General features: G+C 54.0%; 54 protein-coding genes and 2 tRNA genes (2 of these 56 running past the window's edge). 21 read left to right on the top strand and 35 right to left on the bottom strand.

Annotation, left to right across the window (positions count from 1 at the left end):
* Positions 1 to 288, bottom strand: partial view of an enoyl-ACP reductase FabV gene (gene fabV / locus ACJJIB_RS05180; RefSeq protein WP_444888074.1) — the 5' portion only. 891 nt of this gene lie to the left of the window's left edge; 288 of the gene's 1,179 nt are visible here — the first part of the coding sequence; it begins with the start codon at positions 286 to 288; its stop codon lies off the left edge, out of view.
* Between the two features lie 480 nt (positions 289 to 768).
* Here fabV and ACJJIB_RS05175 point away from each other — a divergent pair, with 480 nt between their 5' ends.
* The 3 genes from ACJJIB_RS05175 (at position 769) to ACJJIB_RS05165 (ending at position 2,654) form a co-directional block, all read left to right on the top strand.
* A complete protein-coding gene (locus ACJJIB_RS05175; RefSeq protein ID WP_252084662.1) occupies positions 769 to 1,197 on the top strand; it encodes an acyl-CoA thioesterase in 429 nt (142 codons plus the stop codon).
* Between the two features lie 76 nt (positions 1,198 to 1,273).
* Positions 1,274 to 1,846, top strand: a complete 573-nt coding sequence (locus ACJJIB_RS05170; RefSeq protein WP_444888909.1) for a tRNA-(ms[2]io[6]A)-hydroxylase — start codon at positions 1,274 to 1,276, stop codon at positions 1,844 to 1,846.
* Positions 1,847 to 1,943: 97 nt separating this feature from the next.
* Positions 1,944 to 2,654 (top strand): DUF2238 domain-containing protein, encoded by a 711-nt coding sequence (locus ACJJIB_RS05165; protein ID WP_444888073.1) that lies wholly within the window; start codon positions 1,944 to 1,946, stop codon positions 2,652 to 2,654.
* Positions 2,655 to 2,658: 4 nt separating this feature from the next.
* On the opposite strand, the gene ACJJIB_RS05160 is transcribed toward ACJJIB_RS05165, so the two are convergent.
* On the bottom strand, positions 2,659 to 3,135 hold the full coding sequence (locus ACJJIB_RS05160; RefSeq protein WP_444883841.1) for an Lrp/AsnC family transcriptional regulator: 477 nt from the start codon (positions 3,133 to 3,135) through the stop codon (positions 2,659 to 2,661).
* A gap of 186 nt (positions 3,136 to 3,321) precedes the next feature.
* On the opposite strand from ACJJIB_RS05160, the gene ACJJIB_RS05155 reads away from it, so the two are divergent.
* Positions 3,322 to 4,995, top strand: coding sequence for an aminotransferase class V-fold PLP-dependent enzyme (locus ACJJIB_RS05155; RefSeq protein ID WP_444888072.1), 1,674 nt, complete (start codon positions 3,322 to 3,324; stop codon positions 4,993 to 4,995).
* A 25-nt stretch (positions 4,996 to 5,020) separates the two neighbouring features.
* Here ACJJIB_RS05155 and ACJJIB_RS05150 read toward each other — a convergent pair whose 3' ends face one another.
* On the bottom strand, positions 5,021 to 5,923 hold the full coding sequence (locus tag ACJJIB_RS05150; protein WP_444888071.1) for a universal stress protein: 903 nt from the start codon (positions 5,921 to 5,923) through the stop codon (positions 5,021 to 5,023).
* Positions 5,923 to 7,428, bottom strand: a complete 1,506-nt coding sequence (locus tag ACJJIB_RS05145) for a SulP family inorganic anion transporter (protein WP_444888070.1) — start codon at positions 7,426 to 7,428, stop codon at positions 5,923 to 5,925. The genes ACJJIB_RS05150 and ACJJIB_RS05145 overlap by 1 nt, the downstream gene beginning before the upstream one ends.
* A 396-nt stretch (positions 7,429 to 7,824) precedes the next feature.
* Here ACJJIB_RS05145 and ACJJIB_RS05140 point away from each other — a divergent pair, with 396 nt between their 5' ends.
* The 9 genes from ACJJIB_RS05140 to ACJJIB_RS05100 all read left to right on the top strand — a co-directional run bounded on the left by ACJJIB_RS05140 (position 7,825) and on the right by ACJJIB_RS05100 (position 18,941).
* Positions 7,825 to 9,105 (top strand): efflux RND transporter periplasmic adaptor subunit, encoded by a 1,281-nt coding sequence (locus ACJJIB_RS05140; RefSeq protein ID WP_444888069.1) that lies wholly within the window; start codon positions 7,825 to 7,827, stop codon positions 9,103 to 9,105.
* Positions 9,106 to 9,202: 97 nt separating this feature from the next.
* Positions 9,203 to 9,904 (top strand): ABC transporter ATP-binding protein, encoded by a 702-nt coding sequence (locus ACJJIB_RS05135; protein WP_444888068.1) that lies wholly within the window; start codon positions 9,203 to 9,205, stop codon positions 9,902 to 9,904.
* 13 nt (positions 9,905 to 9,917) lie between these two features.
* Positions 9,918 to 11,240 carry an ABC transporter permease gene (locus ACJJIB_RS05130; protein WP_444883836.1) on the top strand — a complete coding sequence of 441 codons (1,323 nt, stop codon included), beginning with the start codon at positions 9,918 to 9,920 and terminating at the stop codon, positions 11,238 to 11,240.
* 10 nt (positions 11,241 to 11,250) lie between these two features.
* Positions 11,251 to 12,459 (top strand): ABC transporter permease, encoded by a 1,209-nt coding sequence (locus tag ACJJIB_RS05125; protein ID WP_444883835.1) that lies wholly within the window; start codon positions 11,251 to 11,253, stop codon positions 12,457 to 12,459.
* A gap of 71 nt (positions 12,460 to 12,530) precedes the next feature.
* Positions 12,531 to 13,064 carry a nuclear transport factor 2 family protein gene (locus ACJJIB_RS05120; protein ID WP_444883834.1) on the top strand — a complete coding sequence of 178 codons (534 nt, stop codon included), beginning with the start codon at positions 12,531 to 12,533 and terminating at the stop codon, positions 13,062 to 13,064.
* A 114-nt stretch (positions 13,065 to 13,178) separates the two neighbouring features.
* Complete coding sequence (locus ACJJIB_RS05115; RefSeq protein WP_444888067.1) at positions 13,179 to 14,531, top strand: sigma-54-dependent transcriptional regulator; 1,353 nt, start codon at positions 13,179 to 13,181, stop codon at positions 14,529 to 14,531.
* Positions 14,531 to 15,853, top strand: a complete 1,323-nt coding sequence (locus ACJJIB_RS05110; RefSeq protein ID WP_444883832.1) for a sensor histidine kinase — start codon at positions 14,531 to 14,533, stop codon at positions 15,851 to 15,853. Before ACJJIB_RS05115 ends, ACJJIB_RS05110 begins: the two co-directional genes overlap by 1 nt.
* 308 nt (positions 15,854 to 16,161) lie before the next feature.
* Positions 16,162 to 18,480, top strand: coding sequence for an immune inhibitor A domain-containing protein (locus ACJJIB_RS05105; RefSeq protein ID WP_444888066.1), 2,319 nt, complete (start codon positions 16,162 to 16,164; stop codon positions 18,478 to 18,480).
* A gap of 176 nt (positions 18,481 to 18,656) precedes the next feature.
* The gene (locus tag ACJJIB_RS05100) at positions 18,657 to 18,941 is read left to right on the top strand and encodes a hypothetical protein (RefSeq protein WP_444888065.1); all 285 of its coding nucleotides are present in this window, start codon (positions 18,657 to 18,659) and stop codon (positions 18,939 to 18,941) included.
* On the opposite strand, the gene ACJJIB_RS05095 is transcribed toward ACJJIB_RS05100, so the two are convergent.
* Entirely contained in the window at positions 18,938 to 19,900 is a 963-nt protein-coding gene (locus ACJJIB_RS05095; protein WP_444888064.1) for an AraC family transcriptional regulator, read from the bottom strand. The genes ACJJIB_RS05100 and ACJJIB_RS05095 overlap by 4 nt on opposite strands.
* A gap of 377 nt (positions 19,901 to 20,277) precedes the next feature.
* Between ACJJIB_RS05095 and ACJJIB_RS05090 the strand changes: the two genes are divergently transcribed.
* A complete protein-coding gene (locus tag ACJJIB_RS05090) occupies positions 20,278 to 21,420 on the top strand; it encodes an efflux RND transporter periplasmic adaptor subunit (RefSeq protein WP_444888063.1) in 1,143 nt (380 codons plus the stop codon).
* Positions 21,421 to 21,530: 110 nt separating this feature from the next.
* Complete coding sequence (locus ACJJIB_RS05085; RefSeq protein WP_444888062.1) at positions 21,531 to 24,725, top strand: efflux RND transporter permease subunit; 3,195 nt, start codon at positions 21,531 to 21,533, stop codon at positions 24,723 to 24,725.
* A gap of 56 nt (positions 24,726 to 24,781) precedes the next feature.
* Here ACJJIB_RS05085 and ACJJIB_RS05080 read toward each other — a convergent pair whose 3' ends face one another.
* A complete protein-coding gene (locus ACJJIB_RS05080) occupies positions 24,782 to 25,162 on the bottom strand; it encodes a hypothetical protein (RefSeq protein ID WP_252084645.1) in 381 nt (126 codons plus the stop codon).
* 198 nt (positions 25,163 to 25,360) lie between these two features.
* Between ACJJIB_RS05080 and ACJJIB_RS05075 the strand changes: the two genes are divergently transcribed.
* On the top strand, positions 25,361 to 26,143 hold the full coding sequence (locus ACJJIB_RS05075) for a glycosyltransferase domain-containing protein (RefSeq protein ID WP_444883826.1): 783 nt from the start codon (positions 25,361 to 25,363) through the stop codon (positions 26,141 to 26,143).
* A 68-nt stretch (positions 26,144 to 26,211) separates the two neighbouring features.
* Here ACJJIB_RS05075 and ACJJIB_RS05070 read toward each other — a convergent pair whose 3' ends face one another.
* The 5 genes from ACJJIB_RS05070 to aceE form a co-directional block, all read right to left on the bottom strand.
* On the bottom strand, positions 26,212 to 26,499 hold the full coding sequence (locus ACJJIB_RS05070) for a hypothetical protein (protein WP_252084643.1): 288 nt from the start codon (positions 26,497 to 26,499) through the stop codon (positions 26,212 to 26,214).
* Positions 26,489 to 26,785 (bottom strand): hypothetical protein, encoded by a 297-nt coding sequence (locus ACJJIB_RS05065; RefSeq protein WP_444888061.1) that lies wholly within the window; start codon positions 26,783 to 26,785, stop codon positions 26,489 to 26,491. Before ACJJIB_RS05065 ends, ACJJIB_RS05070 begins: the two co-directional genes overlap by 11 nt.
* A 113-nt stretch (positions 26,786 to 26,898) precedes the next feature.
* On the bottom strand, positions 26,899 to 27,168 hold the full coding sequence (locus ACJJIB_RS05060) for a hypothetical protein (protein ID WP_444883824.1): 270 nt from the start codon (positions 27,166 to 27,168) through the stop codon (positions 26,899 to 26,901).
* Between the two features lie 319 nt (positions 27,169 to 27,487).
* Positions 27,488 to 29,134 carry a dihydrolipoyllysine-residue acetyltransferase gene (gene aceF / locus ACJJIB_RS05055; protein ID WP_444888060.1) on the bottom strand — a complete coding sequence of 549 codons (1,647 nt, stop codon included), beginning with the start codon at positions 29,132 to 29,134 and terminating at the stop codon, positions 27,488 to 27,490.
* 17 nt (positions 29,135 to 29,151) lie between these two features.
* Positions 29,152 to 31,821, bottom strand: coding sequence for a pyruvate dehydrogenase (acetyl-transferring), homodimeric type (gene aceE, locus ACJJIB_RS05050; protein WP_252084639.1), 2,670 nt, complete (start codon positions 31,819 to 31,821; stop codon positions 29,152 to 29,154).
* On the opposite strand from aceE, the gene ACJJIB_RS05045 reads away from it, so the two are divergent.
* Positions 31,816 to 32,037, top strand: a complete 222-nt coding sequence (locus ACJJIB_RS05045; protein ID WP_444888059.1) for a hypothetical protein — start codon at positions 31,816 to 31,818, stop codon at positions 32,035 to 32,037. The genes aceE and ACJJIB_RS05045 overlap by 6 nt on opposite strands.
* 232 nt (positions 32,038 to 32,269) lie before the next feature.
* On the opposite strand, the gene ACJJIB_RS05040 is transcribed toward ACJJIB_RS05045, so the two are convergent.
* The 6 genes from ACJJIB_RS05040 to ACJJIB_RS05015 all read right to left on the bottom strand — a co-directional run bounded on the left by ACJJIB_RS05040 (position 32,270) and on the right by ACJJIB_RS05015 (position 39,535).
* Complete coding sequence (locus tag ACJJIB_RS05040) at positions 32,270 to 32,845, bottom strand: class GN sortase (protein ID WP_444888908.1); 576 nt, start codon at positions 32,843 to 32,845, stop codon at positions 32,270 to 32,272.
* On the bottom strand, positions 32,845 to 35,229 hold the full coding sequence (locus ACJJIB_RS05035; RefSeq protein ID WP_444888058.1) for a marine proteobacterial sortase target protein: 2,385 nt from the start codon (positions 35,227 to 35,229) through the stop codon (positions 32,845 to 32,847). Before ACJJIB_RS05035 ends, ACJJIB_RS05040 begins: the two co-directional genes overlap by 1 nt.
* Before the next feature lie 456 nt (positions 35,230 to 35,685).
* Positions 35,686 to 36,420 (bottom strand): hypothetical protein, encoded by a 735-nt coding sequence (locus tag ACJJIB_RS05030; protein ID WP_444888057.1) that lies wholly within the window; start codon positions 36,418 to 36,420, stop codon positions 35,686 to 35,688.
* A 349-nt stretch (positions 36,421 to 36,769) separates the two neighbouring features.
* Positions 36,770 to 37,873 carry a phosphoribosylaminoimidazolesuccinocarboxamide synthase gene (locus ACJJIB_RS05025; protein ID WP_444888056.1) on the bottom strand — a complete coding sequence of 368 codons (1,104 nt, stop codon included), beginning with the start codon at positions 37,871 to 37,873 and terminating at the stop codon, positions 36,770 to 36,772.
* A 277-nt stretch (positions 37,874 to 38,150) separates the two neighbouring features.
* Entirely contained in the window at positions 38,151 to 39,236 is a 1,086-nt protein-coding gene (locus ACJJIB_RS05020; protein WP_252085962.1) for an AI-2E family transporter, read from the bottom strand.
* A gap of 20 nt (positions 39,237 to 39,256) precedes the next feature.
* Positions 39,257 to 39,535, bottom strand: coding sequence for a sulfurtransferase TusA family protein (locus ACJJIB_RS05015; protein ID WP_444888055.1), 279 nt, complete (start codon positions 39,533 to 39,535; stop codon positions 39,257 to 39,259).
* A 208-nt stretch (positions 39,536 to 39,743) separates the two neighbouring features.
* Between ACJJIB_RS05015 and ACJJIB_RS05010 the strand changes: the two genes are divergently transcribed.
* Entirely contained in the window at positions 39,744 to 41,252 is a 1,509-nt protein-coding gene (locus tag ACJJIB_RS05010; protein WP_252084633.1) for a M48 family metalloprotease, read from the top strand.
* A 90-nt stretch (positions 41,253 to 41,342) separates the two neighbouring features.
* Here ACJJIB_RS05010 and nadA read toward each other — a convergent pair whose 3' ends face one another.
* Positions 41,343 to 42,395: a quinolinate synthase NadA gene (nadA, locus tag ACJJIB_RS05005; protein WP_252084632.1), complete on the bottom strand. Its 1,053-nt coding sequence runs from the start codon at positions 42,393 to 42,395 to the stop codon at positions 41,343 to 41,345.
* Between the two features lie 208 nt (positions 42,396 to 42,603).
* Between nadA and ACJJIB_RS05000 the strand changes: the two genes are divergently transcribed.
* Positions 42,604 to 43,704, top strand: coding sequence for an NAD(P)/FAD-dependent oxidoreductase (locus ACJJIB_RS05000; RefSeq protein WP_444888054.1), 1,101 nt, complete (start codon positions 42,604 to 42,606; stop codon positions 43,702 to 43,704).
* 121 nt (positions 43,705 to 43,825) lie between these two features.
* Here the strand turns inward: ACJJIB_RS05000 and ACJJIB_RS04995 are convergent.
* From ACJJIB_RS04995 to ACJJIB_RS04915, 17 genes are all read right to left on the bottom strand, one after another.
* A tRNA-Lys gene (locus ACJJIB_RS04995) sits at positions 43,826 to 43,901 on the bottom strand.
* 103 nt (positions 43,902 to 44,004) lie between these two features.
* Positions 44,005 to 44,080 (bottom strand) — tRNA-Lys (locus ACJJIB_RS04990).
* 131 nt (positions 44,081 to 44,211) lie between these two features.
* Positions 44,212 to 44,889, bottom strand: coding sequence for a 7-cyano-7-deazaguanine synthase QueC (gene queC, locus ACJJIB_RS04985; RefSeq protein ID WP_444883815.1), 678 nt, complete (start codon positions 44,887 to 44,889; stop codon positions 44,212 to 44,214).
* A 38-nt stretch (positions 44,890 to 44,927) separates the two neighbouring features.
* The gene (queE, locus tag ACJJIB_RS04980) at positions 44,928 to 45,587 is read right to left on the bottom strand and encodes a 7-carboxy-7-deazaguanine synthase QueE (protein ID WP_252084629.1); all 660 of its coding nucleotides are present in this window, start codon (positions 45,585 to 45,587) and stop codon (positions 44,928 to 44,930) included.
* 125 nt (positions 45,588 to 45,712) lie between these two features.
* Entirely contained in the window at positions 45,713 to 46,537 is an 825-nt protein-coding gene (locus tag ACJJIB_RS04975; RefSeq protein ID WP_444883814.1) for a YbgF trimerization domain-containing protein, read from the bottom strand.
* A gap of 18 nt (positions 46,538 to 46,555) precedes the next feature.
* Positions 46,556 to 47,041, bottom strand: coding sequence for a peptidoglycan-associated lipoprotein Pal (pal, locus tag ACJJIB_RS04970; RefSeq protein WP_252084627.1), 486 nt, complete (start codon positions 47,039 to 47,041; stop codon positions 46,556 to 46,558).
* A 94-nt stretch (positions 47,042 to 47,135) separates the two neighbouring features.
* On the bottom strand, positions 47,136 to 48,431 hold the full coding sequence (gene tolB / locus ACJJIB_RS04965; protein ID WP_252084626.1) for a Tol-Pal system beta propeller repeat protein TolB: 1,296 nt from the start codon (positions 48,429 to 48,431) through the stop codon (positions 47,136 to 47,138).
* Positions 48,428 to 49,222, bottom strand: a complete 795-nt coding sequence (tolA, locus tag ACJJIB_RS04960) for a cell envelope integrity protein TolA (protein ID WP_252084625.1) — start codon at positions 49,220 to 49,222, stop codon at positions 48,428 to 48,430. The genes tolB and tolA overlap by 4 nt, the downstream gene beginning before the upstream one ends.
* A gap of 7 nt (positions 49,223 to 49,229) precedes the next feature.
* A complete protein-coding gene (gene tolR, locus ACJJIB_RS04955) occupies positions 49,230 to 49,661 on the bottom strand; it encodes a protein TolR (RefSeq protein ID WP_444883811.1) in 432 nt (143 codons plus the stop codon).
* A 20-nt stretch (positions 49,662 to 49,681) separates the two neighbouring features.
* Positions 49,682 to 50,371, bottom strand: coding sequence for a protein TolQ (gene tolQ, locus ACJJIB_RS04950; RefSeq protein WP_152451559.1), 690 nt, complete (start codon positions 50,369 to 50,371; stop codon positions 49,682 to 49,684).
* Positions 50,372 to 50,375: 4 nt separating this feature from the next.
* Positions 50,376 to 50,780 (bottom strand): tol-pal system-associated acyl-CoA thioesterase, encoded by a 405-nt coding sequence (ybgC, locus tag ACJJIB_RS04945; protein WP_444883810.1) that lies wholly within the window; start codon positions 50,778 to 50,780, stop codon positions 50,376 to 50,378.
* A 55-nt stretch (positions 50,781 to 50,835) separates the two neighbouring features.
* Complete coding sequence (gene ruvB, locus ACJJIB_RS04940) at positions 50,836 to 51,858, bottom strand: Holliday junction branch migration DNA helicase RuvB (protein ID WP_444883809.1); 1,023 nt, start codon at positions 51,856 to 51,858, stop codon at positions 50,836 to 50,838.
* 24 nt (positions 51,859 to 51,882) lie between these two features.
* Entirely contained in the window at positions 51,883 to 52,494 is a 612-nt protein-coding gene (gene ruvA / locus ACJJIB_RS04935; protein ID WP_444888053.1) for a Holliday junction branch migration protein RuvA, read from the bottom strand.
* Between the two features lie 59 nt (positions 52,495 to 52,553).
* Positions 52,554 to 53,081: a crossover junction endodeoxyribonuclease RuvC gene (gene ruvC / locus ACJJIB_RS04930; protein ID WP_252084620.1), complete on the bottom strand. Its 528-nt coding sequence runs from the start codon at positions 53,079 to 53,081 to the stop codon at positions 52,554 to 52,556.
* A 166-nt stretch (positions 53,082 to 53,247) separates the two neighbouring features.
* Positions 53,248 to 53,991, bottom strand: coding sequence for a YebC/PmpR family DNA-binding transcriptional regulator (locus tag ACJJIB_RS04925; RefSeq protein WP_252084619.1), 744 nt, complete (start codon positions 53,989 to 53,991; stop codon positions 53,248 to 53,250).
* A gap of 105 nt (positions 53,992 to 54,096) precedes the next feature.
* The gene (aspS, locus tag ACJJIB_RS04920; protein ID WP_444888052.1) at positions 54,097 to 55,875 is read right to left on the bottom strand and encodes an aspartate--tRNA ligase; all 1,779 of its coding nucleotides are present in this window, start codon (positions 55,873 to 55,875) and stop codon (positions 54,097 to 54,099) included.
* A 77-nt stretch (positions 55,876 to 55,952) separates the two neighbouring features.
* Positions 55,953 to 56,219 (bottom strand): FmdB family zinc ribbon protein, encoded by a 267-nt coding sequence (locus ACJJIB_RS04915; RefSeq protein WP_252084617.1) that lies wholly within the window; start codon positions 56,217 to 56,219, stop codon positions 55,953 to 55,955.
* A gap of 288 nt (positions 56,220 to 56,507) precedes the next feature.
* Between ACJJIB_RS04915 and ACJJIB_RS04910 the strand changes: the two genes are divergently transcribed.
* Positions 56,508 to 56,915 (top strand): HU family DNA-binding protein, encoded by a 408-nt coding sequence (locus ACJJIB_RS04910; RefSeq protein ID WP_252084616.1) that lies wholly within the window; start codon positions 56,508 to 56,510, stop codon positions 56,913 to 56,915.
* 254 nt (positions 56,916 to 57,169) lie between these two features.
* Positions 57,170 to 57,530, top strand: the beginning of a protein-coding gene (locus ACJJIB_RS04905) for a proline--tRNA ligase (RefSeq protein WP_444888051.1). Its footprint extends 1,370 nt past the window's final position; 361 of the gene's 1,731 nt are visible here — the first part of the coding sequence; its start codon is at positions 57,170 to 57,172; its stop codon lies beyond the right edge, outside the window.

Genomic DNA, 57,530 nt, shown 5'->3' with positions numbered 1-57,530 from the left:
GGCCTCAAAAGCCGCAGAGTTATAGTAACCAGCGGAGGCTGTGCGCTTCTCCGTGGGCGGTTTCTCGAAAAACACCCCCAAGGTATCGGCACCACTGCCAAAGGCGGCAGTAATCCGCGAGGCCAATCCGTAACCGGTGGAAGCACCCACGACCAGGACACGCTTTGGACCATTTTCGATCGCTGGCTGCGACTTGATGTAGTCAATCTGCTCACGCACGTTGGCAGCACAGCCCTGCGGGTGGGCATTGGTACAAATGAATCCGCGAACTTTCGGCTGGATAATCATCCTTACAGTCTCTCCCTATGCACTTGGGGAATCGTGGTTATGTGATCACAGATACGCGGAACACGCATCGGGGAAAACGGTGGTGCAAACCCTGCGTATCGACGCCTGAGTCACACTGATAGGTCATTCTAATGGTTGTGGCCTAGGAGTCCCATAGCCCCCTTTCCCTTCAAACAGCCTCACTGTCCAGAACCTCCCCAATAGCGGCCAAAGTGGCCAAACACCCCTAAAGTGACTTTTTGCACTATTTTTGCGCATCAGGATTAATTTCACGCCGGATATACGGCTTAAATCTCTTGTTATGGCATGCATTCCACCTGAAAAGCTCAGCTAGACTTTCTCAGGCTTGGCACGCTGTGTGCAGAACACTCCATATGCGAAAGCTATCGGTTTGAATACTGGAAGCATCCAATCCGAATAGCCACTGCGCAATTACTTACCCGTCGAGCGTTAAACCCAAAGTAAGTTAGGAAGGTCAGCGTGAAATATTACTCCCGTCACTGTGTCAAACCCTGCGATCTGAATCCCGCACAGCGCCTGTTTGGCGGCCAGCTGCTCGCCTGGATTGATGAAGAGGCCGCCATTTTTGCTGGCTGTCAGATGGGCACGCCCATGCTGGTCACCAAGCTGATGTCAGAGATTGACTTTGTTAGTTCAGCCTGCTGCGGCGATGTCGTGGAATTCGGCTTTGAAGTGGTTGGTATTGGTCAGACCTCCCTGACCGTGCACTGCGAAGTACGCAACAAGCAGACCCAGCAACTCATTGTGCAGGTGGAACAGATTGTTTTCGTGGCACTGGATGCCAACGGCAAACCCACACCTCACGCCAAGGCCGGAATGACCCTTGAGCAGGCACGTATCGCTACGCGGCGTGAGCGGGAGCTTCGCGAGCGTCGATTGGCCGGTTAAAGCGCTCTTTAATCCCCAGAAAGCTATTCCTGTGGATGGCGGTATAATAACCATTTTGTCACTGCCGTTATCCACCATGTTGCAACTACGCTTTAAAACTCCGAGGGCCTGGGCAGAGGTAGTGCTCAAAGATTTCAATCGTTTTCTACAGGATCACGCCGCCGCCGAAAAGAAGGCCTCTGGCATGGCCGTCTCCATGTTCTCCCACTATCCGGACAAACCTCTGTTAGTGGAGGCCATGGTGAACCTGGCATTAGAGGAAATGAACCATTTTCGTCAGGTCATCAAAATCATGCACGAGCGAGGTATCTACCAAGCAGCGGACGAGAAAGATCCCTATATCCACGCCCTGCGCCAGTTAATCCGCCGCGGCCCTGATGAATACTTGATGGATCGCTTGCTCACCGCAGCCATTATTGAGGCGCGCGGTTGCGAGCGCTTTGGCCTGGTGGCCGAAGTACTTCCAGAGGGGCCGCTGAAAACTTTTTATCGGGTAATCACCGAGAGCGAAGCCCGCCACCATAAACTCTTTTTAGAGTTGGCAGAGGAATACTTTCCTAGCCATACAGTAGAAGACCGCCTATGCCATCTACTGGATGAGGAAGCGCGAATCACTGCGGCACTGCCCTACCGTGCAGCTCTGCACTAGCCAGGGATGGAGGCAGTAATCCGATACAACCCACGGAGATAAGCAATCGTGTATGCTGGCGCGGATATACCTTGTCTGTAATGGGGTTTCTGCAGTTATGTCCACCCTTCGCCAACACTGGTACCGCTTGGTACTACTAAGCGTTTTCGCCTTTACTTGGGGTTGGTCCGCCTGGCAGCCCCTACATCCGGATGACTGGTTGTTGGAAAACTACCTGGTCTTTGCAGCCCTACCTGTTATTTTGCTCAGCGCCCGGGTATTTCCTCTATCCAGGGTTTCCTACACGCTAATCACCCTGTTTATGTGCCTGCATGTAATCGGCTCCCACTACACCTACGCAGAGGTACCATTCGGTTTCTCCATGGGGGAGTGGCTCGGCAGCGAGCGCAATATGTACGACCGGTTGGTGCATTTTAGTTTTGGCTTATTACTGGCCTACCCGGTACGAGAGATATTGATCCGCCTCGCCGGCTTGCGCGGTTTTTGGGCTTATTTCTTCCCGGTAGATGTCACCTTCGCCCTGTCCTCCATTTATGAAATTATCGAGTGGCAAGCGGCGCGCACAGTTTCCCCGGAATTGGGCATCGCCTTTCTCGGTTCACAGGGGGATATTTGGGATGCGCAGAAGGATATGTTACTGGCGGGCCTAGGCGCCATAGTCGCTATGTTGATTGTACTGACCCTAAACCTGTGGCTGAACTCCAATACTTGGAAAGAAATACGCAATAGTATGCGGGTTCCTGAAGGGGACCGGGCCAGAGGAGAAGCCAAGCTCCTGCAATGGTGGCGCAACCGACACAGCCACTAATCCTTCAGCCTGTCCCTGCGTAAGTCAGTGGCAGGCGGGTAGTCTGTTTCATGGTCTCCATCACAAAACTGGAACTGACATCGAATAGGTCAGCTTTGATCAGCGCCTTATAAAGGCGGTCGTAACCGGGCATATCGGTAACCACTGCCTTGATCAGGTAATCAAGGTCCCCACTCATACGGTGCACCTCCAATATCTCGGCGATGCCTTGCACCAATTCACCGAACTGAGCAGCCCAATGATCATTGTGCTGATTGGTTCGAATGGAAATATATACGGTCAGTGGCAGATTGAGTTTCTGCGGGTTCAGCAGTGTCACCCGTTCGGCAATCACGCCCTCCTCCTCCAGCTTGTTAATACGCCGCCAACAGGCGGATTTTGATAGCCCCACCTGCTCGGCAATATCCCCCACAGAGAGTGTCGCATCCCGCTGCAATAACTCGAGAATTTGTTTGTCCTGCCGGTTAAGTGCCGCTGCCATACCTGTCCCCACCCTGGCCATCAAATGGCCCATCGTCTCACTTAACCATCAGAATTCAACACAAAGAATCTAAAAACTTAAAATTACGGCACAAAACTTCGGTAATGAGCTGAAAAACAACATAAATAGGCACATTGTTTCACTCCCAAAGCCCTAGAGTGCCCCTATAAAACAGGGAAGAGAATCATGACCACTCTTATCAAGCACATCCGTGAATCTGTTATCGGCGATCGCACACCGATTCCGACTCCTTTTGGACCTAGGCCTTTGGTTTATGCCGATTACACCGCTTCCGGTCGTTCATTGACGTTTATCGAAGATGCCATCCGTCAGCAGGTACTGCCCTACTACGCCAATACCCACAGCGAGAGCTCCTTTACCGGTGCCCAGATTAGTGTCCTGCGCGAGGAAGCACGGGAAGAAATTCGCCGGGCGGTCAATGCAAGCCCCGAACACAAGGTCATTTTTTGTGGCTCTGGCGCCACCGCTGCGATCAACAAGCTGATCGATATCCTCAACATGCGTTTGCCGGCTGACCTGGATAAGCGACACCAGCTACTGGAGCAAATCCCTCCGCAACAACGGCCGGTGGTTTTTATCGGACCCTACGAGCACCATTCCAATGAATTGCCCTGGCGGGAAAGCATCGTCGAACTGGTTTCTATTCCCCTGAATCGCCAAGGCGGGCTGGATCTAAACAGTCTGGAATCCATGTTGCACACTTACGCCGAGCGACCCGTGAAGATTGGCAGTTTTTCCGCTGCCTCCAATGTAACCGGCATTAAAACCGACGTAGCGGCCGTCACCCAACTGCTACACCGCTACGGCGCTCTGTCCTTCTGGGACTATGCGGCTGCCGCGCCCTATGTGGAGATCGATATGTGTGCAATTGGGGACAACGGGGACAAGGTAAATAAAGATGCGGTCTTTATTTCACCGCACAAATTCGTCGGTGGGCCGGGTAGCCCCGGTATTCTGGTGGTACACGAGCGGCTGTTAAAAAACTCTGTACCGGCGACTCCCGGCGGAGGCACAGTACTCTATGTCACCCCGCAAGATCACCGCTACCTGGAGGACCCGGAGCGCTGTGAGGAGGGCGGCACACCCGCCATTGTTGAGTCTATTCGCGCCGGCATGGTCTTCAAACTGCAGGGGATGGTGGGCACAGAAGAAATTGCCAGACGCGAAGAGCAGTTTATCAACCGAGCGCTGCAGCGCTGGTCCCGTGAAGAAAATATCGAAATTCTCGGTAACCTGCAGGCACCTCGCCTTTCCATCGCTTCACTGCGTATTCTCTGGCAGGGCAAGGACTTGCACTACGGTTTTGTTGTGGCACTGCTCAATGATCTGTTTGGTATCCAGGCCCGCGGTGGCTGCTCCTGTGCCGGCCCCTATGGGCACGCACTGCTCGGCATCGATATGGAGCACAGCCGCGCTCTGGAAGAACAGATTCTAAAGGGGCAAAAACTACTACGACCCGGCTGGGTGCGCCTGAATTTCAATTATTTTATCGACGAAGACACCTTTGAATACTTGCTAGAGGCAGTTGCCCTGGTCGCACAGCACGGCTGGAGGCTGCTGCCCTATTACGCCTTCGACACGGTTCAAGGAGTCTGGCGCTTCCAGCAAGAAAAACTCGGCCCAGTTGTCAGCTTGGCAGAGATGGATTTTTTCGCAGGGGCAATAAGCGAAGAAGAGGAGCCTCAACCGCTAAGGAACCTGAGCGACTACCTTGCTATCGCGGAGGAGGAGCTATGCCGAGCTCGGCCGGAGGCGCATTACTGCGAATTAACACTACCTGCAGATGCCGAAGCACTGCGCTGGTTCACCAGCCCCAGGGAGGCAGCGTTGGCACTCTGAGGCCGCAACCCCAGAGCTTCAATGATCAACGCAACAGCAGCAGGGGTTGCCGGGTTTTTAGCAGCATCTTGGCGGTGATGCTCCCCATTAACAGATCACGCAGGCGATTGTGGCTGAAGGCCCCCATCACTGTGAGGTCAATCTGGTGTTCTGACTGATAGGCAATCAAAGCTTCAACCGGATTGCCCTCCAGGTGGCTGGCTGTAACCGCCAGCCCCGCAGTATCCAGCTCAGCGCTGGCCTGCGCCAGCAGCTTCTCCGCCACATCCGCAGGTCCCACATTGACCAGATGGCAGGACATCTGCCGGAACAGAGGGCTCTCTGCCACCAGCGACAGGGCCTTGCGCGCGGCTTCGCTACCATCGTAAGCGAGCATAATGCGCTTAGGTGGCTGGAATTCCCGGTTAACCACCAGAATCGGCTTGTGCAGAGCACGCACCACCGTCTCCAATTGCGCACCCAGGCCCTGGTCAGAATCCGCGTGCTCTTCACCGCGAATACCGAGCACCAGCACACGAATCGAATCCTCAAGCTCCACCACGGACTCGGGCAAGCTGTCGTGGCGCTGGCAGCTCATTACCTGCCCCACTCCAGCAGCCTCAACGCGAGTACGCGCGGCCTGCAACATCAGTTTGCCCTGTTTTACCAGCAACTGCGCGCGCTGTTGCTCCAGCGCGGTCAGCTCTTCCAGTAACTCTTCCTGGCTGCCGAGGCCTATGCTACCGGTGAAGTCCGTTACCGCAGGGACCTCACTGCGTTCGATGTTATGCAACAGCTTTAGTGGCGCACCCAGGCTATCGGCCAGCCAGGCCGAATAATCACAGACTGCGCCGGTGTAATGGGAGCCGTCGATACAGGAGAGTATCAGCGGCTGTGTAGCACTATTACTAAAGGAGTTATTGTTATTGTCGCTGTTGCTTACGGCCATCAATGTCCTCCAAGAACCCGTTCAATTTCCTCGGGTTTATCATGTACGCCGAACCGGTCGACGATTGTCTCACTGGCTTGGTTAAGTCCCACCAGCTCTACCTGGGCGCCCTCGCGACGGAATTTCAGCACAACTTTGTCTAGGGCGTTCACCGCGGAGATATCCCAGAAATGTGCGCGGCTGAGGTCGATCACTACCGTATCCACGACTTCTTTGAAGTTGAATGATGCGGTGAATTTATCGGCGGAATTAAAGAAAACCTGCCCAATCACTTTATAGGTTCGACGACTCTGCGCCTCGTCCAGTTTACTGCTTACATACATAAAGTGGCTGACTTTGTTGGCAAAAAATAGCGCGGCCAGCAACACCCCAACAAACACACCATAAGCCAGGTTATGAGTCCACACTACCACAATCACAGTGGCCAGCATGACCAAATTGGTGGAGAGCGGATAGTGTTTCAGGTTGCGTATGGAGCTCCAGTCAAAGGTACCGATAGAGACCATGATCATAACCGCAACCAGGGCTGCCATAGGGATCACCGCCACCCAGTCACTGAGGAAGACCACCAGGGTCAACAGGCCAATACCGGCCACCAGGGTAGAGAGTCTACCGCGACCGCCGGACTTCACGTTGATTACCGACTGGCCGATCATGGCGCAACCGGCCATACCGCCGAGGGAGCCGGCAGCGATATTAGCAATCCCCTGCCCTTTACACTCGCGGTTTTTATCGCTGTTGGTATCGGTCAGGTCGTCGACAATCGTTGCCGTCATCAGAGACTCCAGCAGACCGACCACAGCCAGGCCAGCGGAATAAGGGAAGATAATCTGCAGGGTTTCAAAATTCAGCGGTACTTCGGGCCAGAGGAAGATCGGCAGAGTATCCGGCAGTTCACCCATATCGCCGACGGTACGGATATCCAGCCCCATAGTTACGGCCACTGCGGTGAGCAGTAGGATACACACCAGCGGTGAGGGCACCGCTTTACCAATCACCGGAATATAGGGGAAAAGATAGATAATCCCCAGGCCCGCTGCGGTCATGGCGTAGACCTCCCAGGTGCCACCGATCAACTCGGGCATCTGCGCCATAAATATCAGAATGGCCAGGGCGTTCACAAACCCGGTCACCACCGCCCGGGACACAAAGCTCATCAGGCTGCCCAGCTTGAGGTAACCGGCAATAATCTGCAGTACCCCGGTGAGCAGCGTCGCCGCCAGCAGATACTGCAAGCCGTGCTCCTTCACCAGCGTCACCATCAGCAGTGCCATGGCACCCGTGGCCGCGGAAATCATACCCGGCCGGCCGCCCACAAAGGCGATCACCACGGCAATACAGAAGGAGGCGTAGAGTCCAACCCTGGGGTCCACCCCCGCAATAATAGAGAAGGCGATCGCCTCTGGAATAAGAGCCAGGGCCACTACCAGGCCTGCGAGAACGTCGCGACGTATATTGCCGAACCAGTCGGCTTTGGTCGATAAGAGCAGCGATGGAAGGAACATAAACGCAATAAATTTGAATTGATCAAAAAAAGGCCGCGCACTCTACCACATGCACAGTCCCCCCGCATAAATCCCCACTACAGACCAAAGATTCAGCGGATAGACCTTCGCCTTCAGTCTCCCCAGCCCTAGCTTTTTTCATCTTCCCCGGCCTCTTAGCACTAGCGGACAAAGCGGACAGCGGACACTTTTTGCGGACACCCCCGAAAAAGTCCTGGACTACCAATAAGTCAAAAAATTCATATTTTTCAAGGAGTTAGAAATTATTTCAAAGTTGGCACACCCCTTGCTCAATACCCGGCAAAACCAGTTTTTTTGATTTGCATCCGAATAGAAAATTTTTTGCATCCAAGTTGGAAAAGCAAAAGCCCCAATTAGAGAGTAATGGAAAGCGAGATGATCAGAGACACTTCCAGGCAAGATACAAAAATCGAAGCCGTGCCGCTGTGGAAGAATCCAAAAGTAATTAAGAGTACCCTCGGCCTCGGCCTGGCCACCGCTTTCCTCACCTGGGGTATCAGCGCCTGGCATAGCACCAGCTCCGTGGATAACACCCTATCTCTATCAAGGATCAATATCGCCCAAGTGGAGCGCGGTGATCTAGTGCGCGACCTGGTGGTTCAAGGCAAAGTCGTCGCCGCCAACAGCCCCACCCTGTTTAGCCCCGCTCAAGGTATCGTGAAGTTTTCCGTGAAAGCCGGAGATAGCGTAAAGGCCGGTCAGATCCTCGCCAGCGTCGACAGCCCAGAGCTGTCCAACCAACTGGCCCAGGAAAAGGCGCAACTGAACCAGCTCGGTGTGCAGCTGCAACGGCAGAAAATCCAGGCCAAACGCCAACAGATGGAGAACGAGCAAAAAGCCGACCTGGCCAAAGTCGATCTCACTGCAGCTAAGAGGGAGTTAAAGCGCTCCGAACTCTCGATGGAAAAACAGATTATCTCCCTGCTCGATTTTGAACGCAGTAAGGACGAAATGGCCCGTGCCCAGCTGGAATACCAACAGGCCGTACAAAATGCAGAGCTGGAGAAAGAGTCTCTCACCTTTGAAACCCAGACTCTGGAGTTGCAGCTATCACAACAACAACTGCAAGTGGAGGAGTTGGAGCGCCGTGTGCGCGAGCTGCAGATCCTCTCTCCAGTGAATGGCACTGTCGGCAGTCTCGCCGTCACCCAACGCAGTGCAGTGCCCGCTAATTCACCGCTGATCACTGTAGTGGATCTCACCAGTTTCGAATTGGAAGCCGCCGTGCCAGAAAACTACGCCGACGACCTGGGTCTGAATATGGCCGTGGCTATCAACCTTGGAGGACGTGAACTGCCCGGCGAAATCACCGCGATATCCCCTGAAGTCATCGACAGCCAAGTCATCGCCCGGGTGCGCTTTAGCGAGGGACAACCCCAAAACCTTCGCCAGAACCTGCGTCTCACCGCTCGCGTACTGCTGGAGAACCGCAATGATGTGTTGCTGGTAAAACGTGGAGGCTTTCTGGATCAGAGTGGCGGCCGCTTTGCATTCCGTCTCAACGATCAACAACAGGCAGAGCGCGTTGCCATCCAAGTCGGCGCGCTGGGATTGAAGCAAGTGGAAATTGTTTCCGGCCTGCAAGAGGGCGATCAAATCATTATTTCCGCCTCCGAAGGATTGGATACGGCACAACTGGTTGCCCTGAAAGAATAGTCCAAACAAGACATTCGACACGCGCAAGCTACTCCCATTCAGCTTCCGCGATTCATTAACGATTTAAAAAATTCAGTGATAAACAAGGAATATCGCCATGCTTAAAATGCATAACGTCCGCAAGAGTTTCCGTACAGACACCATAGAAACCCATGCCCTGCGCGACTTCAGCCTGGAAGTAAAGGAAGGGGAATTTGTCTCTGTCACCGGCCCCAGTGGTTCAGGCAAAACCACCTTTCTCAATATCGCAGGGCTACTGGAAACCCCAACCGGTGGCCAATATTTACTGGACGGTGAAGACGTCAGCAACCTGAATGACCGCCAGCGCTCCCGCCTGCGCAACGAGAAAATCGGCTTTATTTTTCAGGGATTCAACCTGATTCCAGATCTCAACCTATTCGACAATATCGATGTGCCTCTGCGCTATCGCGGCTTTAATGCTAAAGAGCGCCGTAAACGCATCGAAAAAGTTCTGGAACAAGTAGGTCTATCTGCCCGAGCTAAGCACCTTCCAGCACAGCTGTCCGGTGGTCAGCAGCAGCGTATCGCCATCGCCCGTGCCCTGGCCGGCGAACCGCGCTTCCTGCTCGCGGATGAGCCCACCGGAAATCTCGACTCCCTGATGGCGCGCCAGGTTATGGAGCTTCTGGAGTTTATCAATGAATGGGGCACCACTATCGTGATGGTCACCCACGACCCCGAGCTGGCCCGCCGCGCGCATCGCAATATTCAGATTGTGGATGGGCAAGTGTGTGATCTGCGCCCGGTCACCAAGCAACCTGAAGCCGCTACTGCTTAAGGAGCCTGCAGTAATGATTGGATACTATATTTCCCTGGCTCTGCGCAGCCTGCGCAGTACACCGATATTAAGTGCACTGATGGTCGCGGCCATCGCGGTGGGTGTTGGTGCCTCCATGACAGTGCTTACTTTGAACTACACGATGTCAAAAAATGCTCTCAAGCATAAAGATGACGTACTTTTCGCAGTACAGCTCGATGGCTGGGATGTTAATGAAGCCGCAAATACCACCAATGAAATTCCCTGGCAACTAACCTATAGAGACACCCAGGCCCTGCTACGCTCCGATATCCCCACTCACCAGGTAGCCATGCACCGCTATGGTTTCACCGTGGAGCTGGAAGATTCAGCGATCCGACCTTATACCGCCGATATCCGCGTAACCACTCGCGATTTCTTCGCCCTATTCGATGTTCCTTTTATCTATGGAGGAACCTGGGAACAAGCAGCTGATAACTCCCCCTCGCAAGTGGTAATACTCTCCAAGGCCACTAATGAAAAATTATTCTCGGGAGAAAACAGCGTTGGCAAAACAGTCGTATTAAATAGCCAGCCTTTTACAGTCATTGGCGTTATTGATACCTGGGAACCCTCACCCAAAGTTTACGATGTAAACAACAGTTCCTTTGCAAAAGTTGAATCCCTTTTCGTGCCTTTTGGCCTCCACCGCAAGCTGGAAATTTACAGCTGGGGGAACACTAATGGCTGGGGTAATAGTGGAGAAGGAGAGGGAGAAGGCTACGAGGGTTTCCTACAAAGTGAGAGCGTCTGGATTCAATTTTGGGTTGAACTCCGCGATAGCGAACAGAAAGCTGAGTACGAAAACTTCCTAACCGCGTATATTCAAGGACAAAAGGACCAAGGGCGCTTCGAGCGACCATTAAAGTTTGCCCTGAGTAAACCTTCCGAGTGGCTAGTTCTTAACGAAGTTCTCAGCGATGACAATCGTATATTGGGCTGGGTATCTCTGGCTTTTCTGTTGGTTTGCGTTATCAACGCGGTAGCTCTGCTACTAGCCAAGTTTCTGCGCAAAGCGCCCGAAGCGGGTGTGCGCCGGGCGCTTGGTGCCAGCCGTAATGCCATCTTCACACAGCACCTCATTGAAAGCTCTACCATCGGTATTCTCGGTGGGATAGTTGGTATTTTACTTGCTTTTATGGGCATCAGTGGAATCCGTTATTTGGCCATGGGACAACTGGATACAGTGGCCAAGATGGATTGGATAATGGTAATAGCCGCCATCGGGCTTGCCCTGATCGCAAGCCTGCTGGCAGGGCTTTACCCAGCTTGGCGTATCAGTCGCACTAATCCATCCATTTACCTGAAAACCCAGTAAAGGACGAGTCATGCTTGAATTAAAACCCATGTTATCCGCCCTCTGGCGTAACAAAGTTCCTGCCATGCTGATCGCTCTGCAGCTTGCATTGACACTGGCAATCATCAGCAACACGGCTGTTATCGTAAAAGATCGCATTGCAAAAATAGAAAGACCTACTGGTATTGCCGTAGAGGAGATCATAGCCATCAACGTAATGGCGATCCCTAATAACTACGATATGATTGGAGCTGTATCTTCTGATTTAGAATTACTGCGAAAACTGCCTTTCGTCCAAGATGCAACGGTTACCAATCAAGTACCTTTATCCCGGTCAGGTTCCGCGGGCACTTTTTACAATCAACCTAATCAGGAAATCGGTGGAGAAGTCTCTAACCGTTACAATACAGACCCAAACTTTATCAATACTCTGGGCCTAAAATTAGTGGCGGGGCGAAACTTTACCAGTGCTGAAATGCAATATTTTGATCCCAGTGAAAATCGGGATATCAATGTCGCAGTTATTACCCAGCAATTCGCGGATAAAATTTACCCAGACCAAGATCCTATTGGAAAACCCCTCTATGATGGCAACACTTCCCATCCAATAGAAATTATTGGTATTGTCGAACGGCATCTGGGCGCTTGGGTGGATTGGCCAAAAGCAGGCAATGTGGCCTTTTTCCCCATTGTCAGAAATACTCAGGACGTCAATTATTTAGTACGTGCTGAGCCGGGAAAGCGCGATGAAGTGTTGAAGACCTTAGTAGAGAAACTGTCAGAAAGGGATCCTCAAAGAGTTATAAGAACCAGAGTTCTCTCAGAGTATGTCGCTCGCAGTTATGCAGGCGATAACTTAATGGTAAAAGTGTTATCTATTGTTGCAGCCACGCTCAGCTTTATCGTAGCACTGGGAATTGTCGGCCTGACAATCTTCTGGATTAATCAGCGGGCCAAACAAATTGGCGTAAGGCGTGCACTAGGTGCAACCCGCAGTAATATCAGCCGTTATTTTCTGATTGAAAACAGCCTGATTGCCGCTACTGGTATTGCCCTGGGCAGTGCCGCAGCCTTAATCGCCAACCAATATATGGTGCGCGATTACTCCCAGCCGGTATTAACCCTGCTGCCACTCACTATCTGCGCTCTATTGGTACTGGTTGTCAGTCTTTCTGCAGCTCTAGCACCAGCACTGCGCGCTGCCAATATTTCCCCGGCGACTGCAACACGAAGTGTATAAAGATTGGACTTGGTGGTCAGCCTTCTTAATAGCCTGACCACTATTCTTAAGAAAACATAGAAGGATTTTTTATGCGCAATTATTTTAGAGCTGTAGGTTTTACAGCTATATCGCTTTTCATGTCCACAGCACTTGCCGAGCAGCACCCAGTCGTTGCCGGCCCTCAAGCCACAAAGGAATTAGAACAAGAAATCACAACTGTGGACTCACAACTGTTTGATGCAGTTTTCAATAACTGTGACATCGACAAACTGAGCCAGCTTATAACCGAAGACTTGGAAATGTACCACGATAAATGGGGAAAAACCGCAAGCTCAGCGCAAGAGTTTCTCGATGGTATTAGTGGTATGTGTGAACGACAAAAATCTGGCAACGATATCAAGGCACGCCGCGAGTTAATTGCTAAAAGCGTAAAGATATTCCCAATCAACAACTACGGCGCGATCCAAACCGGAACGCATAATTTTTATGGTATTCACGCCAACAACAAAGAAGTACTGCGTGAAAGTGGACAATTTACCCATCTCTGGCAAAAGGTAGATGGACAATGGAAGCTCGCCAGGGTGCTGAGCTTTGATCACCAACCTGCCAACAATAGTCAATAGCTCCTAACACTTTGGTGAATTCCTTCAGCTGGGGCACATATTGCCCTAGCTGCAGTTCCCCCTTAATACCGACTCATTGCATAATGCTCAGCTTACAAGCTGGCTCTTGGTCCTATGGATAAAATACTCATTATCGACGATAACAGCGGTATCGTCTCAGCCCTAGAAATACTGTTATCACTGCACGACCTACAGCCTCTCTGCGCCATTACCCCCCAGGCAGGTCTGCAGCTGTTGCGGGAAAACCGGGATATCAGCCTGGTGATCCAAGATATGAATTTCACCACGGATACTACCTCTGGTGAGGAGGGGCGCGAACTGTTTTTTGCCATTCGCGAAATTAACCCAGATCTACCCATCATTCTTTTGACCGCCTGGACGCAATTGGAAATGGCCGTGGAGCTGGTCCGCGCCGGTGCTGCCGATTACCTGGGCAAACCCTGGGACGATAACAAGCTGATTTCCACCATCAATAATCTTCTTGAACTCGGTGAATTGCAAAAACGGCAACGGGCTTCCCAGCAAAAGGCCATCGATGCCCGCAGTGAATTACAGGATAAATTCGACTTGTGCGAGATCATCTACCGCAGCGATAAAATGCAACAACTGCTAGAGATGGCCACGCAGGTGGCCAAATCTGATGTACCAGTTCTAATTACAGGGCCCAATGGAGCCGGCAAGGAAAAAATTGCCGAAATTGTGCAGGCCAATTCCATGCTACGTGATCAACCTTTTGTAAAGATCAATGTGGGCGCCCTACCGGAAGAGCTGATGGAGGCAGAACTATTTGGTGCCGAGCCAGGCGCCTATACCGGCGCTGGTAATAAGGCCCGTGAAGGACGTTTCGAGGCCGCCGATGGCGGCACCCTCTTTCTCGATGAGATCGGCGAACTTTCTGCCAGTGGGCAGGTGAAGTTATTGCGCGTACTGCAAACCGGCGAGTTCCAGCGGCTCGGTAGCAGTCAAACCCGCAAGGTTAAGGTACGAGTGATCAGTGCCACCAATAGCGATCTGCCCCAAGCCATCACTAATGGCAGCTTTCGCCAGGACCTGTTCTACCGCCTGAATGTGATTGAGTTGCGCCTGCCCCCCCTGTGTGAACGCCCCGAGGATATAGCCCCGTTGGCCATGAATTTTTTACAGGATAACGGCAGTTCAAAAAAACTCTCCCCCCAAGCGTTGACCGCCCTAACCCGCTATCAGTGGCCCGGCAATGTGCGTGAACTGCAAAACGTGATGCAACGCGCTTCGGTTCTCTGCCGTGGAGATACGATAGATGAAGCACTGCTTGCCCTGCCGAAACAGGCCTCAATAGACAGGGCCGAAGTACATTTCGAGCCCAGCCGCGAACTCCTACAGCAAACGCTGGCCAGCTGTAATGGCATTATCGCCCAAGCTGCCAGGGAACTGGGCATGAGCCGTCAGGCACTGTATCGCCGACTGGACAAACACGGTATTCCCTATTGATGTCGAAATATTTCTCTCTGGAAGGCCGTATCCTCGCCTTCTCCATATTGGCTCTAGCCATCGCCACCGGCCTGCCGTGGTTATTAAGCTTTATTGGTTTGGACGCCCGTCTCTCCTGGACCCTGGGCCTTATCCTGGGAATTTGTGCTCTTATCAGCCTGATACATCTGGCACTAAAGCCCCTGACCTCCACCCTGAAATCCCTACAGGGTGGATTGCTCAACTTTCGCGATGGTGACTTTTCTATTTCACTGGTCTCTCCCCGGGATACTGAACTGAGCAAGATCACGAATTTATACAATGATATCGGCGAACACCTCAGACGCGAACGCGCCCATATCTATCAGCGGGAATTACTTCTGGATACAGTAATACAAAGCTCTACCCAGGCTTTGATCCTGGTGGACCAGAGTGATCATATTATTTATTCCAACAGTAGCGCTAAAAAGTTACTCAATGGCGGGAAACCTATTCAGGGTTTACTGTTGCAAAAGTTGCTGCCCAACAGCCCGAAAGAAATTGCCAGCGCCATACAAAATTGGGATAACGGCCTGTTTAATTACACGGATAAATATGGCAGCCACTCCATGCATATTGGCAACAGCACATTTGTACTCAACGCCCACAAGCACCGCCTGATTGTTATGCGCGAGATGACAAAGGAGCTCACCAAGGCGGAAGTAGAGGTATGGAGAAAAGTGATTCGCCTGATTAGCCATGAATTAAATAATTCCCTCGCCCCCATCTCCTCCCTGGCCCACTCAGGAAAAATGCTGATCGCCAAACCGGATAAAGCCGCGGCGCTTGGAAAGGTGTTCGATATTATTGCCGAGCGCTGCAAACACCTGACTGAGTTCACCCAAGGCTATGCCAGCTTTGCCAAATTACCCCCACCAAGCTGTGAACAAGTCAGCTGGCAAGAACTTGTAGAACGTATAGCCCCCCTACAGAAATTTATTTTAAATGGTGAACTACCAGAGCGACCAGGCTACTTTGATCCGGTACAAATTGAGCAAGCTCTACTAAATTTAATCAAAAATTCCCGTGAAGCGGGTTCCAGCATTAATGATATCGAACTGTCGATTCACACTGATGGTCTGGGTCAACAACTGGTTATTGCCGACCGTGGTTGTGGCATGAGTGAAAAAGTGTTGCAACAAGCGCTGCTGCCATTTTTCTCCACCAAAGAACAGGGAGTGGGCCTGGGCCTCGCCCTCTGTAGAGAAATTGTCGATGCACACGGAGGGCACATTCAGTTAATGAACCGAAACGGTGGCGGCTTGCAAATCTCACTATGGCTACCCTGGGAGCAAGAAGCTTAATAGCAAAAATTTAAATTAAACAATTAAAATAGAAATTAAGCCTTCCAAGAAGGGTTAAGATAAAAAAATAATTCCAGAGTGTGCACCCACTATCTCAGTGCAAAGCAACGTAAATAACCGAGTAAAAAAATACCAAGTCCATCACAAAAAAAGTGCTGTGGCTCTTCCCTCTTACTTCGTTGAACAACATGGGGCTACTGAAAAGTTCAGCCGGCCCTTAAGGTTCGGGTAACGCACCGGCAAAGTGCCCTAAAATTTATAAAAATCTCCCGAGCTCTTTGTTAAAACAAAAATGAAAGAAGGGATCAATGCTAAAAGTAAATAGTCTGCTGCCCGTCAGCGCGCTTGCTCTCAGCCTGATGGCTGCGAACAGCTACGCTGCACCCTCACCTCAGCAACAAGGTGGCAATCAGTTCGACCTGGTAATCGCCAACGAAGCCAAGCTGATCGACATGCTCAAGCGCTCAGGCCGCATTAGTAAAAATGCATCCATTGGCGAAGCCGAGCGCACTCTACACCAGTTTCTGAAAGAACGTGCCAGTAAAAACCAGAACCTGGCCCAGGATTTGTCCAGTGAAACGGTACAAATGATGAAGCATGCCCGTGGCGGCAAGCATCCCAGATTAGGGCGCGGTAAAGGCAAGGGGCGCTTTCATGGCATCGGCCGTGCACCGGCACCTATTCAGCTCGAAAACTATGAAGGTGAGATGCGTACCGCGAAGGTTCTCGCGATCCTGATGGACTTCCCCGATTTCCCCCACAACAGCATTGAGCCAGGGGAAACGGATATGTACTACGAGGACTATGCCGCACAACACTATGCAGACCTGCTGTTCTCCCAACAGGGCTTCACTGGCCCCCAGGGTGAAAACCTACTGTCTATGCAGCAGTTCTACTGGCAGCAATCCGGCAATAGCTACTCCGTCGAAGGTGCAGTAGCAGGTTGGTACACTGCCAGTCAGCCAGCAGCTTTCTATGGCAACAATGAAAACGGCGATGCCCGTGCTCTGGTGCGTGAAGCACTGCAGGCTGCCGCAGCTGATCCCAGCGTTAACCTCGCTGACTTCGATATCGAAGACCGCTACGACCTTGATGGGGATGGCAACTATTGGGAAGCCGACGGCTTGGTGGACCACATTATGATCTTCCACTCCTCAGTGGGGGAAGAAGCGGGTGGCGGCCAGCTGGGAGAAGACGCGATCTGGGCGCACCGCTGGAATCTCGGCGATGTTTTCTCTATTGAGGGAACTACCGCATCAGTGGATTACTGGGGCGGCACCATGGCGGCCTACGACTACACAGTACAGCCTGCCGACGCAGCAGCAGGTGTTGTCAGTCACGAGTACGGCCACGACTTGGGTCTACCCGACGAGTACGACACCGATGGTTCCGGCCGCGGTGAACCCGTCTCCTCCTGGTCAATCATGTCCAGCGGCAGCTGGGCCGGTGTTATCCCTGGCTCAGAACCCACGGGTTTCTCTGCTTGGGCAAAGGAGTATTTGCAAACCAACCACGGCGGCAACTGGCTGCACGGCGAGACCATCGCCCTGCAAGATATTCCCCGTCGCGGCATCCCTCTCCTGCTTGACGAGGCGGTACACAAGGGCACCAATAACGATGCGATCCGTATCGACCTTCCCAAAAAGGAAGTGGTTGTGACCGTACCAACCAGCGGTGAATACGCCTATTTCAGTGGCAGTGACAACAACCTGCAAAACTCCATGGTAATCCCTGTCGACCTGACCGATGCTCAGAGCGCAAGCCTGACCTTCAAGGCCTGGTATGACATTGAGCAGGATTGGGATTACGGTGCGGTTATGGTTGACCTGGGTGAGGGCTTCGTCTCTATTCCCGGTAACATTACCACCGAGACCAGCCCCAATGGGCAAAACCCAGGCTTTGGTATTACCGGCAGCTCCAGTGGTTGGATCGATGCCGAATTTGACCTAAGTGCCTACGCTGGCCAACAGTTCAACCTGTCCATCGCCTATATTACCGATGCCTATGTAGCCAACCCCGGCCTGTTTGCCGATGACATCACCATCAATGTCGACGGCCAAGCCACCCTCTTCGATGATGCGGAGAGCGACAGCAACTTCAGCCTGACCGGCTTCAGCCGTCACCCCGGCTACAACCTCCACGACCACTACTACCTGTTGGAATGGCGTACCCACCGCGGTGTAGACCAAGGTCTGGCACACATAAATGTGGCCGGTCAAATGCTGACCTACAACGAGGGTCTCCTGATTTGGTATGCGGACACCAGCTATGAAAACAACTGGGTAGGTGTCCACCCCGGTAATGGCTTCCTCGGCGTAGTCGATGCAGATCAGCAGGTTCTGAAGTGGAGCGATGACTCCGTTGCATCTACTCGCTACCAGATCCACGATGCCACATTTGGTGTCGACTGGGCCCAGCGGCTGACACTGGATCTTCTGGAAGATTACGGCATCACCATGACGGATATCCACAACCGTCCCCAGCGGGTGTTCAACGATCGCAGAAGCTTCAGCAGCGATGAGATCCCCGATGCCGGCCGCGCGATTACCCCTTACGGTTTGAAAGTTCGCGTAGTCACGCAGAGCAGAGACAAGTCGGTAGGTAAAATCCTTATCTCTCAGAAGTAATTCTGTTTTGAGATAAACCGGAAAGGCGGCCAGATGGCCGCCTTTTTTATAAGCGAATAAGATTTCTTCTTATTTCGTTTCCCTTCTGCAGCAATGCAAACCCTCCAGCAGAAATTCCAAACCGAGCTACTCTGAAATTCTGAAGACTAATGCAAAGCGTTTTGGAAATTTTGCCAATGGAAAAACATCAGAATATTACCCGCAGAAGGTTCCTTAAGTTATCCGGCGGTGCCCTGGCGATTCTTCCGGTTAGCATAATCGCCACTGATCGGGCCAGCGCCCAAATCAAGGCGACCAAGGAATCGGTCAATTACCAGGACACACCGAAAGATGGTAAGAAGTGTGTGGACTGCCAGCTATTTACACCACCCAATGCCTGCATAGTGGTGGAGGGCGATATCAGCCCCGAGGGCTGGTGTAGCCTGTTTGTTCTCAAACAGGGCAATGCCACTTCAGACTAAGCCGGCACCCGCAGCTCACCGCGCAGCTTACTGACATCGGCGCGAGGCGGTAGGCCGAACATGCGGCTGTATTCACGGCTGAAATGGGAGGGACTTTCGTAGCCCACCCGATAACTGGCGGAAGCTGCTTCCAACCCCTCTGAGAGCATCAGACGGCGTGCCTCGTGCAGACGCAGTTTCTTTTGGAACTGCAGTGGCGACATTCGGGTTATCTGCTTGAAGCTGTGATATAGGGAGGACTCGCTCATATTGGCTTGTTCGGCCAGATCGCTGATACGCAGGGGCTCGGAGAAGCGGTCTTTGAGCACCTCTATCACCCGCGATACCCGGTTAGCCTGGCTGTCCGCCATGGCAAACTTGCGCATGCGCGCACCGATCTCACCCATCAGAGCCCGATAGATAATCTCCCGCCTCGCCATGGGCGCCAGTATTTGCGCGTCTGTAGGATTTCCTGCCAAGTGCACTAAGCGGCTCACTGCATCGAGAATGCCCTGATCCATCTGTGTTACACAGAGGCCGCAGCTGACCTCCGGGCAGTCATAGCCCGCTTCAATGCCGGGAGCCTTATCTCCCAGCTCCAGGACCAGGTCTGCCACCTCTTTGGGGTCAATAATCAACTTTACCCCAAGAAAGGGGACATCCTTGGAGGCCCGCTCTACTCGCCCCAAAATCGGCAAATGTACAGAAGTTGCGACATAACTGAGGGGCATATAGGAAATTTCCCTATCCCCCAACTCCAGGGTTTTGCTGCCCTGGATAATAAAGTTCAGTGAAGGCGTATAGACTGACGAGGCACAGGCGAGCGGCTCATTGCAGCGAATCAAGGCCAAGCCATCCAGCTCAGTCTCCGTCAAGCCTTGCTCTGGTGCCTGACGCATCAGGGTTTGGATCAGTTTTTGCCTGGTCGACTCCAACTCCGCCGGAATAACTTCTGCTACCGCTCTCTCTTCACTACTCATAGTTTTTCCTCGCGCCCGCGTGCCCTGGGCGGCATCAAACAAGGTGGCTGACAGTATACGGAGTTTTAGGCAACTCTCGCAGGAATTTGCAGGATTGGGCAATTACTGTGCAGCAATAGATAACTTACCGTAATCTCCTACCGTATAAAGCCGTGATAAATTCATTAATGACTCGTAAACCTAGTTATATATACAGTACTAATTGCTTGACTAAAAAGTCTTTCTCAGACTGTCACCTCACCGAGAAAAATAGAAATAGGCAATCAAGCCATAGTTACCGGATACCGCCCCCCTATTGCGCTCCATTAAAGTTGCCTCCCAACTGAGAGGAGTGCCAAACGGCCCCTCTCTTCCGAAGCAAAGGGAGTACACGCGTTATGGTGAAGAAACTTACCGCCACACTGTTCGGCCTCTCCGCACTGGTCCTGGCTGGCTGCGGCAGCGAAGAACCCACAGGGCAGCAACCGCCCCCTCCGGCCGTGGAGGTTGCCCAGGTTAGCACCGAGGCAACCACTTTGTGGCGCAGTTTTACCGGCCGCGTTGTCGCTCCGGAGACCGTTGAACTACGCCCCCGTGTCAGCGGGTATATCGACCAGGTATCTTTCACTGAGGGCGCCCTGGTAGAGCGAGGTGATGTGTTATTCACCATCGATCAGCGCCCCTACAAAGCCAAACTGCGTGCCGCCGAAGCGGATTTACAACGAGTGCGCAGCGAACTGGCATTCAATACGAAGCAGGCCAGCCGTGCCCAGCAGCTGCTCGACAGTAAAGCCATCTCGCGAGAAGAATACGACCGCCGCATCGCCGCGCGGGATGCCAAGCACGCAGCCCTGAATGCCGCCGAAGCCGCTGTGGAAAACGCGCGCCTCAACCTGCAATACACCGAGGTGACAGCCCCTATTAGTGGCCGTGTTAGCCGCGCCCAGATAACCCGCGGCAATCTGGCCAACGCGGATACAACCCTGCTGACCACCCTCGTGTCTGTAGATCCCATGTACGTGTATTTCGAAAGTGACGAGCAGACTTTTGCCGCCAGTCGCAATCTACTTAACAGCGATGCCAGGCCCCCAGTTCATATCGGCTTAGCAGGCGAACACGGCTACCCGCATAAAGGTCAGTTGGATTTTATCGACAACCGCCTCAACAGCCACACCGGCACTATCCAGTTCCGAGCTGTAGTCTCCAACCCCGAAGGCACATTTAAGCCAGGGCAGTTCGCCCGCGTGGAAATGCCTATCGAAGAAATGGCCCAGGCAGTACTGATCGATAGCAAGGCAGTACTCACCGACCAGGATCGCCGCTATGTCTATGTGGTCACGCAGGAGAACTTGACGGAACGTCGCCCGGTAGAATTGGGCCCGCGGCAGGGGGAGCGCACGGTAATCCGTAGCGGCCTTCAAACTGGCGAACGAATTGTAGTCAACGGCCTCCAGAAGATCTTCTTCCCCGGCATGCCGGTCGCACCCGAGATGATCGCCCAGCAGGGTCAAGGCAGTAGCGCTCAGGCCGCCGGACACTGAGCCTAGGTGTTTCCACTACTTTTGGACAACGAGTTTTGGGCACCGAACGCCCAACGAATCCTATCAATGGAATCCGAGCGGCCTGAAAGCCGCTTCCCAGGTAGCAGCGTATGAATTTTTCCCGTTTCTTTGTCGACAGGCCCATCTTTGCCTCGGTGCTGTCGATCATTATTTTTGTAGTGGGATTGATTAGCATCCCGTCATTACCAGTCAGTGAATATCCTGAGGTTGTACCGCCTAGCGTGCAAGTAAGTGCCCGCTACCCTGGTGCCAACCCCAAGACGATATCCGAAACTGTTGCCACACCACTGGAAGAAGCCATCAATGGTGTGGAAAACATGATCTACATGAAGTCGGTGGCCGGCAGTGACGGCACCCTCACTTTGAATGTCACTTTTAAACTCGGCACCGATCCAGACCAGGCACAGGTTCAGGTACAAAACCGGGTATCCCAAGCGCTACCCCGTCTACCGGAAGACGTGCGCCGCCAGGGGGTAACCACGCAGAAGCAGTCGCCCAACCTGATGATGGCGGTGCATCTGATCTCTCCAGACGACAGCCTCGATGCCACCTATATTCGCAACTACGCCGTACTGCATATCCGTGATGAGCTGTCGCGTATTCCCGGTGTGGGCCTGGCAGCAGTCTTTGGCTCCGGAGACTATGCCATGCGCCTGTGGGTAGACCCGCAAAAAGCGGCGGCCCTGGGCGTGACTGCAGCGGATATCGTCAGCTCAGTGCGTGAGCAAAATGTGCAGGTGTCCGCCGGACAGATCGGCGCCTCACCGATGCCCAATGGCTCTGATTTCCTGATCTCTATCAACGCCAAGGGCCGCCTGCAAAGCGAAGAAGAGTTTGGCAATGTGGTACTGAAGACCGGCAGCGATGGTGAAATCACCCGATTGCGTGACGTAGCGCGGGTTGAACTGGCCTCATCCCAAGACTCTCTACGCGCCTTACTAAATGGCCGCCAGGCGGTCGCCATTCCGATTTTCCAGTCTCCAGGCTCCAATTCCCTGGAAGTCTCCGCTGCAGTGCGCGAGAAGATGGCGGAACTGGGAGAACAGTTCCCTGAAGGCCTGGAGTGGAAAGTTGCCTACGACCCAACCGTATTTGTCAGCACTTCCATCAGCTCTGTGATCAAGACCCTGCTTGAGGCGGTGTTACTGGTAGTGCTGGTGGTTATCCTGTTCCTGCAGACCTGGCGCGCCTCCCTGATTCCACTCTTGGCTGTGCCGGTATCCATTGTTGGTACCTTTGCGGTGCTACTGATGCTGGGCTTCTCGATCAACACCCTGACCCTGTTCGCCATGGTACTGGCCATCGGTATCGTGGTGGATGACGCCATCGTGGTGGTGGAAAACGTCGAGCGCAATATCGAGGAAGGACTGACACCCCTGGCTGCAGCCCACCAGGCCATGCGCGAGGTGAGCGGCCCGATTGTCGCCATCAGTTTGGTGCTCTGTGCGGTATTTGTGCCCATGGCCTTCCTGGACGGCATCACTGGCCAGTTCTACCGCCAGTTCGCCACCACTATTGCCATCGCCACCATTATCTCCGCGATCAACTCCCTGACCCTGTCCCCGGCTCTGGCGGCTACCCTGCTGAAGCCCCACGGTGCCAAGCCGGATATGCCCGCGCGCATTATCGAGCGCCTGTTCGGCTGGTTATTCCGCCCGTTCAACCGCTTCTTCCAGCGCAACTCTGAACGCTACCAGCGGGTGGTGGGCCACAGCCTCAAGCGTCGCGGTATCGTATTTGGGGTCTACCTGATATTGCTCGGCGGTACCTTCGCCCTGTTCCAACAGGTGCCCGGTGGCTTTATTCCGGTTCAGGATAAGACTTACCTGGTGGGCAGTATCCGCCTGCCTGAAGGTGCCTCCCTGGACCGCACTGAAGAAGTTGCACGCCGCGTGAGTGAATTGGCTCTGGAAACAGAGGGCGTTGCCAACGCGGCCGCTTTTGTCGGCTTTAACGCCCTACAAGGCACCAATACCCCCAACGTGGGCACGGTATTTATCTTATTCGACGACTTCGATGTGCGCGAACGCAGTGCCACCGAAATCGCTGCGGAGCTAAACGGCAAGCTCTCCCAGATCAAGGAAGGCTTCGCCATGACCTTTATGCCACCGCCCATCTTCGGGCTGGGCGCTGGCTCCGGTTACTCCCTCTATGTCCAGGACCGTCGTGGTGCCGGCTACGGTGAGCTGCAAAATGCCACCAATATGCTGGCTGGGGCCTTGAGCCAAGCCAGCGGCCTCAGCTATCCCTTCAGCTCCTACCAGGCCAATGTGCCGCAGATGGACGCCGAGGTAGACCGCCTACAGGCCAAAGCCCAGGGCGTGCGTATGGACGACCTGTTCGGCACCCTGCAGCTGTATTTCGGCTCCATGTATATCAACGACTTCAACCTGTTCGGTCGCACCTACCAGGTGGTTGCCCAGGCAGATGCGCCTTTCCGCGATGAAGTGCAAGATCTCGACAATCTCTACACCCGCAATATGAATGGGGAGATGGTGCCCATCAGCACCATGGTGACCCTGCGCCAAAGCTACGGACCCGACCCGGTCATCCGTTACAACGGCTATCCCGCAGCCGATTTGATGGGGCAATCCGATCCCAGCATGCTGTCTTCCTCTGAAGCACTGGCGGCGGTTGAGCAGGTAGCCGACCAGGCCCTGCCCCCGGGTATGCAGATCCAATGGACCGACCTCAGCTTCCAGCAGGTTAACCAGGGCAACGCCGCTATGGTGGTCTTTCCTCTCGCAGTACTGCTGGTATTCCTGGTACTCGCCGCACTCTATGAGAGCTGGGTGATGCCGCTGGCGGTTATTCTGATCGTGCCCATGTGTCTGTTGGCGGCACTATTCGGTGTTTGGGCTACTGGCGGCGACAACAATGTATTTGTTCAGGTAGGGCTGGTTGTATTAATGGGGCTCGCCTGTAAAAACGCCATTCTAATTGTGGAGTTTGCCCGCGAGCTGGAAATGGACGGCAAGGGTACCGTAGAGGCGGCGTTGGAAGCCTGCCGCCTGCGTTTGCGTCCAATCATTATGACTTCCGTAGCCTTTATTGCCGGCGTGGTGCCCCTGGTGCTAGCCAGTGGCGCCGGTGCCGAAGTGCGCAACGCCATGGGTATTACCGTATTTACCGGCATGATTGGCGTAACCCTGTTTGGCTTGTTCCTGACCCCAGTGTTTTATGTTGCACTGCGCAAACTTGCCGGTGGCAGCTTGTCCAACACAACAAAAACTAATGAGCCAGCACTGATTCAGGATCCAGTGGAACAACCGGCGCATAGCTAGAAATAACCCCCAACTTCAAGCCCCCGCTGCGCTCTGCTCGAGGGCTTTTTTTTGCTCTATGGCTCTTCTTTTTTCCAGCGGGCACTGGGGAAAACTAATACATAAAGCCAGGTAAACAGACAGAGAGGCATGCAGAAAAAAATCACGATCACCCCCAGCAGCACACGCATAAAGTCACTGCCCTCTTCATGCTTTTCTGCGCGATCCCACAGATAAGACCGGTAGCAATGATCCGGCCCATCGATGGGGATAAAGGTAAAATTGATCACCCATTCCAAAATCCGCCAATAACGGCGTAAACGTGTCTCCTGCACCCGTGAAAAATAACCGCAACGACCAGAAATAGTGGCATCGGGATTGCCACCAGCAATAGCATTACCGAGCTGATCAATCGCGATGCAGACATTGATTATCCAGCTTCTTCTGGCGCCTCTCATTACACGCTCGTCTAATTAAAAGAAATCCGGCAAGCACTGCCACTCGCCAAGTAATGTATAGACGTATCGAGACAAGAGCAGCCCCCGAGTTGTACAGACCTGTCACTTCAGATAAAAGGGTCGGCTAGACTTCTCACAGGTGGCAAAGAAACCTTTGCCGGCTTAGAAAGTTGTAGGCGCAGGGGTTTCTCCTAAAAAATGTTGCATATCGCCACCATTGCCACCCACTCGGAAAGAATGTTTCCCGTACTCCAGGAATCCGCCAGACGCAATGGCGTATCACTTACCATTCTTGGGCGCGATCACCCCTGGAAAGACTTCTCATCCAAAATGGATATTTTGCTTCCTTTTTTTCAAACGCTGCCTGAGGAGGACATAATCTGCTATCTCGACGGTTTCGACTCATTGATATTACCGTCAGTACGCCTGCTCGAGAAAAACTTTCACTCCTTTGGCAAGGATATTATTTTTTCCAATGACTACCGGCACGATGGTGTTCAGGGGTATTTTGAGAAAAAATTCTTTCCTAACGAACATGTTTTTTCCACGGGAATATTTATTGGAAAAAACAAAGCACTACAAAACCTATTCCAGGCAGCCCGCGGAATGTATCCCAATTACTGCGATGACCAGAAAATACTGCGGCGCTATTATGCGCATCACACTTGTGAGCAGGTGGATATAGATCACGAGGCCAAGTTATTTTATAACTTTGACATGGCCGATCCCAGTTACAACCTGCTCAATCAAGTGGACCATATTCAGGGAGGAAAAATTTACCTGCTCAACGGGCAGAGTCCCAGCATTATCTCCTTCCCCTGCAGCTGGTTCGCCATTGGTATCAAGAAAAACCTGCATATCCTGCTGGAAAAGCTGGGCTATGACTACTACCCGGAAGTGAATATCAAGGGCACACTTAACGGCTTAAAGTACTATATTGGAACTTCGATAAAAGAAAGCATTAAAACACTGCTGAAGTAACTCAACACTTTTGCCACTTTCTATATTTTCACCCCTGCTTCACCCGGAGCAGTCACGAGCAATATCCATCAATAGAAGCTGTAACTCAATTCAAATGGTGAATAGGGCCCGGCACACCAGTCGCCAGTATCCAATTGATAGCAAGGCACTCCCGCAGCAATGCAATTGTCCAGGTCACCCATATAGGGATCACAAACCAGGCAAAAGCGTGGGAATGCAGTCAGTTCATCGGGCGGAACGGGGCTGTGCTTATAGGAATAATAAATTGCGGTGCCATTTAAATCCTGCCAAAAACCATCGGCACAGCCACCGAGCAGCTGCGCCACAATCAATGACAGTAAAACTTTACTCTTCATAGGAAATACAACGCCTTCCACCGGAAATATCAAAGCAACGGGCACTCTCAGGACAAATTGATCCGGGCGCCAATTCCTCAGAGTCACCGGGGCAACTGGAATGACTGGACCTGCGTGTTGAGGGAGCTGCGGGCATTGCTTGAGAGGGATATGCGCGATATTCCGCATGGCGGGGTATCGGCGCACTGGTTGGGTAGACCACCTGGTTGCGCGTATCCGGGGTACCGCAAGCTGAAAGCAGCAAGCTGGTACACAACGCGGCAATGGCTATAGGGAATTTTTTCATGGGCTTGCCTCCGTATCGGCACCACGCGAAACCTAATTCGCGTACTTCGGTAAATGATCGGACGGTGCAGCCACAACCTTGCGCACTACCTTCCCAGACTCTCAGCTTGGTGCTTAGTACACCCTCAGAACCGGGAAGAACCAGGCGGTGGAGTCGTACACCTGGTGAGTGCAATGCCCTTCACACTCATTATTAACAGGCAAGGCCTGAGCAGGCGATGAAACAATCGAGTCGGCTTCGACAAAGCCACCTTCCTGCCCGCTAGCCTGAGCCTCGAAAAAGAAAGGGTCTTCCCCTTCCACTTCCTCCGCGGGTAAGAATAAGCAACCCTGCACCGCCAGAGCCGCTACAAGCGGCAGAGCGAATTTCCTTGAAGGCCTCATGATCCGACACTCCACTTTCAGTGTTGCGCTGATAGCTGTCTTTCAAAAAAGTCTAGCCGGCGAGGATTATCCAGCCAGTTGGCGCCAGGTCATTTCTGCGTGCAATTCATTTTTATAAAGTTTTATGCGCCATTTTAGGTACTTTTGTGGGTAACTGGTTAAAAGTTTCTTCGCAGTAAGGCACCTACGAGTCCGTTCTGACTAAAAAAAGCAGAAAGAACTCACAACTTCTTAAAAGCCCAATGTCAGCTGAGTGGCCCTCATAAAAAAAGCGGCCATAGGCCGCTTTTTGAGGGTTGTGCTGTAGCTTATGAATTGGCTATAGCAGCAAGCGCCGCACATCCGCAAGCACACTCACCAGGTAGGTCATAAAGCGTCCGGCATCGCCACCATTGACCGCGCGGTGGTCGTAAGAAAGCGCCAAAGGCAGCATCTGCCGCGGCTCGAAGTCCTCGCCGTTCCACACCGGCTTCACCGCCAACTTGGAAACACCGAGGATGCCCACTTCTGGCGAATTGACGATCGGGGTAAATCCGGTACCGCCAATAGCACCCAGGCTTGAGATGGTGAAACAGGCACCCTGCATCTCGTTGGGCTTCAGCTTGCCATCGCGGGCTTTCAGGGCCATTTCAGTGGCCTCGGCCGCCAGCTCGTACAAGCCTTTTTTATCCACATCGCGGATAACCGGCACCATCAAGCCTTTTGGCGTATCCACCGCCATACCCACATGTACATAGTCCTTGCGCACAATCTGCTCGCCATCGTTGTGCAGGGACACATTGAAGCTGGGCTCTGCGCGCAGGGCCGCGGCTACCGCTTTCAGCAGGAAAGGCACAGGCGTGAGTTTCACACCGCGCTTCTCCGCCTCAGCCTTCATAGACTTGCGGAAGGTTTCCAGCTCGGTGATATCCGCATCGTCAAACTGGGTGACGTGAGGCACATTGAGCCAGTTGCGCGACATATTGGCTGCGGTGATCTTGTGGATCTTGCTCATCGGCTCCACGTTCACCGGGCCAAACTGGCTGAAGTCGATATCCGGCATCTTGGCGATACCGATTCCACCGCCGACACCAACCGCACCGCTCTCGGCTTTCTTCACCTGCTCGCGGATATAATTATGCAGATCGTCCTTGGAGACCCGGTTGCGCGGACCGGTGGGCTTCACCTTGTTCAAGGTAACACCCAACTCACGGGCCAATTTGCGTACGGCGGGACCGGCATAAACCTGGGCTGCAGCAGTGAGATTGCGTTCCAGCTGGTAATCTTTCTGCGGCACTGCCGGCGGCTCAACAGATAAAGGGGCCTGCTGTGGAGCACTCTCGACAGGCGCAGCAGCTGCCGGAACCGCGGCTTGAGCTGCGGGCGCGGCGGCACCGCCTGCGGCAACCACGTTCAATACACCGAGGGTATCGCCCGTAGAAACCTTATCGCCTTCTTTAACGGCGATAGAAACTACAGTACCGGCGCTGGGGGAAGGGACATCCATGGAGGCTTTATCGCCTTCCACCACAATCAGAGAGTCTCCCTCTTCGACGGTATCACCGGGTTGCACACTGATCTCGATCACATCAACCGCATCGGCACCGCCCAGGTCAGGGATCTGGATCGTTTCCTCTTTCGGCTCGCCGCTCGCTGCTGCCGCAGGGGCTTCAGCTACAGGCTCTGCCGCCGGTGCAGCTTCTTGCTTGGCGGAGGCTGCAGCGGGCGCCTCTGCTGGTGCTTCCGCGACATCGGTTTCGATCTCACCAATCACATCGCCTTCAGAGACCTTATCGCCCTCTTTTACGCTGATGCTGAGAATTTTACCGGCCACCGGGGCCGGCACATCCATGGAGGCCTTGTCGCCCTCCACCACAATCAGAGAATCCTCTTGCGCGACGGTATCACCGACGGCAACCGTAATTTCAATCACATCCACCTGATCGGCACCGCCGAGATCAGGCACTTTAATGACTTGTTTTGCCATAGGAGTTCTGCCTTCTCTTAGCTGATGCGCGGGTTAACTTTTTCGGCGTCGATATTGAGCTTCACGATCGCTTCGGACACTTCTTTCGCATCAATCACACCCTGCTTCGCCAGCCCATTCAGAGCGGCAATCACCACATAGTTGCGATCCACCTCAAAGAAGCGACGCAACTGCTCGCGGCTGTCACTGCGGCCAAAACCATCAGTACCCAGGGTGGTCAAGTCCCCATCGATAAATTCACGCAGGGGCTCCACATAGGAACGGATGTAGTCAGTGGAAGCGATCACCGGTGAGGTATTGCCCTCAAACTGCTCGGTGATCCAGGCTTTGCGCAACTCGGCTTCCGGGTGCAGCATATTCCAACGCGCCACATCCTGGCCTTCGCGGGCCGCTTCCACCGCGGAGGTGAGGCTCCAAACATCGGAGGTCACGCCAAATTGGTCGGCGAGGATATCCGCTGCTGCCAGCACTTCGCGCAAAATAGTACCGCCACCAATCAACTGCACATGCTTCTTGGCAGTCTTGCCCTTGGCGCCTTTCTTAACGTTGGACTGGAGTTTATAGATACCGCGAATAATGCCCTCTTCCACGCCCTGAGGCATTTCCGGTTGCAGGTAGTTTTCATTCTCGATGGTGATGTAATAGAAGACATTCTTCTGCTCCTCGTACATCTCCTTGAGGCCCCGCTGCATAACCACAGCCAACTCGTAACCGTAGGCCGGATCGTAGCTGCGACAGTTGGGGATAGTGGAGGACAGTACATGGCTGTGGCCATCCTGGTGCTGCAGGCCTTCACCATTCAAAGTGGTACGACCGGCGGTGGCACCAATCAGGAAGCCGCGCGCCTGCATATCGCCAGCGGCCCAGGCCAGATCGCCCACTCGCTGGAAGCCGAACATGGAGTAATAGATATAGAAAGGCACCATCGGCACGCCGTGGTTGCTATAGGCCGTAGCCAACGCCATCCAGGCAGACATGGCACCGGCTTCATTGATGCCCTCCTCCAGCACCTGGCCTTTCTTATCTTCCTTGTAATACATGATCTGGCCGTGATCCACCGGGGTATAGCGCTGCCCTTCAGAAGAGTAGATACCCAGCTGGCGGAACAGGCCTTCCATACCGAAGGTACGGGCTTCATCGGGCACAATCGGCGCGATGTTCTTGCCGATATTCTTGTCTTTCACCAGTGCGGCGATAGCGCGCACAAATGCCATGGTGGTGGAAATTTCGCGCTCGCCGGAGCCTTTGGTCAGCGCGCTGAAGGCATCGAGACCGGGCACTTCCAGTTTTGGGCACTCAATCGGGCGACGGGGAACCGGACCGCCCAGGGTCTTGCGGCGCTCCGCCATATATTTCATTTCCGGGCTGTCCGGAGACGGACGGTAGTAAGGCACTTCTTCCAGCTCTTTATCGGTGAGCGGAATGGCAAAACGGTCGCGGAAGCGCTTAAGGGAATCCAGATCCAGCTTCTTCACGGAGTGGGTATCCATCGCCGCTTCACCGGCGGAGCCCAGGCCGTAGCCTTTAACTGTTTGCGCCAGGATCACAGTGGGCTGGCCTTTATGGGCCATGGCTGCCGCGTAAGCTGCGTAGACTTTATAGGGGTCGTGGCCGCCGCGATTGAGCTTCATAATCTCATCGTCGGACATATCCTTGACCAGCTCCAGCAGCTCCGGGTACTTGCCGAAGAAGTGTTCGCGGGTATAGGCGCCGCCGTTGGCCTTGAAGTTCTGCATCTCGCCATCGACCACTTCGTCCATGACTTTCTGCAGTAGCCCCTTGTCGTCTTTCTCTAGCAGCGGATCCCACAAGCGGCCCCAGAGTACTTTAACGACATTCCAGCCGGCACCGCGGAATACACCTTCCAGCTCCTGCACAATTTTACCGTTACCGCGCACCGGGCCATCCAGGCGCTGCAGGTTACAGTTAACCACGAACACCAGGTTTTCCAGTTGCTCGCGGCCGGCCAGGGAAATGGCGCCCAGGGTTTCCGGCTCATCACATTCGCCATCGCCAAGGAAAGCCCACACCTTGCGGTCACCGCGCGGTGACAAACCACGGGCGGACATGTAGCGCATAATATGCGCCTGATAAATTGCCTGAATCGGTCCCAGCCCCATGGAAACTGTGGGGAACTGCCAGTAATCCGGCATCAGCCAGGGGTGTGGATAAGAGGAGAGACCGTTGCCGTTCACTTCGCGGCGGAAGTTATCCAGCTGTTCTTCATCGAAGCGTCCTTCCAAGTAAGAACGGGCATAAATACCCGGCGCACTGTGCCCCTGGAAGAAAATCAGGTCGCCGCGCTCTTCACCTTCATTGCCGCGGAAAAAGTAGTTAAAGCCCACATCGTAGAGTGTGGCGGCAGAGGAGAAACTGGAGATATGGCCGCCGAGGTGGTCGTTATTCTGGTTGGCACGCACCACCATCGCCAGGGCATTCCAGCGAATCAGGGAGCGAATACGGCGCTCCATAAATAGGTCGCCGGGCATGCGCTTTTCCGCATTGGGCGGAATGGTATTGCGGTAAGGGGTAGTGATAGCCGCGGGTAGCTGCACACCGACATCGGTAGCGCGATCAGACAGCTGCTTTAGAAGGAAGGCGGCGCGCTCTTTGCCGCTGTAGCGGATAACCGCCTGCAGCGCATCCAGCCATTCCTGCGTTTCGAGGTTATCGGTATCTTCGTGCATCAAATGCTCCTCGGCGAATTAGGCGACGTCGAGTCGGTCTATTTCTCAAAAATCGGTACGCGGGCAAACTACAGCGCAGGCGAAAAAATGCTTCCTTTTTTTCAGGCTTCCGCCAATTCACCGCCGTTGGTGGCGGAAATGCAATGTGTGAATCTTCACCCGATCGCGGCGGAGAGGAAAAGCGGCGCCAGTCTGTGCCGCGAGTGCTTAGTTTGACTGTAATTATCTGTTCCGGGCCCCACTCTAAGGTGGCGGACAAAGCCCCATTCCCGGTTATTAGCGGAAGCGATTGTAGTATTACTACAAAAAATTTTCCAGATAGGACGGTTAGTAACAAACAAAACAAAACGGCAAAACAATTATTTGCCATTTTGCTGTTTTACCGGAATATTTTATGGAAAGTTTGAGAAAACAAATTACAAAATCGAGTCTCAAATAAAGGTGCCAGTCACAGCTGCACCAGCTCCCCGCCAGATTGGTATTCAGCGTAGACCAAGTAGCGCAGTGGACCACCCGCCGCCATAGCATCGAAGGGATAGCAGGTCACCAGTAGCAGGCCGCGCTCGGCAAAAACCGGCAGACGTTCGCGCTCACTATTTACGATGCGCAGCTCCGTCACCCGATACGTGTGCCAGCGCCCGTCTTCACCCTGCAGGTAAATGCCATTGCCACGCTGCAGGGTTTGCAGCCCGGCAAAGTGCGTATCCCGATGCGCAGCGATTACCGTGGTGCGAAAGTCACCGGGCTTGCCGGAACCATCAAGCAAGCCGGGACCAAAGGCGAGGGATTCTCCACTGCCTCCCGCCAGCACTATAAAAGGACGCTGACCCTGCAGCTTGAGCTTGGCCACCGGCCGGGTATCCGCCCAGGGCCAGGGCTTTTGCGGAACCCCGCCCTGCAACTGCTCCTCCCAGGCACTGGCAATCAGCAACTGGGCCAACTGCGCCTTGGCCAGCAGCCAGGAGGCGGAGCCCAACTGCCACAACCCCACCAGCAGGCAAGCTGAAAAAAGCAGTAGGCGCATCACTGCGGCGCACTCCCCAGCCGCGCCTCCAGCCCACTGTTACAGCGGCGCAAATCCGGCACCACCTTGCGCAACAGGCGGCGGATTGCCCCCATCAAATTGGCGCGCATTGAGCGGCCGCGGCGCAACAATGCTGCCAGGCTGAGCAGACTCAAGGCAGCGAACAGCTGCGCATAAACGCCTGTGGCCGTACTGGGGTAAGCCTGGCGCTGCAACACCTGCCCTCTGGGCACCATGTTGGTGAGCGCACTTTGGGAGAGCTTTTCTTCGGGCTTGCGCACCAGCTCTTCTTCAACCGCGACAAAGCTGGTGTAGGGGCTGGCGAGTTGATGATCCAGGGCAAGCTGTAAAATCTGTGCACGCAGAGCCTGGCCCGCATCGCTCTCCTCGCCCAGCTGGGTCTGGCGATCGCGCAGGGATTCCATTTTGTTGCGCGCCCACAAGCTGCCGATACCCTTACTACTGGGGGCCTGCTCCAGTGTCAGCGCCAGGTTGCGCACAAACTGCTTACCGGCCATACGCCCACGCAACTGAATATCCCCCTGCAGCGACTGCCCTTCCACCCTGGCCACCAGTTGCAACGGCTCGCCGCGATAGAGATCGGGGATTCGTTTTGGATAGGCATCCGCCACCACGCCCTCGGGCCAGCTTAGCTGCAGGTCGGTGGCCATAGGGTTTTCCAGCTTGGCGAAAAGGGTCTGCATACGTCTGCGCACCTCGGAAAGATCGCCGATAGTGACCGAGATACCGCGGCCAAACTGGGCAGCTTTACGCATAAAATGGCTGTTGGGCGCCGAGCCAATACCCACCGTAAATAAACGCGCATCGCCCAGGTGCTGATGGATTAATTCGAACAGCGCCTGTTCATTGCCCACGGCGCCATCGGTAATAAATACCACCTGGTGTACCAGGTTGTTGTTATCGGGCAACTGCTGGCCTAACGCTAAACGTAGCGCAGCAGCCATCTCGGTGCCGCCATCGGCATTTAAGCGTTCCACCTCCCGGCGTGCGCACTGAATATTCTCCGCATTCGCCGCCAGCGGGCGCGGGAAAAATGCGCGGGGGCTGTTATTAAATTCGATTACATTAAAACGGTCATTACCATCTAGACGCGAGAGCGCCAGGGTAAGGCTCTCCTTGGCTTGGCGAATAGAGTTACCGCCCATAGAACCAGAGGTATCGATCACGTAAACCACTTCCCGTGGCAGGCGCTGGGCGCGAGTGCCCTCATCCGGTGGCAGCAGCATTAGCTGTAAATAGGTACCGGATTTTTTATTCCCTATCCCTCCACCCTCTTTCTCTCCACTCCCTTTTATCCCGGCGACATGCTCACTAAAGAGCGCCGCACGCGGCATAGCCGAGGGCTCCGGCTGCCAATTTAAAAGAAAATCCCGATCCATTTTTGCCCTGCCTTTGCGCAATCGAATGGAGTAGCGCTCTCCGGCTTTTTCATCGATAGCAATATCGTGATAGGGGCTGCCGATTTTCACCAGCGGCAAGCCGCCTTCCAGCTCCACCTCAATGGCAATATTGTGACTGCCCACTGCCTCCAACTCTGCCGCCGGTTGCATCAATGGAGTAATCGCTGCGGCATCCGGTACCTGATCAGTGGGCAGCGCCCAGCCACTGCTCTGAGTGGCCAGCTCCAACTCGGTACCACCGAGGGCCTGCGGGGTAATGGGTTCACCGGGGATATAACGGGGAGTCAGGGTGGTTGGCAGCCGCAATGAAAAGACACCACTGTCATAGGCTACTGGCTGTAGATAGCGAATATTCACCTGCACCGTTTCTCCCGGTGCAATATTGGCCACTTTGTTGGTAAACAGGTTGGGGCGCTGTTGCTCTAAAAGAGCCGCGCGCTTACCCGCCGCGCGCGCGACCTTATAAATCTTTGCCGCTTGTTTGCGTTCGCGCACCTTGCCGACAATACGGCGCTCGCCCAATTGAATCTCGAGGCCAGCCACCGCTGCCTGCTCGGGCAATGGCAGTGCGTAAACCGCCTCCTGCCAGCTATCGCTGGTATTTTGAAAAGCCTGCTGCAACTGCACTTCCGCAACCAGACCGCGCACCACCATTTTGACACTACTGTGCAGGTGCACGGCGGGCACATAGCGGCCCGGCTCTGCGCCGGTAAACAGTAAATCCCCCGCCTGCACATCATCCAGGGTAACCGGTTCAGCGGTAGCCGTATCATTTTCAGAGACAAGCGCCTGGGCACTGACCTCGGCCCCGATTGCCGCAATGACCACCGCCAATACCACCACTATAAATAACAACCAGCGCCCGGCACCACCGCTCTTCTGGCGGCGGCGATAATATTCCTCCGTCGGCAACATCAGATCGTCTTTATGAAACCGCTGCCCAAACAACATCACCCTGTTCACTCACTTCCCTCCACTTTTAAATTGGATGTTGAAGTGATTAAACAGGGGCAAGCGGGCAAAAGGCGGCAGGGAAGCGGGCGGGAAAAGGGAGGAATTATGGCGAATTGTGGCAATTGTAGACAGTTTATTTCTTAGTTATCGTAGCCCTACCAAAATTACCACTTTAAGCCATTTAACTTTTAGCAGCCTCCCATTGAAACCTCATTCAATAAGGCCTCTAACCTTAAGGAACAAAGCTATATACACCAAAAAATTCTCCGAAACAATTAAATTTCTTTAGAGAAATCACACAAGAAATCAGCCACCCTAGTTCCACGCATTATCTAACTTAAAAACGCTACCAGCCTCAACCCCCTAAAAACCTAAAATAAATCAACCCCAGAGAAGAATAAAACACCAACCAACAATAAAAACCTCTACCTTCAGCCAATCATGGCAACCTAAAAAAGAGTTTCATTAACCAGAGGTTTCCTCCTCGAATTTAATATTCTTACATTTCCTGAAAACCAAACATGTATCCAATTTAGTCTCGCGATACCCACCAGTAACATACGAACCACGATCTAACAAATACTTCTTGCAACGTTCCACTAAATCGTGTTCTACAGTGTATTCATAGCGAGCAAAAAAATCCCCCTGCCTACTCACCCCATTGTATCCGGATAATTGATCAAGCTCTTTCACTGCATCACTTCTCAATCTACCAATTATCATCTCATCATTTTTCTCATGATCCTCTTGGATAAATTTATTACTTCCATTCCCCCAAATGATAATTAAACCTCTTGGCTTTAAAATTCTATAAACTTCCTTACTCAGAACAGAATAGCCATAGGGACTTACCGAAACAACAACATCCACTGAGCAATCACCCAAAGGAATCTTTTTCTCAACATTTGCATTCCACACATCACCCAGTTTCAACCCCTTGACACTATCCATCTGATAAACTTCTGGGACAGGAGGGAAATCACGAAAATCAAAATTAAGGATTCTCCAACCTTTAAGCTCGGGAAAACTCTCAAGCTCTCCCTCTCTTAGCGGCTGCTTATAGCCAGAACCCAGATTTACGATAAGAGGCCCATTAAAATTCACAACAATTCCCTTTCTCAAATAAGTATAATGCAGAAAAATACCCTTTACCCGGAAGGGCAGAGAGTGCACAAATAAAATTTCAAATTCAGCAGGCATGTTGAGCACTCTAACATATCGACAAAAATGGAAAATCACACTTTATTACAAAGTATTCCGCACATCGTTTCAGAAAAAGTTATACAGCGACAACCATCTCTCATCCATTTGAACAGCACCAAAAAATTATCGCTAAAAATAAAAAAATGGCTGAGGGAGGAGCTTAAATAATAGACGTACAAGATCAACGGCAAAACCTCCATTGATCAGTCAATACAGATTTAATATTAATGTACTTTCTTAAGAGAATATCTGTACCAAGACCATCGAACCAATAAGGAATAAAATTCCCTAACATAAAAAAACCGGCGCAAGCGCCGGTTTTTTTTATCAATCAATCAATTAGATATCAGTCGACCAGACCATAATCCTTACGCAATACTTCAAGCAATTCCGCTTTGGGATTATCGGATATCTCCAATTTCGTACCAATAATCTTCTCAGCAATACCAACATAAGTATTAGAGAGATCCATCAGCATAGATTCTGGTAACTCGTTATCACGAGCCAGAGCCTCGCGCTCATCCATACGGTCTTTGTTTAGCAGGATATCGGCATCGGCGAAGTGGTTGAGCAGGGCCTGGCGAAAACCCTCTTTGGATTTTTCCACAACCTTGCCCGCGCGATACTGTTCGCCGTCCCAGATACGGGAGGAGTCCGGGGTACCCACTTCGTCCATATAGATCAGCTTTTCTTCACCATTGGCATCGGTGACATAGCCGAACTCAAACTTGGTATCGACAAAGACCTGGTCGAGCTTTTCCAGCTCGGTAGAAATTAAATCGAAACCTTCTTTCAGCAACTGCTCGTACAGGTCGATATCGCCCGCGCTGCGGAAGCCGAAGGCCGCAAAATTGTCTTCGATATTCTTGCGGGTGACATTGACGTCATCCACTTCCGGCACGCCGGGGATGCCCTTGAGAATACCTTTGCTGGAGGGGGTAATCAGCAATTCTGGCAACTTCTGGTCTTTCTGCAAGCCATCGGGAATTTCAATGCCGCAGAACTCGCGCTCGCCCTTTTGGTAAGAGCGCCACATGGAGCCGGTGATGTACTGGCGGGCTATGGCTTCGATCATCACCGGGCGCGCCTTCTGTACGATCCACACCAGCGGATGCGGGATATCCAGAATATGGCTATCGGCCAGACCCTGCTCTTTAAACCGCTTGAACCAGTGGTTGGAAATCGCGTTCAATGCCGCGCCCTTGCCGGGCACGCCGCGCATGCCGCCCTCGCCGGTCCAGATGCAGTCGAATGCGGAGATGCGGTCGGAAATCACCATTACCGCGAGAGGGGTGTCCGGGGAAACCGGGTAGCCTTTTTCCTCAATCAGGCGGCGGCTATCTTCTTCGCTCAGCCAGTAAACAGAACGGACCTTGCCGCTGTGGACAGGCTTATCGGTACGGATCGGCAGGTCATTATTGACCGCTAGAACTTTGTCAGCCAGGCTCATGGGCTCTCACCTATTCGAAGGAGCAAATAAAAGAAAGCGCGGCATTCTAGCAATGGCCCGCGTCGATACAAAGAAAAGAAGTTGGCGGGAGTCCCCGAACAATTTCGTGATGCCTCTGGCTTTTAGGGCGACTACAGCCAGGGCCCGACTGTGCAGGAGTGTCTAGACATTTCAATAAGTCGCAACGCAGAGTGTGACCCGCACTTAAAGCTCTATAGGGCGGGCCAGGTATTGCGAAATAACAATGGCTTAGAGGCTCCCTGCGGGCGCGCCGGCATTACTCCGATATACGCTTGGCCTCCCACTCCGCCTGGTGCTCGCTGGTGGGCCAGGCACTCATTATGGCCTTAAGCAGGGTCGCCAGCGGAATAGCGAAGAAGACGCCCCAGAAGCCCCAGATGCCGCCAAAAAACAATACTGCCAGGATAATCGCCACGGGGTGCAGATTGACAGCCTCGGAAAACAGCAGTGGCACCAGCACATTGCCATCGAGCAGCTGGATAATGCCGTAGGTCATAATCAGGTAGAAAAACTCATTGCTCCAACCCCACTGGAACAGGCCAATGGCCGCCACCGGGATGGTCACCACTGCCGCGCCGATATAGGGAATCAATACACTCAGGCCCACCGCCACCGCCAGCAGCAGGGCGTAATTGACCCCCAGCAACAGGAAGGCGGCATAGCTCACCGCCGCCACTATGCCGATCTCCACCACTTTGCCGCGCACATAGTTGGCCACCTGATCGTTCATCTCGTGCCAGATCTGGTGCAGCATGGGGCGTTGCTTTGGCAGGAAAGAGGTACACCAGCGGATCAGCTGGTCGGAGTCCTTCAGGAAGAAAAACACCAGGATCGGCACCACCACCACATAAATCAGCAGGCCGGCAAAAATGGGCAGGTTGGTGAGAGAGAAAGCCAGCAGGGTCTGCCCCATGCCACCCAGCTCTTTGCCGAGGGTATTAAAAACCTCGTCGATCTGCGCCGCAGAAATCAGGCGCGGGTAGCGCTCCGGCAGTAGCAACAACAGCTCCTGGCCGCGCTGCACCATATTCGGCAACTCCGCACCGAGGCGCACCAGCTGGCGCCAAATAATCGGTAGCACCACAAATAGCAGACCCACGATAGTGCCCACTAACACCAAGCAGGAAAGTGTTACCGCGAGCCAATGGGGCACCCGCCAGGACTTCAACTTTTGCACCATGCCCTGCATCAGGAAGGCGATTACCAGGGCCGTAAGCACAGGCGCCAGCACACCTCCGAGCGTGGCCAGTACCACCAGCGCTACGGTGAGCAGCAGCACGAGCAACACCACTTCTTCCTGACTGAAGTAGCGGTTCACCCAGCCTTTAACAATCGACAACATAGACTCTCGGGATTGATTCTTCATTTGCCAGCGTACAGCCAATATAGAAAGGTATTATCACGCCTCTCGGCGCGCAGCAGGGGCCTGCCACTCAGTGCGGCAAAGCTGTGAAAATCGCGCCAGGAACCCTCATCGGTGGCCATCACACACAGTAAGGTCCCCGCCTCGTATTGGCGCAGGGCCCTGCGCATAGCCAGCAGAGGCTGGGGGCAGGGCAACTGGCGGGCGTCCACCGTTACCGCCGCATGCCAGTCCGGCACGGAGTTTTTATCAACGGTATCGGAAGGGGGCACTGCCATTGGCTATTTGGTCACAAGCTTTACAGAGCCGCGGATTATAACGCGTAATCTGCGCCAGTTACCGACAATGCTTAACCCTTTTTAACCTTCCCGCTGGCGCCGGCCAGAACCTTTACCGCCCCACCCTGTCTAACCCTCGACAGTTCAACGGGGTTGCGTATAGAGTTGGACTATAGATCCTTCATGGACAGACCGAGCAGTAATCAAAATGACTGATCCCCAAAAAAGCCTGCCTCGTCGATCAAACAAAGCGCCTCTCTCACTGCGATTGCGCAATACCTTAAAGGCACTCGGCTTAGGCCTGTTGCTCGGCAGCACTCCCATTGCAGCCACCGCTGACTCCGAGGGAATCCGCCTGCCGGAACTTGGAGACAGCACCAGCGGCCTGGTATCCCCCCAGCGCGAGAAAGAACTGGGCCAAATGTGGCTGCGTATATTTCGCAGTCAGGTTAAAACCTCCTCCGATGCACTGCTGCAGCAGTACGTCGAAAAAACCGTTAAGGGCCTGGCCGAATACAGCCCCCTGGAGGACAAGAATATTGATGTGGTCGTGGTAAATAATGAAACCATGAACGCATTTGCGGTACCCGGTGGCATTATGGGTATTCACACCGGCCTCTTCCTATTTGCGAAAAACGAAGATCAGTTTGCTTCGGTGGTCGCCCACGAACTGGGCCACCTCAGCCAGCGCCACTACGCCCGCTCCCTGGAAGCCCAGCGCAACAACACCCTGCCCACCCTGGCCGGCATGCTCGGCGCCCTGGTACTCGCCGCCACCGCCGGTGGCGAAGCGGGGCTCGCCGCCATAACCGCAACTCAGGCCGCAGCGCTCGACAGTCAGCTGCGCTTTAGCCGCAAGAATGAACAGGAGGCCGATCGGGTCGGTATCGAAACCTTGGCAAGATCCGGCCGCGATCCAGATGCCGCCGGCGAGATGTTCGAGCAGATGCTCAAAGCCACCCGCTATTACCGCCGTCCACCAGAGTTCCTGCTGACCCACCCGGTAACAGAGAAGCGTATCGCCGACGCCAAGCTGCGCTCCCAGCGCATGGAGGATGTCGAACCCAGCGATAGCCGCGACTACCATATGATGCGCGCGCGAATCCGCCTGGCCACTGAAGCCACGCCACAGCAGGCCGTTAAACGCTTCCAAGCCGAGCTTAATGGTATCCATGACAACGAAGATGCCGCCCGCTACGGCCTGGCATTGGCACAAATCGCCGCAGGAAGGCCGGATTCCGCTCTGGACACCCTGCAGCCGCTCCTCGATAAGGAGCCCTCCAAAGCGGCTTTTGTCCTGGCGCGTGCCGATATTGACCTGGTACGCCAAGATTATTCAGGCGCCACCCAGCGCTTACAGCAGGCACTGGACCGCAATCCCGGCGACCACGCCCTGGTGATGGGGCTCGCCAACGCTCATTTTAAAGCGGGCAACTATCTGGCGGCAGAGCGCATGCTGGCCAAATACAGCAGGGTGCGCAAGAAAGACCCCGCCGTATGGTACCTATTGGCCGAGACCCATGGCTTGGCCGGGGATATCGTCGGGGTGCACGAGGCACGAGCCGAATACTATATTTTGATCGGTGTTTTCGATAAGGCCCTGCAGCACCTGCGCCACGGCATTCGCATGACCAAAGACGACTATCAAACCAATGCCATCCTGAAACAGCGCCTTAAAGATGTCATCAAGATGCAGGAAAAAGCCAAGGAGCTTTGACCTCACTCATTAACAACACAAACAAAGCACAAACAAAAAGAGCGGCCTGTAGCCGCTCTTTTTATTGGCACTGGAGCCCTCTAGGCACCTTTAACCCTTGCGGAAATCCAGCATTCTCTGCAGCGGGATCATCGCCTTACGGCCCAACTCCGCATCTACAAAGATCTCGTTATCACCGCGCTCCAACACCCCACACAAATTCTCCAGGGAGTTCATCGCCATCCAAGGACAGTTCGCACAGCTGCGGCAGGTGGCGCCAGCTCCAGCAGTGGGGGCAACCATCAATTCTTTATCCGGGCACTCCTGCTGCATCTTGTAGAAGATGCCCTGGTCGGTCGCCACGATAAAGCGCTTCTCTGGGCGGGTCTTGGCTGCATTGATTATCTGCGAGGTGGAACCCACCACATCCGCCAGTGCAACCACCGAGGCAGGGGATTCCGGGTGCACCAACACTACGGCATCCGGGTAGAGCGCCTTCAGGTCCTCCACACCTTTCGCCTTGAACTCCTCGTGCACAATACAGGAGCCATCCCAAAGCAGAACATCCGCACCGGTTTCACGCTGCACATAACCACCGAGATGCTTATCAGGGGCCCACAGAATTTTTTCACCGTTGGCATCCAAGTGGTCCACTACATCCAGGGCGATACTGGAGGTAACCACCCAGTCCGCTCTCGCCTTCACCGCCGCAGAGGTATTGGCATAGACGACGACCGTGCGATCCGAATGCTGATCACAGAACTCGGAAAACTCATCCGGGGGACAGCCCAAATCCAGGGAGCAGGTAGCCTCCAGGGTGGGCATTAACACACGCTTATTCGGCGTCAGGATCTTGGCGGTCTCGCCCATAAACTTCACACCGGCCACCACCAGGGTATCGGCGCTATGCTTGGCACCAAAGCGGGCCATCTCCAGAGAGTCGGATACACAGCCACCAGTCTCTTCGGCCAACGCCTGGATTAATGGGTCTGTGTAATAGTGAGCCACTAACACGGCATTCTGCTCTTTAAGCAGACGCTTGATACGCTCGCGCCAGGCTTGCAACTCCTCCTCACTGTACTGAGACACAACCGGCTCCGCCAAGTGCGCCTGCACCAGGGAGAGGGAATCTACCGTTTCTGCAACAACGGACTTTTGGGTCATGGCTAACTACCACCAGCGAAAAACGCGCAGTATAACGCATTGCGACGCCATATCAGCGCACCTAAAGTATCAACAACTGGTAATTCGACAGCACCGCAAGATAAGTTACGCCGCATGCCCGGGCTGCAGAGCCCAAGAGAACAGAGAAGCAGTTTTGCGCGCCCACATCCAGGCAAAAAAGCCTTCCTATTAATGGGGAGCCCCTAAAATGGAGCAGGTTGAAAACATTGTGATTGGTGCTGGAGCCATTGGTCTCGCCAGCGCCTATGCCCTGGCCATTAAAGGGCAGGATGTGCTGGTTCTGGAACAACACACCAATATCGGCACAGAGATTAGCGCCCGCAGCAGCGAGGTAATCCACGCCGGTATTTACTACCCAAGCCGCAGCTTAAAGGCTAAAGCCTGTGTCGCGGGCAAAGCCAAGCTGTATCGTTTTTGCCGCGAGCATGCGGTCCCACACAAAGCCATCGGCAAATTAATCCTGGCTACCAACGAAGCCCAACTCCCTCAACTCAAAGCCTTGAAAGCCCAAGGAGATAAGAATGGCGCCGGCCATTTACAGCTACTGAGCGCAAAAGAAGCCAAGGTAATGGAACCCCAGCTGCAGTGTCACAGTGCAATTTATTCACCTACCACAGGCATCTTCGATAGCCACGCCCTACTATTGGCACTGCAGGGCGCCCTGGAAGCGCATGGCGGCCAGGTGGCACTAGGCACAGCAGTGAAAAAAATATCGCGTGAAAGTGACCACTACCAACTCACCATGAGAGATGGCTATCAACTCGGTACCAAGAATTTGATCGTAGCCGCAGGGCTACACAGCCACCAATTGCTCTGCAAAATCAACGACAAAAGTATTCGACAACTAGTCCCAAACCAATTCCTGGCAAAGGGGAATTATTTTTCTCTCGACCACAAACCCCCTTTTTCCCACCTGATCTACCCCCTGCCAGAACCCGGCGGACTGGGCACTCATCTCACACTGGATTTGGAGGGCTATGCCCGCTTTGGGCCCGACGTTGAGTGGGTAGAAAAAATTGATTACACGGTGGATAAAAAGCGAAGAGAAAAGTTTTATAAAAGTGTTCGCCTTTATTGGCCCGAGCTCACAGCAGAAAGCCTAAAGCCAGATTACGCTGGCATTCGCCCAAAGCTCACGGCAAAAGGCGGCCCAACCCAGGACTTCAAAGTATTCCACTGGGGCGAAAGTCAAGAACCACAACTAGTAGCCTTTTTCGGCATTGAGTCACCCGGCCTTACCAGTTGCTTATATTTAGGGGAGATGGCAGCAGACTGTATTTGTCGCTAAAAACTGCGCTCTGTGAAGACCAATAAATGCCTTAAAGGCTCAGCCAAGTAGAGAATTTTCAGGCGCGAGAAAACCATTGTTGACAGAGAAGTAAAAAATAAAAAGGAATGCAGTAAAGAAATGGTGGGTCGTGCTGGATTCGAACCAGCGACCAATTGGTTAAAAGCCAACTGCTCTACCAACTGAGCTAACGACCCTTAGGAAGTTGGGCGAACTTGGTATGTCCCAACTCAGGATGCTTTTACTTCTCTCGCAGATCTGTAAAAGCTGTGGGGTTACTGTGGATATCCCCGGCGGAAATGGTGGGTCGTGCTGGATTCGAACCAGCGACCAATTGGTTAAAAGCCAACTGCTCTACCAACTGAGCTAACGACCCTTTTCCGTGCCTCGATGTGAGGAGCTGCGTATCTTACGGATCTATTTTGAAAAGACAATACCTAACCCGAAAAAAAATCTAACAAATTTAAGGGGTTAGGTATTTCCCATAAAAATGACACCAACTGACAATCAGCTGGCATACACCGTAGGGTCCGCCAGGCCTGCTTCCGTAAATCCCGCAGCACGCAGCCGACAACTATCGCAGCGACCACAGGCCGCACCATCTGGGCGCGCCTGGTAACAGGATACCGTCAAACTGTAATCAACCCCAAGACGGGTGCCCTCGAGTACAATATCCGCCTTACTCATCTGCATCAGCGGCGCTCTCACAGAGAGCTTGTTTCCCTCTACCCCAGCGCGGGTAGCGAGGTTGGCCATCTTTTCATAGGCCTCGATATACTCCGGCCGGCAATCCGGATAGCCAGAGTAATCCACCGCATTGACGCCGACAAAAATATCCTGAGCTCCAAGCACCTCGGCCCAGCCAAGGGCAATAGAGAGGAATACCGTATTGCGAGCCGGTACATAGGTAACCGGGATGCCACTGGTTTCCTCTTCGGGAACCTCAATACTGTCATCGGTTAGGGCCGAGCCGCCAATTGAACGCAGATCGAGCTTCACCACTTTGTGCTCTGCCGCTCCGAGATCAGCGGCTACGCGCTTTGCCGCTAACAATTCAGCTTCGTGCCGCTGACCGTAATCAAAACCCAAGGCATAACATTCATAACCTTCTGCACGCGCCATGGCGAGCACTGTGGCCGAGTCGAGGCCACCGGACAGCAAAATTACCGCTTTCTTTGCAGTCATCTCTTCCTCAATTTTTCAATCCACAATCACCGGGCCAATCAGACACCCGGGATATCTCCCCACAGCAATTTGTGCAGCTGCATCTGCATGCGCACCGGCAACCCATCGGCCAGCACCCACTCCGCCAGCTGCCGCGCCGGCAACTGCTCATAGCTGGGCGAGAAAAGTACCTCCCCTACACGCTCTGGCAAGTTGTACTGATCCAGGGTGAACCTGGCCCACTCGTAATCGCCCCGGTCACAGATCACAAATTTGATCTGGTCATCGCGGGTGAGCACCTGCATATTTTCCATGCGGTTGCGGTGCTGCTCTCCGGAAGCAGGGGTTTTCAGATCCACAACCCGGGACACACGTGGGTCCACCTGATCCACCGGCATGGCGCCACTGGTCTCCAATGATACCGAGTAGCCAGCGTCGCAAAGGGCTTCAAGCAAGGGCAGGCAATTGGGCTGGGCCAGGGGCTCGCCCCCAGTTACACAAACATGGCGTGCGGGGTGGCTTTGCACCTGCTGCAATATTTGCTCCAGGGTCATGCGCTCGCCGCCATAAAAAGCGTATTCCGAGTCACAATAGGTACAGCGCAGCGGACAACCGGTCAGTCGAACAAAAACCGTAGGCAGGCCACTTTCCCGCGCTTCCCCCTGAAGGGAGTAGAAAATCTCACTAATTCTGAGTGATTCTTTAGACAGATTGGTCATACACACCCGACACAAAAACGCCCGAATGGCACATGCCATCCGGGCGCGGGATCATAGGCTTTTTCTGCTCAAAAAACCAGCGATGCGAATTAGGCAACAACAGCAGTTATTACTGCCGCATCGGGCTAGAAGTTCTCCTGCAGATATTTCTTAGCCAGATTTGATGCACGGGCATCACTCGCCGCCACCTGCTCCAGCAGGTTGCGCGCTTTCTGCTGATCTCCCAGCTGGTGGTAAACCGTTCCCAGCTTGTAACGACCGTCCCAGACTTTATTAGAGTTCGGGTAGCCGTCCAGCAGGGCCACAAACCATCCGCGGGCCTCTTCCAAATTTCCCTGTACCAGCGCTATCTCACCCAGCCAATAATTGGCATTGGGGGCATACTGACCGTTGGGAAAGTCTTGTAGCAGACTCTTGAATTCAGCACTGGCGCCACCGTAGTCACCATTGCGAGCCAGACCAAAGCTGGCCTGATAGCGGTCGCGTTCACTCTTGCCGTCTTTCGGCCCCTTAGGCTTGGGCGGCATTGAGGAACCCCCTCCAACAGAGGCGCCACCACTGCCTTTAGTATCCACCGGCGGCTGAGCTGAGGGCTCTGTACCACTCAGGCGCGCTATACGCCGGTCCAGATCCATATAGTCCTCGGTGCGCTGTTGTTTGAGACGCTTAATCTCGTGGCGCAGCTCCTCAACCGTACCGCGCAATTCGCGCACTTCCTGCTGCAATACCTGCATCTGGTAGTAGGCTTCAGCCTGGGGGTTGGTCTTAGCTTTGGGACTGGGGGTTGTGGCGCGGGCGAGGTAGATGTCCTCGTTACTAGCGTCACTTGAGACGGGCGACGGCTCCTGGCTGCTGGCAGTCAGGTCGACAATCGGGGCTTGGGAGAATACGGGCGATGCCGCAGCCATTATGGCAGCGGCGATCGCCAGTTTTCTAATCGTAAAAGCCATTGGCATCCATTTTGACGATTAGTTAATAACAACGCGACGGTTCATCGCACGGGCAGCTTCGTTAGAGCCCATTTGAGCCGGGCGCTCTTCACCGTAGCTGATTACTTCCAGGTTAGCTGCGTCTACGCCCTGCAGTACCAAAAAGTCGCGTACAGCATTGGCGCGGCGCTCACCCAGAGCCAGGTTGTACTCGCGGGTGCCCAGTTCGTCAGCGTGGCCTTCGAGGCGAACAGCAGTAGCATTACTGCGCATGCGGTCGGCGTGACGGATCAGCAGTTCACGGGTTTCCGGCTTCAGCAGGGACTGGTCGAAGTCAAAGTAAACCACATTTTCCAACGGAGCCATGGTTTCAGCTTCATCTACAACGTTAGTTTCAACTTGAGTATCAACCTCAGGCTGAGTGTACTCTTCACCGCTGGTGTTGTCGCTGCTGGTATTGCTACAACCGGCCATTACTGCCAGAACACAGGCCAACCCCAGGCCCGTTTTTACTGATTTCAACATAAGCTACTCCGCTTTTAGTGTTATCGAAAATCCTGAAAGATTTTTAAAATTGGTCTTATAAATACCCTACGCTTCAGAGCGCTGGGCCCCCGCCTCAATCAAAGTATGGCGACCATGCCGGTTCACGGACATCGCCTCTCTGTGAGGGTAAGTTGTACTTCACCCCGGCATCCAGCGATACCGCAGCCAGAATGCCCTTGTCTCCGCGCTTGGTTGCGTACATCAGCATGGCCCCATTGGGTGCAATGCTGGGGGACTCATCCAGGGTGGTCTCCGTAAGGACACGCATCCTGCCCGAGTTAATATCCATCGTAGCGATGGTAAAGGTTCCCCGGTTGCGATGTACCATGACCAACGTTTTCCCATCAGGAGAAACACGCGGCCGCGCATTGTAGTCGCCATCGAAGGTTAAGCGGTCGACTTGACCAGTGGCAAGAGTCAATTGGTAAATTTGTGGCTTCCCTCCCCTATCTGAGGTGAAAACCAGCGATTTACCATCCGGCATCCAGTTCGGCTCGGTATCGATGGAGAAGTGTCTGGTCATGCGAGTGAACTTACCACTCGCCAAATCCAGTACATAGATCTCCGGGTTGCCGTCCTTGGAGAGCACCATAGCCAACTTGGTTCCATCAGGAGACCAGGTTGGCGAGCTATTGATGCCCTTGAAGTTGGTTAGTTGTTTGCGTTCGCCTGTGCGCAAGTTTTCGCGGAAAATCGCCGGGCGGCCGGTCTCGAAAGAAACATAGGCCAGCTCCTGGCCGTTGGGCGACCACATGGGCGACATCACTGGCGCACTAAAGCGGCGAACCTGCTTGGCACGGGCACCGTCGATATCCGAGCGCATCAGCACATAGCTGGGCTTGCCGCCGCGCTTCTCCTCCTGCACATACACCATCTCTGTGGAGAAGGCACCGCGAATACCAGTGATGGCCTCAAAGATTTCATCGGCGGCGCGGTGGGCGATATCGCGCAACTGGGTTTGGCCTCCGCGTACCTGTTTGGTGAACATCTTGTGCTGGCCGAAAACATTAACCAGGTCAAAAGTCAGCAGGTAGCCGGAGGCCTGAGGCTCGATACGGCCGGTAACAATGTACTCGGTGCCGAGGATACGCCAATCGCGGAACACCACATCTTCCGGAGTTTTAGGGAAGGACAGCATGTCCTCCTTGGGTACCGGAGAAAAAAGGCCGCTGCGGCGCAGGTCGGCGGAAATAATTCCAGAGACATCCTCTTTGAGGACACCACCGCCTGACCAGCTGAATGGGGATACCGCGATCGGGGTGGGGTCATCGATACCACTGGTGATATCCACCACCAGCTGGGCCCGAGCCCCCAGGCTCACCGAGGCGATTGCAATAATGACGACTGTCTTCAGTAAACTCTTGATCATTGGCGCAGATCTTCGACTTTAAAGTTCAAAATTGTGGTGCGGACTTCCCGCTCGAATATCACCGGCTCCTCCTGGGCCAACTTGGCCACTTCAGGAAAGACTTCCACCCGACGGATGGCGGTGAGTACCGATCGATCCAGGGCCGCATTACCACTGCCCTCGACGATATTAGTTGCCACCACCCGGCCGGTGGGGACAAAATTTATTTTTACCTTGGTCAACATGCCGTTACGGGCACTCGGTGGGCGACTCCACACGGCTTCAATTTGCTGCTGAATCGCTTGGGCTACAGACATCACCGCCTGCTGCCCATCATTGGCATCAAGCAGCTCCTGTTCATCCTCCAGCGCTTCATTGAAAGAGCTCTCTCGCTCTTTGGCCAGCTGCTCCTTGAGTTCTTTTTCCTTACGCTCTTTTTCTTTGCGCTCTTTCTCGCGCTGGGCCTTCTCCTGCTTAGCCTTGCGATCGGCTTCGACTTTGGCCTTGCGCTTTTTCTCCGCTTCCTGCTTTTTCTTTTGCTCCAGGGCCGCGCGGCGCTTGCGCTCGACTTCGGCCTTGCGTTTTTGCTCAGCCTCGCGCTGGGCGCGCTGCTGAATTTTGTCTACTTTTTTGGGCAGTTTCTTCTTTGGCGTCGCCGCCTCAATGGTTACCAGCTTGGCCTGCACAAACTTCGGCATCGGTTTGCGCTCGGGCATACTGCTGGCTTCCCAACCATAGGTAATGGCAGTGATTAGCGCCCCGTGTAACAGGAGGCTAATTATTATCGCCAATACATAAAAGCCTTTATTCACCGGCACCCTACCCCTGCGGTGGCTCTGTCACCAGGCCGACACTGGGTGCACCCGCCTGCTGCAGCTCGGTCATGGCATTGACGATCAAACCGTAGCGGGCCTCGCTATCGCCCCACACCAGCACCGGGGTTTTCGGCTTTTGCCGCAACACCTTGGCCACCGTCTCCTTGATCTCAGTGAGAGACTTGGCCTCCTGCTCATCGGTACCCAGATTTAGGTAATAGGTGCCATCGGCACGCACCGAAATAATCAAAGGCTCCTCATCAGTGTCCTCCATCGGCGCCGAGGGCGCATTTGGCAGGTCCACTTTGACCCCTTGCATCAACAATGGTGCCGTGACCATAAAGACAATCAACAGCACCAGCATCACATCGATGTAGGGCACCACATTGATCTCGGAGACCAGCTTTTTCTTGGTTCCCTTGCGAAACACACTCATAGGGTTCGCCTACTCACTACTCAGCCGGAGTGCACTTTGCGGTGCAGGATAGAGGAAAACTCCTCGGCGAAAGTTTCGTAGCTGGACAACAGCCACTCCGCCTTGGCCGAGTAACGGTTGTAGGCCATTACCGCGGGAATCGCCGCGAACAAACCCATGGCCGTTGCCACCAATGCCTCACTGATACCCGGGGCTACAGTGGCAATGGTGGCTTGGTGCATAGTGGCGAGACCGCGGAAGGAGTTCATAATCCCCCAAACGGTGCCGAACAGGCCGATATAGGGGCTAACGGAGCCTACAGTCGCCAGAAACGGCAGGTTCATCTCTACCTTTTCCTGTTCCCGCGACATGGCCACGCGCATGGCGCGCTCGGTACCTTCCATAACCGCTTCCGGGCCACTACTGCCCTGCTGGCGCAGGCGGGTAAACTCAGTAAAGCCAGCGCGAAACAGGGATTCGACCCCATCGGTCTTTCCTTTTTCGGCGCGCTCGTTGCCCTCGCGAAACAGTTTGTTCAGATCTGCGCCGGACCAGAAACGACGTTCAAAATTATTGAGCGCGCGTTTGGCCTGGGATAAGTAGAGCCCGCGCTGGATAATCATGACCCAGGACACCACAGAAGCCAGTAACAGCAGCAACATGACGAGCTGTACCAACAGGCTGGCGTTCTGAATTAGCCCCCAAAGAGAAAGTTGTTCACCGGCGTTCATCTTCTTAAATAACTGCCTTTAATGCTGAATAAATAGGTTCCGGCAGGGCACAGGGCCTGCGGCTGTCGTCAGCGACACAGGCCACTTTGACCACGCCTTCGCAAATTAGCTCATCGCCGCGCCAAATTTTTTGCTCAAAAGTCACTGCGGCACGCCCCAGTTTGCCAATCGCCGCCGTGGCGCGCAACGCATCATCGAGCCTGGCGGAACGACGGTACTGGACCTCGGCGGAATGTACCACCAACAGTACACCTTCCTGCGGCATCGCCGGCTTATCATACCCGAGGGAGCGCAACAGTTCTGTGCGCGCGCGCTCCATATACTTCAAATAATTCACGTAATACACGATGCCGGCCGCATCGGTATCTTCGATATAAACCCTTACAGGAATACCGAACTCTTCCTTCATTGAATTTCCCTCACTTCCACAGCCACCCAACCCAAAAGCACCAGGTGCTGAATCATCAACTGATCTTATCCGGCTTAGGCAGGCCAAAATGTTCATAGGCGAGCCCGGTAACTACTCGCCCACGGGGTGTCCGGGCAATATAGCCCTGCTGGATCAGGTAGGGCTCCAATACATCTTCCAGAGTATCCCGCTCTTCGCTCACAGCAGCGGCGAGACTATCCACCCCCACTGGACCACCATCAAATTTCTCGATCATCGCCAACAGCATACGTCGATCCAGAGAGTCAAAGCCTTTTGCATCCACATTGAGCATATTCAAAGCGGCATCGGCGATATCAGCATCCACCGCACCATCGCCCTTAACATCTGCGTAATCGCGCACACGGCGCAGCAGGCGATTGGCAATCCTCGGGGTACCGCGGGCGCGACGCGCCACTTGTAAGGCTCCGCCTTCATCCATCTCAACCCCCATCAACCTAGCGGAGCGACGCACGATACTGGTGAGGTCTTGCACGTTGTAGAATTCCAGCCGCTGCACTATGCCGAATCGATCGCGCAGGGGCGAGGTGAGCAGGCCCGCTCTGGTAGTGGCGCCCACCAGAGTAAAGGGTGGCAGATCCAACTTGATTGAACGCGCCGCCGGCCCCTCGCCGATCATAATATCCAGCTGGTAATCCTCCATGGCCGGATACAAAACCTCTTCTACATGGGGGCTGAGCCTGTGAATCTCATCGATAAACAGTACGTCCCCAGGTTCCAAATTCGTCATTAGCGCGGCTAGATCACCGGCCTTCTCCAGCACTGGCCCCGAGGTAGTCTTGATCGCAACACCCATCTCTGCGGCAATAATATTGGCCAAAGTGGTTTTACCCAGACCTGGAGGACCGAACACTAAAGTGTGATCCAGGGCCTCTTTGCGCAGTTTGGCCGCCTGAATAAAGATCTCCATCTGCTCGCGCACCACTGGCTGACCCACATAGTCGGCCAGCGCTTTGGGGCGCACAGCGCGGTCGTACTGCTCTTCCTGCCCAGAGGGCCCCGCAGGTTCGGGGGCTACTAAACGATCGGCTTCAATCATCGCAACAACTCCAAGCCTTCCGGTTTAGGCGGGTGCCATGCCCTTTAGGGCCAGGCGGATAAGGGTGGCACTGTCGGCTTCCGGCTGCTCCTTGCTCGCGCGGGCCACCATTTTGCTGGCCTCAGTGGGCTTGTAACCCAGGGCCACCAGGGCGCTCTCGGCCTCGCCGGTATGATCTACCTTGGGTGCTGTGGCTGCCGCCATCAATGGAATATCGTTGGAATCACCGAAATCCGGGGTCAACTTATCGCGCAGCTCTACAATCAAACGCTCGGCCGTCTTCTTGCCAACGCCTGGTACCTTTACCAGTGCCGCAACATTATCCTCAGCCACACAGCGTGCCAAAGCCGCACCATCGAGACCGGATAAAATCGCCAGGGCCATCTTGGGGCCCACACCACTGACCTTAATCAAGGTTCTGAACAGTTTGCGATCGGCGTCGCGGATAAAGCCGTAGAGTTGCTGGGCCGTTTCGGAAACCGCCAAGTGCGTGTGTACTTGAACCGGCTGTCCCAGGGCGGGCAATTCAAAAATTGTGGTCATAGGCGCGAGTACTTCGTAGCCCACCCCTTGCACATCAATCAGTAACAAAGGGGGCTGTACCGCGGCCAGAGTGCCACTCAGTCTTCCAATCATGTGTTGTTCCAGGTTTATCTATCGCTGCCCACAATAAGGGCCAAGTTCTGCAGAGTTTTCTAAACGCTGAGGCGACCGCGGCGAAAACGGCTGCGCGCTCCGCCGGCGGTAAATAGCAGAGTCTGCTCCGTGTGCATATGGCAGAGAGCCACGGCGAGTGCATCGGCGGCATCCTCCTGGGGAGTCCCCGGTAGTGACAGCAAGGTTTTGACCATGTGCTGCACCTGCAGCTTGTCGGCTGCACCACTGCCCACCACCGCTTGTTTGACCTTGCGCGCCTCATACTCAGCCACGGCGAGACCACTATTGGCCCCGGCCACTATGGCTGCACCGCGCGCCTGACCCAGTTTCAGGGCTGAGCCCGCACTCTTAGACATAAATACATTTTCAATTGCCATCTGCGCCGGTTGGTATTGCTGGGCAATCTGAGAAACCGCATCGAAAATCAGCTTTAGGCGCTCAGGTAGGGGGCCTTCGGGAATACGAATTACCCCACTGGCCACATAGCGGGCCTTACCCCGTTCTACATCGATAATTCCATAGCCGGTTTTACGCGAGCCGGGGTCAATACCCAGGATTCGGGTCAAGAGGTGTTCCCCAAATATCTGTATGTTTATATAGTGGCGGGAGTGTCCCAAGGTGGGAGCGAGGCGTCAAGGGAGATCGCAGACAGCATAGAAAAAGTGGCTATCTGCTGAAGCGATACGAGGGTAAACCGGAGCAAACACCGTCCGCCCCGGTCTGAACTGGGACTCAGCCCAGCTCTTCCATCACCTCTGCTGGAATATCCGCGTTGGTGTAAACATTTTGCACATCGTCGAGATCTTCCAGCATCTCGATCAGGGCCAACACCTTCTCTGCCCCCTCTTTATCCAACGGGATAGTGGTGGACGGAATCATGGCGATTTCAGCGCTGTCAGGCGTGAAGCCTGCGGCTACCAGCGCATCTTTCACCGTGAGGTAATCCTGGAATTCAGTGGTCACCTCAACGCTGCCATCATCGTTGGTTTCGATATCCTCAGCACCCGCTTCCAGGGCCGCTTCCATCAGCGCGTCTTCATCCACGCCAATGTCGTAAAACATTTGACCTTTGCGGGTGAACAGATAGCTTACGGAGCCATCGGTACCCAGGTTGCCGCCGCGCTTGGAGAAAGCGTGGCGAACCTCGGCCACTGTACGGTTGCGGTTGTCGGTCAGACACTCCACCAGTACTGCGACACCGCCGACACCGTAACCTTCATAAACCACAGCTTCATAGTTATCACCTTCCGCATTGCCGGCGCCGCGGGCAATGGCTTTATCGATGGTGTCGCGCTTCATGTTCGCGCCCAGAGCCTTGTCGATAGTCGCGCGCAATGTCGGGTTATCGTCGGGGTTGGGGCCCGCCTTGGCCGCTACGGTCAGCTCACGAATGATCTTGGTAAAGATCTTGCCGCGCTTGGCATCCTGAGCCGCTTTACGATGCTTGATATTGGCCCATTTACTATGTCCGGCCATGTTCCGTCTCTCTTCAATCTGTGCGAGGGATGGGCCAATAAGCGAAGCGAAATGCCCATCACCACGATTTGACAGGCCCGCTTCGCCCGGCCCGTCGGGGGAAAATCAGCTGATTTTTTCTTCTTTCTGGCGCAGGCGAATATTCAGCTCGCGCAACTGCTTGGCATCCACCGTGCCCGGAGCATCCGTCATGACACAGGCGGCACTCTGGGTTTTGGGGAAGGCAATCACATCGCGAATAGAATCGCTGCCTGTCATCAACATTACCAAGCGGTCCAAACCAAAGGCCAGGCCTCCATGGGGCGGCGCACCATACTTGAGAGCATCCAGCAGGAAGCCAAATTTCTCGCGCTGCTCTTCCGCATCGATACCGAGAATACGGAACACCGTCTGCTGCATGGCCTGGTCGTGGATACGCACAGAACCGCCACCCAGCTCGGTACCATTCAGCACCATATCGTAGGCGCGCGACAGCGCCCCCAGTGGGTTCTGCTCTAATTCTTCGGGGCTACAGGAAGGTGCAGTAAACGGATGGTGCAACGCGGTGAGGCTGCCGTCTTCATTTTCCTCGAACATCGGGAAGGCCACTACCCACAGGGGCGCCCACTCACTGGTGTACAGATTGAGGTCTTCACCCAACTTGCAGCGCAGCGCACCCAGCGCTTCGGAGACTACTTTGGCAGTATCCGCGCCGAAGAAAATAATATCGCCGCTCTCAGCCTCAAGCCGATCCAGAATGGCAGCACGAGTCTCAATGGGCAGGAATTTCACGATCGGCGACTGCAGGCCATTCTCCAGGTCGGAGCGGTCGTTCACCTTCACATAGGCCAGACCCTTGGCACCGTAGATGCCCACAAACTTGCCGTAGTCATCGATCTGCTTGCGGGTCAGCTTGTCGCAGCCACCGCTCACCTTGATAGCCGCTACGCGACCTTTGGGATCATTGGCCGGTCCAGAGAACACCTTGAAGTCCACTTCGGTCATCAGGTCTTTGATCTCTACCATTTCCAGTGGAATGCGCAGATCCGGCTTGTCAGAGCCGTAGCGCAACATCGCCTGGTAATGGGACATACGTGGGAATTCACCCAACTCAATGCCTTTCAATTCCTTGAACAGCTTGCGCACCATGCCCTCAGTGATCGACATAATCTCTTCCTCGTCGAGGAAAGAAGTCTCGATATCGATCTGAGTGAATTCCGGCTGGCGATCGGCGCGCAGGTCTTCATCGCGGAAACACTTGGCAATCTGGTAGTAACGATCGAAGCCGGACACCATCAACAACTGTTTAAACAGCTGCGGAGACTGCGGCAGGGCAAAGAATTTGCCATCGTGGGTGCGGCTCGGCACCAGGTAATCGCGCGCGCCTTCGGGGGTGGCGCGGGTTAGGATCGGGGTTTCGATATCGAGGAAACCGTGCTCATCCAGATAATTGCGAATGGCCGTGGTGAGCTTAGAGCGGAAATACAGATTGTTCTGCATCTCGTTGCGACGCAGGTCCAGGTAGCGGTACTTGAGGCGCACGTCCTCACCCACAGCGGTGTGCTCATCCAGCTGGAAAGGCACTGTCTCTGCCGTGTTGAGAATTTCCAGCTCAGTGCCGTAAACCTCAACTTCACCGGTCACCATATTCGGATTAAGGGCTTCGGGCGCGCGGGCGCGCACACGGCCGGTGACCTTGAGAACATATTCGCTGCGCACGCGATCGGCCATTTCGAAATGCTCGGCCGCATCCGGGTCGAATACCACCTGAACAATTCCCTCGCGGTCGCGCAGGTCGATAAAGATTACACCGCCGTGATCGCGGCGGCGGTCGACCCAGCCACAGAGGGTTACTACACGGTCTATGTCCGCGGAACGAAGGACGCCACAGTAGTCGCTGCGCATGGATGAAAATTCCCGTTATCGATAGGTAAAAAGGTTAAATAGAGAGTACACCGCACAAGCGGCTCCGCACAGCGGGTTTAAGCCGTCTTCGCCGTTTTTGCCGGCTGGCCACTTTTAGCTTTACTGCCATTGGCAGCATCACCGGCCAAATTTTTCTTACTGCCGGTCTTAAAATCTGTCTCGTACCAGCCGCCGCCCTTGAGGCGAAATCCCGCTGCTGAAATCTTCTTGTGCAACTCGGCCTTGTCACAGGCTGGACAGTCTTTGAGGGGGTTGTCGCTCATGCGCTGCAAGGCCTCCATCTCGTGGCCGCAGGCATTGCACTGGTATTCATAGATCGGCATTACTCGGTACCCGATGCTGGAAAAAGGGGGACAGAGTATACATGAGCCCCCCAGAGGGAAGAAGCAGGCACCCCCTTTTGGCCTTTGTAGAAGGGGTTTGGGATCTCAAAATAGGTACAAAATAAGGAAAAAGCACTATTTTTCTAGTATTTTCCCGTGCGGCCAAACAAAAACTATATATACTTCCCACCATCACCCGCTGAGACGCCGTTTTGTGGATGCAGCGCAGCGGGAGACCGAACACACTTTTACCGGATATACACCGAACAACAAAGAAGGAAGTAAGCTATGGCAATCGCCAAGAAAGCTGCCAGCAAAACCACTGCTGCCAAAAAGGCTCCAGCCAAGAAAGCCGCTGCCGCTCCAGTTAAGAAAGTAAAAGCGATCAAAGAGAAGTTCACCAAAACCCAGGTGCTGAACCAGATCGCAGAAAATACTGAACTGTCCCGCAAGCAGGTACAGTCTGTTCTGGACGAGCTGAGCGATATTATTGAAGGTCACATCAAGAAGCGCGCTGTTGGCGAATTCTCCCTGCCGGGCCTGATGAAAATCACCACTGTGAAGAAGCCGGCCAAAAAAGCCCGTAAAGGTATCAACCCCTTCACTGGTGAAGAGACTGTCTTCAAGGCCAAGCCTGCAAGCATCCAGGTAAAAGTTCGCCCGCTGAAGAAGCTGAAGGAAATGGCTGAGTCCTAAGACTCCCAGCCTCAGGCACTAAACCCCGCAACTGCGGGGTTTTTTTATGCCCCTATATACCATCTAAAGATTGGCCATAGCCCCATTCTTAGCTATACCAATTTCCCCTTTAACCACGCCCTTATCAATATCAGCAGGGTGTAGCTTCCACAAAAAATAACCGATCCCATACGGGAGTCTATCCGGCAATATTTATTAGCTGATGAATAGCGTAAAATAACCAGCTTACCGATAATTGAACCCAGTTTATTCCTATGCGCGCATCCCGTTACCTTATCGCCACCCAGAAAGAAACGCCCAACGACGCGGTAGTAATCAGCCATCAGCTGATGCTGCGCGCCGGTATGATCCGCCGTCTCTCCTCCGGCCTCTACACCTGGCTGCCCACCGGCCTGCGCGTACTGCGCAAAGTAGAGCGTATTGTGCGTGAAGAGATGAATAGTGCCGGTTCCCTGGAAGTATTGATGCCGGTAGTGCAGCCGGCGGAGCTGTGGGAGGAGTCCGGCCGCTGGCAGCAGTACGGCCCGGAATTACTGCGTATCCAGGATCGTCACTCCAATGACTTCTGCCTGGGGCCAACCCACGAAGAAGTTATTACCGACCTGATCCGCAATG

This window comes from Microbulbifer mixtoriginis (SeqCode) (genome assembly GCF_052467705.1).
Note: the sequence above shows the minus strand (reverse complement) of the source record. Positions and strands in the feature narration are given on the sequence as shown.

Coding starts and splice junctions, on each gene's coding strand:
- ACJJIB_RS05170 (WP_444888909.1), top strand. CDS start 1,274: ATGTTGCAACTACGCTTTAAAACTCCGAGGGCCTGGGCAGAGGTAGTG.
- ACJJIB_RS05165 (WP_444888073.1), top strand. CDS start 1,944: ATGTCCACCCTTCGCCAACACTGGTACCGCTTGGTACTACTAAGCGTT.
- ACJJIB_RS05160 (WP_444883841.1), bottom strand. CDS start 3,135: ATGGCAGCGGCACTTAACCGGCAGGACAAACAAATTCTCGAGTTATTG.
- ACJJIB_RS05155 (WP_444888072.1), top strand. CDS start 3,322: ATGACCACTCTTATCAAGCACATCCGTGAATCTGTTATCGGCGATCGC.
- ACJJIB_RS05150 (WP_444888071.1), bottom strand. CDS start 5,923: ATGGCCGTAAGCAACAGCGACAATAACAATAACTCCTTTAGTAATAGT.
- ACJJIB_RS05145 (WP_444888070.1), bottom strand. CDS start 7,428: ATGTTCCTTCCATCGCTGCTCTTATCGACCAAAGCCGACTGGTTCGGC.
- ACJJIB_RS05140 (WP_444888069.1), top strand. CDS start 7,825: ATGATCAGAGACACTTCCAGGCAAGATACAAAAATCGAAGCCGTGCCG.
- ACJJIB_RS05135 (WP_444888068.1), top strand. CDS start 9,203: ATGCTTAAAATGCATAACGTCCGCAAGAGTTTCCGTACAGACACCATA.
- ACJJIB_RS05130 (WP_444883836.1), top strand. CDS start 9,918: ATGATTGGATACTATATTTCCCTGGCTCTGCGCAGCCTGCGCAGTACA.
- ACJJIB_RS05125 (WP_444883835.1), top strand. CDS start 11,251: ATGCTTGAATTAAAACCCATGTTATCCGCCCTCTGGCGTAACAAAGTT.
- ACJJIB_RS05120 (WP_444883834.1), top strand. CDS start 12,531: ATGCGCAATTATTTTAGAGCTGTAGGTTTTACAGCTATATCGCTTTTC.
- ACJJIB_RS05115 (WP_444888067.1), top strand. CDS start 13,179: ATGGATAAAATACTCATTATCGACGATAACAGCGGTATCGTCTCAGCC.
- ACJJIB_RS05110 (WP_444883832.1), top strand. CDS start 14,531: ATGTCGAAATATTTCTCTCTGGAAGGCCGTATCCTCGCCTTCTCCATA.
- ACJJIB_RS05105 (WP_444888066.1), top strand. CDS start 16,162: ATGCTAAAAGTAAATAGTCTGCTGCCCGTCAGCGCGCTTGCTCTCAGC.
- ACJJIB_RS05100 (WP_444888065.1), top strand. CDS start 18,657: ATGGAAAAACATCAGAATATTACCCGCAGAAGGTTCCTTAAGTTATCC.
- ACJJIB_RS05095 (WP_444888064.1), bottom strand. CDS start 19,900: ATGAGTAGTGAAGAGAGAGCGGTAGCAGAAGTTATTCCGGCGGAGTTG.
- ACJJIB_RS05090 (WP_444888063.1), top strand. CDS start 20,278: ATGGTGAAGAAACTTACCGCCACACTGTTCGGCCTCTCCGCACTGGTC.
- ACJJIB_RS05085 (WP_444888062.1), top strand. CDS start 21,531: ATGAATTTTTCCCGTTTCTTTGTCGACAGGCCCATCTTTGCCTCGGTG.
- ACJJIB_RS05080 (WP_252084645.1), bottom strand. CDS start 25,162: ATGAGAGGCGCCAGAAGAAGCTGGATAATCAATGTCTGCATCGCGATT.
- ACJJIB_RS05075 (WP_444883826.1), top strand. CDS start 25,361: ATGTTGCATATCGCCACCATTGCCACCCACTCGGAAAGAATGTTTCCC.
- ACJJIB_RS05070 (WP_252084643.1), bottom strand. CDS start 26,499: ATGAAGAGTAAAGTTTTACTGTCATTGATTGTGGCGCAGCTGCTCGGT.
- ACJJIB_RS05065 (WP_444888061.1), bottom strand. CDS start 26,785: ATGAAAAAATTCCCTATAGCCATTGCCGCGTTGTGTACCAGCTTGCTG.
- ACJJIB_RS05060 (WP_444883824.1), bottom strand. CDS start 27,168: ATGAGGCCTTCAAGGAAATTCGCTCTGCCGCTTGTAGCGGCTCTGGCG.
- aceF (WP_444888060.1), bottom strand. CDS start 29,134: ATGGCAAAACAAGTCATTAAAGTGCCTGATCTCGGCGGTGCCGATCAG.
- aceE (WP_252084639.1), bottom strand. CDS start 31,821: ATGCACGAAGATACCGATAACCTCGAAACGCAGGAATGGCTGGATGCG.
- ACJJIB_RS05040 (WP_444888908.1), bottom strand. CDS start 32,845: ATGCGCCTACTGCTTTTTTCAGCTTGCCTGCTGGTGGGGTTGTGGCAG.
- ACJJIB_RS05030 (WP_444888057.1), bottom strand. CDS start 36,420: ATGCCTGCTGAATTTGAAATTTTATTTGTGCACTCTCTGCCCTTCCGG.
- ACJJIB_RS05025 (WP_444888056.1), bottom strand. CDS start 37,873: ATGAGCCTGGCTGACAAAGTTCTAGCGGTCAATAATGACCTGCCGATC.
- ACJJIB_RS05020 (WP_252085962.1), bottom strand. CDS start 39,236: ATGTTGTCGATTGTTAAAGGCTGGGTGAACCGCTACTTCAGTCAGGAA.
- ACJJIB_RS05015 (WP_444888055.1), bottom strand. CDS start 39,535: ATGGCAGTGCCCCCTTCCGATACCGTTGATAAAAACTCCGTGCCGGAC.
- ACJJIB_RS05010 (WP_252084633.1), top strand. CDS start 39,744: ATGACTGATCCCCAAAAAAGCCTGCCTCGTCGATCAAACAAAGCGCCT.
- nadA (WP_252084632.1), bottom strand. CDS start 42,395: ATGACCCAAAAGTCCGTTGTTGCAGAAACGGTAGATTCCCTCTCCCTG.
- ACJJIB_RS05000 (WP_444888054.1), top strand. CDS start 42,604: ATGGAGCAGGTTGAAAACATTGTGATTGGTGCTGGAGCCATTGGTCTC.
- queC (WP_444883815.1), bottom strand. CDS start 44,889: ATGACTGCAAAGAAAGCGGTAATTTTGCTGTCCGGTGGCCTCGACTCG.
- queE (WP_252084629.1), bottom strand. CDS start 45,587: ATGACCAATCTGTCTAAAGAATCACTCAGAATTAGTGAGATTTTCTAC.
- ACJJIB_RS04975 (WP_444883814.1), bottom strand. CDS start 46,537: ATGGCTTTTACGATTAGAAAACTGGCGATCGCCGCTGCCATAATGGCT.
- pal (WP_252084627.1), bottom strand. CDS start 47,041: ATGTTGAAATCAGTAAAAACGGGCCTGGGGTTGGCCTGTGTTCTGGCA.
- tolB (WP_252084626.1), bottom strand. CDS start 48,431: ATGATCAAGAGTTTACTGAAGACAGTCGTCATTATTGCAATCGCCTCG.
- tolR (WP_444883811.1), bottom strand. CDS start 49,661: ATGAGTGTGTTTCGCAAGGGAACCAAGAAAAAGCTGGTCTCCGAGATC.
- tolQ (WP_152451559.1), bottom strand. CDS start 50,371: ATGAACGCCGGTGAACAACTTTCTCTTTGGGGGCTAATTCAGAACGCC.
- ybgC (WP_444883810.1), bottom strand. CDS start 50,780: ATGAAGGAAGAGTTCGGTATTCCTGTAAGGGTTTATATCGAAGATACC.
- ruvB (WP_444883809.1), bottom strand. CDS start 51,858: ATGATTGAAGCCGATCGTTTAGTAGCCCCCGAACCTGCGGGGCCCTCT.
- ruvA (WP_444888053.1), bottom strand. CDS start 52,494: ATGATTGGAAGACTGAGTGGCACTCTGGCCGCGGTACAGCCCCCTTTG.
- ACJJIB_RS04925 (WP_252084619.1), bottom strand. CDS start 53,991: ATGGCCGGACATAGTAAATGGGCCAATATCAAGCATCGTAAAGCGGCT.
- aspS (WP_444888052.1), bottom strand. CDS start 55,875: ATGCGCAGCGACTACTGTGGCGTCCTTCGTTCCGCGGACATAGACCGT.
- ACJJIB_RS04915 (WP_252084617.1), bottom strand. CDS start 56,219: ATGCCGATCTATGAATACCAGTGCAATGCCTGCGGCCACGAGATGGAG.
- ACJJIB_RS04910 (WP_252084616.1), top strand. CDS start 56,508: ATGGCAATCGCCAAGAAAGCTGCCAGCAAAACCACTGCTGCCAAAAAG.